This is a genomic window from uncultured Methanobrevibacter sp., assembly GCF_902774605.1.
Taxonomy (GTDB): Archaea; Methanobacteriota; Methanobacteria; order Methanobacteriales; family Methanobacteriaceae; genus Methanocatella.
The window spans coordinates 57,672-115,342 of the sequence record NZ_CACYJE010000003.1; the positions used below are offsets into that span (position 1 = coordinate 57,672).

Here is a 57,671-nt window from a genome sequence, read left to right on the forward strand (position 1 = left end):
CGATCACCCCCTAACCGGCAAGCCTGAAATGACTATCAAGACCAAAAGGGGAAAAAGACCAAGGAAAGTGTTGAAAAAGGCAGCTGAAGAATTGCAGAAGGAAAGTTCTGAATTCAAAAAACTTATCGACGAAGCTTTATAAGCTTCCGATTTTTTATTTTTTAATAGTGATTAAATGGCAGATTATAAGATTCCTTCACTGACAGCCGACATTTTTATTTTTGACGATGACCTGAATTTCATTCTGATTAAGAGATTGAATGACCCGTTCAGGGACTGTTGGGCATTGCCTGGAGGATTTGTCGAATACGGTGAAAGTGTGGAAACCGCAGCAGTGCGGGAAGCAAAGGAGGAAACCAGCATTGACGTTGAGCTCGTTGATCTGGTTAACGTTTACTCAAATCCAGACAGGGACCCTAGAGGACACACCGTAACTGTAGCTTACACTGCCAAAGGCGATTTTGACAGCAGGAATGCCGATAGTGATGCAAAGGACATCAGCATTTTCAATATCAATGACTTGGACGATATCAATATCGCTTTTGACCATGGGCAAATAATAAGAGATTGTTACAATAAAGCCAAAAAATAGCTTTTAAATGTATAATATTTAAATAACTTGAAAAAAAGATATTTTAATATTAAAGTTTATTAAATTGAGTGGGAGAGAGTTAAATGGATTTTTGTCCGAAATGTAACGCGATGATGTTTCCGGTTGACGGTGTTTTGACATGCAGAACATGCGGATACACTGATGAGTTAAAGGATAATGACTCATATGAAGTTTCACGTGAAATAAAGGCTGAAGAAAATGTTAAAATGCTCGGAGAAGATGTTAACGTTGGTCCGGAAACCAATGAAACCTGTCCTGAATGCGGACACGATAAAGCTACTTATAAATTATTACAAACCCGTAGTGCCGATGAGGCACCTACACGTATTTTCACATGCACTAAATGTAAGCATACATGGAGAGCATACGATTAAGAGGTTTTTTCATGAAGGATTCTAAAGAAAAGGAGCATAGAATCTCCAATTTGAAAAGCATGATCAATCATGTCAAGGATGAGGATGAGCCTCAACCCCTTGACGACCTTGAGGAGGACAGCGAGCTAATCGAGTACCTCAACGAGGATGCAGTTGACTTTGACAAATTGGAAATCAATGATGAATTCATCTACCATCCGGGGGATGAAGACTCTAATGCCGTTAATTTAGAAGAAAACCAGATTGATGAGGATTTCATCATTAAAGCCCCAAAAACTGAGGATATTGATGAATCAGATGAAATCCAAGAAGTCGACGAGTTCGGCGACGACCTTGTCGGTGACATAAGTGAGAATTTTGACAATGTCATTAATGCAAGAATCGGTGGAAAACCTATTCTAGCGATTGTCAGTACTGTTTTAGGAGTGATACTTTTAATTATATCCTCTTTTATTTTCCAATCACGCAGCGATAGAGTGATTGACAATGTGGTAGCTGGAGAAACCAGTTTCATATTTATCATATTCCTTATTTTAGGATTATTGTTATTAGGCTATGGAATCTACAGATTATTCAACATCAGCAATCCGTTGAGCAGGATGACATATAGCATAGATTCTATTGAGAAGGATAAAGACGATGATGATAAAACTGAAACACCTAAGGAAAAACCATCTCCGAAAGTTATACCGAAAAGCAAAATCCCATTGGATAAGGAATCCTTCAAGATTGGGGAATTCAATAGGGATGACCTGAAGACTACTCTTAAAAAACCTGCTGATTCTATAAGTAAACCTAAAGTCAAAGAGGATTTGGAAGATATTCCACCCGCTAAGGAAAAGCCTGATGAGAAGAAGGGCCTGACCAGCGAGGAGATTGAGGATATGGAATATGAGCAAGTCAAGCTTGACACCGAATCCATTGACGATATTTTTGCTGAGGTAGAGGATATTGATGACTTGCCTATAATTTCAATTGACTCAAAAGAAGAAAAATAATAATATTATATTTTAATTTATTTTTACGGGCCTGTGGTCTAGTCAGGAATGACGTAGGACTTCGGATCCTGAGGTCGGGGGTTCAAATCCCTCCAGGTCCGCTTATTTTAATCTTACAACCGCTTCCTTGAAAAAGTCAGGTATCAGTGAACGGTACATTGGGCTTTTAAACAGCATGTTGATGTCGCTGTCTATGATGTAGGTGTAGCAGGAATCGTCTTCCGCACGCATTCCGCGCCCGTAGGCCTGCATCAGTGTCATCACTGTCTTGTAGGCATACCATTTCTTGTCCCTTTTCATTCTCATGTTGACCTGCTTGTCGCCGAGGTATGGGAATGGTATCTTGTATATTATCTGGAAGCGGCACTTGTCGTATGGCAGGTCAACACCCTCGCTCATTGACGGTGAAACCAGCACCAGCGGGTTTTCATCCTTTTCAAAGAAGTTCAATACCTGTTCACGGTTCTGGGATGAATGTGACACGAGCCTTGAATTGTTAAGGTTTCTTGTGATGTATTGTTGGCACTTGTAGCTGTGGGTGTGTATGAGCCCCTTGTCCCCCTCGTGCTTCTTAAGGATTTCCTGAAGTATCGGGATTGTCTTTGGTGCGGTTCTCTTTATCCTGTTGGCGGACATCTTCCCTGCAAGGTTGAGTATAATCGGCCTTTTCTCCTTTGTGAATGGGCTGTCGACTTTTATATGGTAGACTTCGTTCGGGTTGAGTCCGAGCCATTTGGCGAACATCTTATGGGAGAGTATTGTTGCGCTCATGAAAATCACGACATCCCCGTATTTTAGGAGATTGTCCTTTGCGTAGTGGTGCACTCTCAGCGGCTTGAATGATACGCTTGTCTCGTCGGTGTCTATGACCCAGTTCTTAGGTTCCTTTTCAAGATTGTTCCTTAATGATTTCAGTCTTCCAATTGTGGATCTTATCCTGTCGGCCTTGTTCTTTTTAACCTCTTTAAGGTCGATTTCCTCATATGCGCTTCTGAGAGCATCGACTTCCATTATCCAGTCTTCAAGCTCACCCTCTTCGAGAAGGTCCTTGGTCATTGTCTTGTTGATGTCCTTTTCGATTACGCGATTGTAGATTGTGACTTCCATTGTGGACATCAGCTTGTTTTCAATGTTATGGGCCTCGTCCAGTATCAGCAGGGATCTTTTGCCGAAGTGCTTGACGTAATTGAGCTCCACGATGGCGTAATCATAGTTCATGAGTGTTATCGGGGAGTTCACAGCGTTGGCCTTCTGGTTCCAGTAGTGGCAATGGGCATCGGACTGGTAGAAGACTGTTCCTCCGAATGAGTCCTCAAATGCAAGTTCCGCATCCAGTGTAGGGTTTTTGGCCACGCCGTATGGGCAGAAGAATTTCTGTGATGTCGGTGTTGTCTTGCACGCTCCCATGTCACAGGTTGACTCGAGGTTGTCATGGAGGCATGCGAAATTGCCCCTTCCCTTGACGAGCGGGAAGCTGAACTCATCGGAGTATTGGGCCTGCAGTTGCTTGGTCATTGTCAGGATATATGCTGACTCGTACATCTTGGCCAGGGTGGTTGCTATGGCTGATTTGCCTGTACCGGTTCCGGCTTCAAGAACTATGTACTTGTATCCTTTCCTTATCGCATCGTTTATATCCTGTATGATTTCAAGCTGGCCGCTTCTCGGTTCCTTGAACGGGAAGTTCACTATTATCTCATCGTCGATGTGAGGGTAAATCTCCTTAAGGTATGCTGCGGTTCCCTCATCCTGCTGGAAATTGTCAATTGAATAAACGTCAGGTATCTCATCATCAATGACTGATGATTTTCTTGGCTTAGCAAAGCTAAACAGGTTGGTTGGGCCTTTCGGTTTATTTTTAGAGTATTTTCCACAGGTACAGTTACTTTTAAGCATGCCGCAATTTGGGCAAAACATAGAATTAGACATTAAAAATATATTAGTCAAGTAGTACTATAAATAAGTAGTAGACAAGTATTTTGCAATATTGAATTTAAATTATTTAAGTGATTATAATGGTTAAAAAAGGAAAACTAATCGGAATCGGTGTTGGTCCCGGCGACACTGAATTATTGACCCTTAAAGCGGCAAGGGTTTTGAAATCAGTGCCTGTCGTGTTTTCACCGAAATCATCTAAGGAAAAAGAGAGCATAGCATTATCAATAGTGAGGCCTGTGCTTGAGGAAAGAAAGGATTATAAGAGATTGATGCTCGTTGAGCCAATCTTCCCTATGATTGAGGATAAGGATGAGCTTGAAAAGATTTGGAGCAATGCGGCTGAAATGATTGCCCAGTACCTGGACAGCGGAAGGGATGTTGCCTTCATCACCCTTGGCGACACTTCAATCTTCAGCACCTATTCTTATGTTCAAAAGAAGCTCTTCGGCAGGTATGAGATTGAGACAATTCCTGGAATCACATCATTCACCGCATGTGCGGCTGCAAGGAACAAGGCTCTTGTTGAGCAGAATGACATCCTCACCATCGTTCCTAAGATTGATGACAGGCTGGAGAATGTTCTTGAGTATAGTGATTCTGTAGTTCTCATGAAGGCTTCAAGAAACACCAGCGATTTGGAAGCGACTATTGAAGCTAAAAACAGGCCTAAGGAAATCTATTCAGTGCAGAATTGCACTCGTGAAAATGAAAAAATAATTGAAGGCTTTTCCAATGAAAAACCTTACCTGACAACCACCATCATTAAGTTCGATGATGACTAGTAGTTCTTGATGTGTTGAGGTTCTATCTCAAACACACACTTCTCATCACCCATTGTGTAGCATTGGGTTTCTATGACGCTTACCGGCAGGTTGAAGAATTCTGTGAATAACCCTTCGAATATTCCTGTGTCCAGAAAGCAGGCAGGCTTTCCTGTTCTTGGCAGGAGCTGGCATTCGAAGCAGTCGTAAGTGGTGATTTTTATGATTTGACCGATTTTATAGGTCATTCTTCCCAGCCCTTTTGTCTGCCAGAATTCTGCTATGTTTTCCATGAACACGTCAAGGTCCTCATCGTACATCTTGTCGAAGATTGACCTTCCGATGCTGTTTCCTGTGGATTGCAGGATCGGGTCGATGTTTACTCCTTCCTGTATGAGCATTGCCTTCAGGGTGTGGAATAGCAGTGTTGAGAATTCGGCGTCCTCATCTACTATGTTTTCTATGAGGTAGTTGGATTGGGTCTGCTCTATTTCCTTAGGTTCGGATATGTTTACTGAGCCGATGTATTTTGAGTTGAGGTAGAATATTTTTTTACGGTTGTCGACGGGATGGACTCGATAGGAGATTATTCCGTTTTCCCGCAGGCTTTTCAAATGAACTGAAACTGTGGATTTTGATTTTCCGGTGTTGTTGACGATTTCATCAAATTCCATGTCTCGATCTCTAAGCATTTCTAGTATTGTCAGTTTTACTGGACTTTTTACAACGTTGACCCCAATGTTCTCGTTGAGGTTGGAAAAAATCTGTATCGGTTTTTTTTCGCTCATTACTAATATCCCCCAATATATATAGTTTAATTTATATTTTATTGATTAATAAAGTTATCTGAAAATTAAAAATTAATCAAAAATATAATAAAAATGATAATTATTGAACAATTATAAAAATTAAATAAACAAAAAATACGAACTGTTCGTTTAAATACATATAAAATAGTTCGTGCAATTAAAACATTCCACCATGGCGAACATCAAAAAACCTCAAACCCAAACAATTCCCCGGCATTCTTCGAGGTCATCTCAATGACACCCTCCTCGGCAATGCCCAGCTCATCGGCGATTTTTGCAGTAATGTGTTTCAGGTTCAGCGGCGTGTTGCGCTCACCACGCACTTCCCCTGGAGCAAGATAGGGCGAATCGGTTTCCAAAAGCAATCGGTCAAGGCCGACTTCACTTACGGTTCTGCGCACCTTCCTGTTGTTTTGATGAGTGACCGGCCCTCCGACGCCAATATAGAAGCCCATCTTGATGAATTCCCTAGCCATCTCAACGGAACCCTGATAGCAATGAAGGGACCCTACAACGTCATGGCTCTTCAACATGTCATAAGTGTCCTGGATCGATTTTCTTGAATGCACAATGACCGGCAAATCATGTTTCTCGGCCAATTCAAGCATCCGATTGAAGAGATGAATCTGGGCATCCCTATTTTCCTTGCCGTGATAATAGTCAAGGCCGATCTCGCCAACTGCAATTACATTTTCATCCTCAAGTTGCAAGTCCAAAAGGTCAATATCCCCCTCATCCACATCATCGGCGAAAGTGTAGAGGAACCCCAGTGCGGCATGGACATTGTCATACTCACCGGCCAGCTCCAGCACTTCCCTGTTGCTTGATGGGTCGGTGCCGTTCAGTATCATGTGAATATTGCTTCGCAAAGCCTCCTCGATTATTTCCCGGGCGTCCTTCATTTCACTATCATAAACATGGCAATGCGTATCGACCATCATGAAAAATCCTCATTCAAAAATATATAAGTTTCAACAAACTATAATTATATAACAAGTTGAATTAAATTAAATTTTTTGGTGAAATGATATGGAGGATAAGTTTTCAAGGACAGAAATGTTGATTGGAAATGAAGGAATGGAAAAACTGGCCGATGCCAAGGTGGCTGTATTCGGCCTCGGCGGCGTGGGCTCCTATGTCTGCGAGGGGCTTGCCCGAAGCGGAGTGGGGAATTTCATCCTGGTGGACTTTGACAAGATTGATGAAAGCAACATCAACAGGCAGCTGATTGCAACAGAAAAAACCATAGGCATGTACAAGGTCGATTTGATGAAGGAAAGGATTCTTGACATCAATCCGGAAGCGAATGTCGAAACCTATAGGGAATTCTACATGGACGATTGTGAAATAGACATCATTACAGAGGACCTATCATATGCAGTCGACTGCGTGGACACAATACTTGCCAAGATTGCAATCATATGCAAGTGCGACGCCCTAAACGTGCCGGTAATCTCCTCAATGGGCACCGGGAACAAATTGGATCCTACAATGTTTGAAGTTGCAGACATTTATGAAACCTCGGTATGCCCGCTTGCCAAGATAATGAAGAAGGACCTTAGAAAAAGAAATATTGAAAAATTGAAGGTAGTGTATTCCCAAGAGCATGCAATAAACACCAATGACCATCCGATAAATCAGGGCCTGAAATACAAGGTCAAGGGAAGCGTCTCTTTTGTGCCTTCCGTTGCGGGACTGATTATTGCAGGCGAAGTGATAAAGGACATTGCTGCAGAATGATTTTAGAAACAATACTATTAACAAGCGCGTACCCGCTATATCAACAATTTGAAATTCAACTAAGATGAAAACATCCAACAGTTAACGTCAATTCACATTCATCAAATAACATCTTACAAGGAAACTATTGATTTTAATTAATGGAAAAATCAATTATATGGACTTAATAAACATGAATAATTTTGGTTATTCTTATAGTTTACAGTTAAAAAAATACTGTTTAACGAACAAAACATCAATGTAAAGCTTCAAAACCGATGAAAAAATAATTAAAAAAATAAATAACACATAGCTATTAAAGTATGAGGAGATAACTTCAATAGCTATTGTAGACAGTGAAAGAAACCTATATATTTAAGTTTTATATAAATTTCGTTTTTTGTTAATTAATTCCATATTGATAGAGAAAATTGATAACTAAAAACCGTATGCTGTCAATTAATAGTTATCGGCTAATGATGATTTAATCAACATAGAAATAATTACTTCGAAAAATAATCAAATAGTATCTATCCAACTATCTTTCTAACATCAGTAACGTATTACAAATCTTAGAAAGACAATTAGGAGAGAATAGTTATTTGAAAAACAACTATTCCCCTATGGCCAGCTATAAGTTAAAATCTATGATTATAATTCCAATGGCCCGAGTTTAGTTAATGTTTTATGAAACTCCTCCATAGTTCTTTGGAATTTTTCACCTTCTGATGCTGAAATCCATTCATGACGGAATCTTTCTTTTTCAATTCCGAATTCCTCTAGAATGTCTTCAACAATTTTGGATCTTCTAGACCATTTGTAGTTACCAGCATCATAATGGCAATCTCCAATATGGCAACCTCCTACAAATACTCCGTCGGCACCTTCCTGAAATGCCTTAAAAATCATTGAAGGATTAATTCTTCCAGAACACATTACACGAATGATTCTGATGTTTGGTGAGTATTGCATACGTGCAGTTCCTGCTGTATCAGCACCACCATAACAACACCAGTTACACAATAATCCGACTATTTTTAAATCATCTGTCATCTAACCACCTCTATAATTCTGTTTTTTCCGGACTGTATAATGGAGGCTTGATGTCATCTGATACTCCTGCTATATAACCAGTCCTATCATAGTATTTTTTCTGCAATTTGTCAAAAATCAATGAAACAGGAATGTCCATAGGACATACATCATCACATTGTCCACAGTCCACACAGCTGAAACTCATGTGTGATAATCTCACGCCTTGAAACGCTATTGGAGTTGGTGGAACAGTAGCTTCATCTTTGAAGTATGATTTGTTTAATTCACAGTTTTCAAAACACCAACATATTGGGCAAACATCACGACATGCATAACAGTTAATGCAACGATTCCATTCATCCATTTCACTAACTGTAGGATACATTGCATTCTGAACCTTCTTAGCCATATTAATCATGATGCCTTCGACTTTTTCCCTTCCGTCAATAGCTCCCTGGGAAGGATTTTTTGTTTCAAGAATCCCTGCTTTTTTAGCGCCGTCCATTATTTCTTGACCTTTTTCATCATTGATTTCAATGAATGTCCAACCATCTTCAGCTCCCCAGTTTCCACATGCGATATTGGCTTTTCTTGGAATTTTAACATCACATCTTTGACAGTTGCTTCGACGACCATATCCCTCTTCCTCAAGGTCATGGATTTTTACTGCTTCTTCGGAACCGTCTGCAAGTTCAATTATGAATTTGCCTTTGTCAATTTCTTCACTTACAACATCATCAGGATTAGCTTCGTAGAACAAGTCAATCATTTTTCTGCCGCTTATCGGAGACACTGTTCCTCCGCAATTTAAACCAATCATGTAAATATTGTCTTTATTGATTTTATGTCTTGTTATAAGTTCTTCTACAGCCCTCATATCACATGGTTTGACTGTGATTGCTATTTTCTTATCAAATAAGTATTTTTGAACAATATCGCCAACCATTGTAGGAGCACAATGATATGATCCTGCAGTTTTTAATAAATCATCAGAATTTGTAATGAATGTTGGGGTTGCATCGTATACGTCATTTTGAGGACTTAATGCTAAAACTCCCTCGACTATTCCCTCATCCAGCAAATATTTTAGAATGCTTGTTACAGCACCGCCACATTCACCGGCACTGTGAATTTCATCATTTTGGGATTTTGCTAAAACATAACTCATATAAATCACTATCCTCTTAACTTTTCAATTATTTCAATTTCACTTAAAGCATCTGATTCAACGGCAGCGGTAAACATTTGGGTTTCACCCATATCATTTACAAATGATCCATCTTTTTCAAGCCAGGTTTTAATCGGAACAACTATGTCTGAAATTTCAGTTGTTTTATTGGAACATGGTGCAAAACTGATAATTTTTGATATTTTTCCAAAATCAAAGTCCAGTTCATCAACAATATCATCGTTGAATACAAGCAATACTTTAGTGTTGTCCAGCAATTCAAAAAGTTCATCTGAAGATTTGGATTTAACAATAGCGAAAGCTCCCTTAGAATTTGATTTGCTGAATACGGGCAAACATTTGCAGTTTAATGTTTCAATTTTTTCCAAATCATCTTGTGAATCAACATAATTGAACACTATAACTGATTCTTCATCAATATTTCCGTGATTATTCTCTAAAAATTCCCCAACAGTTGAATTTGATGTTTCATCGGCAATGTTGAATGTGACTGATTCTTCAGTTTTACCGCATGCATAAATTTTTGCCCCGTTTTGTTTTGCATGAACTATTCTTCTTCCTATTAGAGGATTTTCATACAATAAATTTCCAATTACAAAAACTTTGCCTGCGCTTGCAACTTCATCATATGAAGCAACATCACTGAAATCTTTCAAATCATCTGCATAAAAAGCAATATTGTAATTTTTAGATTTTCCGAATTCATTTATTGCTTCAATTTCTTCAAGGTCGTTATTTCCAGAACAGATTATTGATACTTCAGAATTATCAGCAGAGTTCAATACCATTGATACTTCATCAATCGCTTTTTCAATATCTACTTCCGTTTTGGATACAATTGCTTTTTCAAATTTGTTTTGATAACATTCAATTGATTTTCTTCCATTTAAACAATTTTTTCCGGCATTAACTGGATGTCTTTTATATGGAAAAGTTCCCACAATTTCTCCATCGTTTATAATAACATTAAGTCCGCATCCAACACTGCATAATGGACATAATGTGTGTTTAATCTCCAACATACACTTCACCACAATTAGTTATAGGGAGTATTAGAAGTGGCATTTTCACTGTTTAAATTTGAATATTTTTTCTTTGATAAAACATGAATAGATTCACGTGTTACAGAAATCATATCCATTAGAACATTACATGCATGATAAAAGATTACCTGAGAACATTCATCCTGAATGAATTCCTCAAATAAATCTAATTTTATAACCCCTTCAACTTTAAAATTAAGATTAAAATTTCCACATGATTTTAGAACAATTGTGAAATTTATATTGTCTTGATCGGTATTTGTATATTCAACAAACCAATCAACATCTAAATTCAAGTTTGTATTTTTGGGATTTATGTCATCTCTAATCAATCCGATTTTCTGCATGTAAATTTTCATAATACTCCCCATTTAATTAATAACAATTATAAAATTAGGCATCTAATTATATAATCTACTCTTCCTTTGGAGTAATAACCATATAAATATTTTTAAAGTATTATCTTTAATGTTTGTAGTTTAATTTGAAAAATAAGCATTATAAACAGTTTAATTTTTTATAAAAAAAATCAGACTTGTGTAAATTTAATTTACTAAATTAATTTTTAAGTTATTTAACTAATTATTACTATTTAAAAAATTATAAATTTTAATAATTAACGTTTAAATCCAAAATTAAGAAATTAAATCAAATTTTATTATAAAAATCAAATAGTGAAAAATTAGATTAGGAAAAAATATTCTGAAGAAAGAAATAATAATAAATGGAACTTAATAGATTAAAATATATAAGTAATACTTTTTTTAAAATTATTACTATTTTAAAGCATATAAAAATATAAAAAAGTATTACTAATTTAACAATTATCAGAATATATTAAAAACATTATCCATCAAAATTCATGAACAGAAACTTAAGTGACTGTGACATGATTTTTTTATTTTTTCATTTAATAAATTAAATCAATGCCTTAAGTTTCTGTGCATGATCAAAATTATTTGGTAAAACCCATGATTTGAACCTCTCCGGCTTGTAGAATCCGGAGAATTCTTGCACAATAATGTTAAAAGTTGTGCCCTTTGAGTGGTTGCAACTTATCGATAGATTTTTCAATAGCTAAACATCATGCTTTCAGCCATATATTTTAGATATTTAAAATCTTTAGAGAGAGCGCTTGATTAGTAATAAGTATCTGAACTAATAAAACATATGATAAAGTTGTCATACTTATAGATTTCAAGCACTGAAAACTCTAATACAAGGTTTATTTTTTAAGATTATAAAAATTTGCTGACAGATTAAAAACAATGATATGAAATGTTAAAATAGAATCTCCGACTAAAGTTAATATCAAAATCATTAATGTTATAGCCATGATCAAATTTTTTTGAAAGTATTGTCTGATATTGCAATATTGCTCCCACTTCTTAAAATTGTTTTAACTTAGCAAAATTGCTTTTATTTCAAACAAAAACTATATTTACTTACCAATTTAATATAATAATAAGTAATTTATCCTTAATTAATTGAAAGGAGGAGTAGTTATGGATGAAAAATATGCTATCAAATTATTTGATGAATATAAAATCAGAACAAAATGGGATCCTGAAATCGAGGATTACTATTATTCAATAATAGACGTTATTGCAGTACTTACAGAAAGTAAAAACCCTAGTGCTTATTGGAGAAAATTAAAACAAAGATTATCTGAAGAATCTAATGAAAGTGTGACAAATTGTCACAGGTTGAAAATGCCTGCTAAAGATGGTAAAATGCGCGAAACTGATGTGGCAAATACCAAAGAATTATTACGCCTCATTCAGTCAGTCCCTTCACCAAAAGCAGAACCATTCAAACAATGGCTAGCCCAAATGGGTAAAGAAAGACTTGAAGAAATAGCAGACCCTGAAATTGCCATGCAAAGGGCAATCAATACCTATCGCGAAAAGGGCTACACCGAAGAATGGATAACCCAAAGAATGAGAAGTATTGAAACCAGAAAGGAACTAACCGCCGAATGGAATAGGGTCGGAGTTAACGAAGGAATCGAATATGCAATATTAACAAATGATATCTCAAAAGCATGGTCTGGAATGTCAACAAAAGAATACAAACAATACAAAGGACTTAGAAAAGAGAGTTTAAGAGACAACATGACAAATCTTGAACTAATTTTTAACATGTTGGCAGAAGCATCAACAACCGAAATAAGCAAAGTTGAAAATCCCGATGGTTTTGAAGACAGCCGTGATGTTGCAAAACGTGGAGGAAACATTGCAGGAAATGCAAGGCAAGAACTTGAAGAAGTAACCGGCAAATCAGTCATCAGTAAAAAGAATTCTAAAAATCCTGAATTATTGGATGAATAATTAATTCATCTACTTTTTTGTTTTTTAATAAAATACGAATGTTCGTATAAAACATAGGATATTGTTGTCATACTTATCAAATTCAACCACTGAAAACTCAAAAAAAAATTTATTTGTGATAATTTAAATAATCCAAAAATCAATTAACATATTCATTTATTCCTGTGAGCTTTTCAATATCAGAATAATCCCAATATTTGTTCTCCCAGTGATAGTACACATCTTTTCTTTTCTTGAAAATCCTGAATGGAACAGTAGTATTATCATAAATATGAACAATATCACAAATTTCAACCAATTCAGGAATTAATTTTAGTGCCTTATAATATCTTGATTTGATTTTATCTTCAGGAACAGGATGGCCGCCCATTGATTCCCTCATTCTCACTCTTGCCACATTAATTCTAAAATCAGAAGTTAAAACATAAATACATCTTATAAAAAATCCTTTTTCTTTAGCTTTTTTAAGCAAATTAATATTTCTATCAGTAGAAAGCACAGTTTCAAATGTAAAATCTTCAAAATTATCCAACATTGATTCTCTAAGTTCTTCAGCTTTAACTGCAGCTTCTAAATCACTGCACAAACTTGATTTTTTAATATCATCGGCATTAATGTAAACACCAACAGTTCTGGCCATACGAGTTATTGTGGTCTTTCCACTACCGTTTGGACCTGCAAAAACAATGATTTCAGGAAGTCTTTCAGTCTTTGACATAAACTCTCCTTCCATCAGGATATTCTAAATAAGCGCATTTAGTTTCATCATCATAACCAGCAATAGGAAGTCCTTTAATTCTACATATTTCTTGATCAATTCTAATAGCTGCTTTAAATCTTTCAGTAAGCTCTTCATCAGAAATGCCACAAGTAGAATCCAATTCATTACCTTCAGTCAAAATAATTCCTCCCTATTTAATTGTACTATAATCTATTAACTTCATTAATAATAAATATTTTTGAAGTGCGACTTTATGAAAAAACATCATATTTAAAATAATAGTTATTGATACAGCCAACTGCTAAACACGAAACTGTTCGTACAAAACGTATGATATAGTTCGCAACCTTATCGATTTGAACTACTAAAACTCTGATGTAAAGATTAAATATAAATAGGAAAATTTACCATCTAGTTAATTAAACCTGTTTCTTGATTAATCCTCAGATTTTGCAGATATAATTTGAAAAGATTGTTTTTTAATTTGTATTTGCCTCTTGATGGTTTGATTATCATGCTTTTGTTAACTAAATTTTTTAGCAATGCTGAAGGTTCTGAATTCAAGTTGGCGTTTTCCTTGATATAGGAATATGATAAAATTGTTTCCTCACTTTCAGCCATTAAGCATAGTATTTTTCGCTCTTCTGTAGTGGATTTGCTGAATAATGATTTAAATTCACGTTGAGCCAAAATGTTTAAGGCATACTCGGATGCTTTTTCAAATTCGACCATTGTTACTTTATAATCATCATTATTTTCTTCAAAACAACTGTAAGCAAGGATTTGCATATAATATGGAATTCCATTAGATAACTCATATATTTCCTTTAAGACATCCTCTTCAAAGAATACACTTTGTTCTTCAGCGGGAATGTTGATTGCATCACATACTTCACCATAAGATAATGGTCCAATCAAATAAGGCTCGAAAATCCTTACTGCTGAGTCAAGTTTGTCCTGTATTTTATTGAAAATGTCTTCTGATCCTGTGGCTACGAACATTATGTTTTTTCCTTTTAGATTTAATTCGACAAGTGCATTTTGCAATATGCTCAATATTTTCATTGTTTCATCATTGCTCATAATCCTTTGAAGATCATCAAACAATAGAATTAATACAGGATTGTCAGCGCCCAACTCATCATATATCACGTTTAAAATTTTTTCAAAAGCCACAGCAGGACTGGTTTTAGGAATTTCGCGTGATACTGAAACTCCACCAATAAATGGTATATTAATACCTAATGAACTTATTTTCTCCCAAAAATGGCCAATATTAATATCTAATGTGTCAGAACATTTTTCTATTATTAATGAATAAATATCTTCAAAATTTCCCTCTATTAATGGAATTCTAACTGAATATACATCATCAAGATTAGTTATTTTCTCTTGAAATTTTAATAACAAAGATGTTTTTCCAATTCCTTTTGGCCCATATAATATTAAATGGCCCGGAACTCCCATTTTAGTTGAGTTATATATTTTTTCAAGTTCGTTTAATTCGTTTTCACGGCCGGTGAAATAGGATGGCAAGATTCCAGTTCGTTTTCTAAAAGGATTATTTTTCATGATTATAATCTCCAATAGTATAGTTCATAAAAAACATAAAAAACATAAAAAAAATTTATGATTCTTATGTTTCTTATGTTTTTCAGAGTATTTAAAAATTCGCATTAAAAAACATAAAAAACATAAAAAAAATTTATGATTCTTATGTTTCTTATGTTTTTCAAAAATATGAAAATAATAATTATCTAGGAGAAATATTTTCAAAGAAAAAATACGAACATTTCGTATAAAACAAAACTATATATAATAATAAAAGCAAAGATAATATAAATTCATAGTTAACATTATGGATTAAAAAGATATAATGGAGATTTAAATAATGAAAGCTAATGCACAAAAAATAGCTGATGGAGTATACTGGATCGGTGTGCTCGATTGGGACTTAAGAACCTACCACGGTTACACATTAGACGGAACCACCTACAACGCTTACCTCGTTTTCGGTGAAGACAAAGTAGCATTAATCGACAATGCATACCCAGGCAAAACAAAAGAAATGATGGCACGTATCGACGATGCATTCGCACAAGAAGGAAAAGAAGTCAAAGTTGACTACATCATCCAAAACCACGTTGAAAAAGACCACTCCGGTGTTTTAGTGGACTTACACAAAAGATTCCCAGAAGCACCAATATACTGTACCGAAATTGCAGTTAAAGGATTGTTAAAACACTACCCATCATTAGAAGGCGCTGAATTCATCACTGTCGGAACCGGCGACAGCTTAGACGTTGGCGGAAGAACCTTAGCATTCCTCGATGCATTCCTCCTCCACTGGCCTGACAGCATGTTCACATTACTTGCCGATGAAACCGGAATCCTATTCCCTAACGATGCATTCGGTCAACACTTATGCTTCACACAAAGATTCTCAGATGAAATCCCAGAATACGTATTGATGGACGCTGCACAGAAATTCTACGCAAACCTAATCACACCACTCTCAAAACTGGTTCTCAAAAAACTCAACGAAGTAGTTGAATTAGGTTTACTCGATCAGATCAAAATGATTGCACCATCCCACGGTCAAATCTGGACCGACCCAATGCAAATCATCGGAGCTTACCAAAACTGGGCAACAGGTGTATGTGAAGACAAAATCACAATCATTTACGACACCATGCACTACTCAACCCAACAGATGGCTCACGAAATCGCTGAAGGTGCAATGAGCGAAGGATACGATGTTGAAATCTTCTTCCTCCATGAGGATGAAAGATCAGAAATCGTTAAAAGCATCCTTACCAGTAAAGGTGTAGCTATCGGTGATCCTACAATCAACGATGTGCCATACCCAAGTATCGGGGACATCATGTACTACTTGAAAGGATTACTGTTCAACAGAACCGGTATCGAAAGAAAAGCAGTCACATTCGGTTCAATGGGTGGAAGAGGAGGAGCTCCTGCTAAACTCGCTGAAGAATTAGGAAACTGTGGATTCGATATTGTAGACACTCAGGAAATCTACTTTGTACCAACCGCTGATGAAGATGAAGCAAGCTACGAATTAGGTAAAAAATTAGCACAAGCATGTAAAGAATTATAAATGGTGATAATATGGTTAAATACGAACATGAAATTGGAATTACAAAAGACACCCCTGTGGAAAACTATGTTGCAGGAAACTTCGAAGGAGAAACCAATGAAGTAGGAATCTACCTTGCAATGTCCAGACAAGCATCCCGTGAAGGCTATGGAGAATTAGCTGAAGTTTTCAAAAGATTAGCATGGGAAGAAGCTGAACACGCAGCAAGATTCTGTGAAATGAACGGAATCATCAAGGACGACCTCAAAGCAAACATCGAATGGATGATGGGCGGAGAAAAAATGGCTAACGCTGAGAAAAGAGAAGCAGCTGACAAGGCTGAAGAAGCCGGCATTGAAACCGCTGCTGATTTCTTCCGTGAAAGCTCAAAAGACGAAGGTCGCCACTACAAAATTTTGGAAGGAATCCTGGAAAGGTACTTCTAAACCGAAAGAATTTAATTATTCTTTCATCTTTTTCTTTTTTTAATAACATTTAATCGCTGATTTTTAAAAATATCATCTGGTAAATCCCCACAACCCACAATGGAAAAATTAATCACTCAGCATACGTCACATGAAAATATTTTGAAAAAAAGTATTAAAAAATAAATGTTAAAAATTAAATATATTTTTAGTGAAAAAATTATCACTATAAAAAGCCAGCCACCAAGCTGAACACTATTATCATTGCCATTACCGCTGATATTGCATTCACAATCGGCTTATACTGATTTTCGGACAGTTTGTAGCTTAAGAGTATTTCAAGCATGTATCCTCCATCCAACGGTTTGAGTGGAAGCAGGTTGAACAGCCCTATTCCCAGGTTGAGCATTGCCACCCATTGGAAGAGCTCAAGAAGCTCGAATAAAACCCATGGCAGTGAGCCTAAGCTATCGTTTACCAGCTCGAAATGCTTGTTTGCCTGTATTCCGAAAAATCCCTTGGATTCGTTTGACGGGTTCTTGTCCAACACTATCGAATATGTTCCCTGATCCGTCTGGACGCTGACATTGTCCCCCGGCTTGAATGAACCTATGATGTTTACATATGATTCTGAATCGTTGACCTTCTGATTGTCGATTGCCTCTATAACCATTCCTTCCTTTAGGATTCCGTTTGACGGTGACTCCTCAACCACGCGGTCGATGGCAATTCCATCCTCTGCAAAGTAATGGGGAATTCCCATTGAAACCAATGATACAAGCAACAGTGCTATTACCGCCAATGTGATGTTTGCAACGGATCCTGCAGCATACACCCTTAATCGTGATGTTCTTTTGGCGCTTTTAAGCTCCTCCTCATCGGGCTCGACGAATGCCCCGGGGATGATTGCGAACAATAGCAATCCGATTGACTTGATTGAAATCTTTTCGCCAACGGACTGCACACCGTGTGAGAATTCATGAACCACGAGCACGGTTGCAAGGGCTATCAATCCGTATATGAACGGTATGTAGATTGATGAGCCGGGCATTTCAACCCCCGGTATGACGATTGAAACTGCTGGCGTGTCGAAGACTGTCGGCAGCGTTGACACTAGCGTGTAGGTTATGAATATCATGGCGCCGAAGGCTACAATCACTCCAATGTTCATGTACCAGCGCCAGAATCTTGGTGATAGGTTGTTTATTCTGGATATGAGTCCCCTTAGGCGTTGTGTCTTCCACATTATCACTGGGAAGTTCAAATCCACCCCATGTGTGGAGAGTTTTTCATGGAACACACCGACCAATATCCAGATGACAGCAAAAGCTATCAAATAATAGTAAATCCCATTCATTAAAATACCTCTTTGCCTACCAAAGTAGTGAATCAAAGAAGACTACGTCAACTATATCATCCTTCTGGTATCCTTCATCATTCTCGTCGATGATGATATAGCTGTTCGCCTCAACCATTGAGCGAATGATACCGGAACCCCTGTTGAGCACATGCTTTGCATGAGTCTCGTCACTTACCGCACGGATGAAATCTGTACGTCCCAACTGTGAAGGAATCTTCAGCTGAGAGGTTCTCTTGACAATATTGAAATCAAATGACCTTCCCTGCATCTCAAACAGGTACTTTCTAGCAAGAACATCGAACTGAGACATTGCAGCTACAGGCTGACCGGATAAAGTGAAAATAACTTTTCCATTAATAACACCTGCACCGGCAGGCTTGCCAGGTCTCATCGCTATGCCATGGAATAGTATTTCACCAAGGTCATCCACAACATCCAAAACGACATCCCCCTTACTGATGGCGGTGCCTCCAGTGGTCATTATGACATCATACTCCTCGCTGGCTTTCAATACGGCTTCCTTAACCTCTTCAAAGGTGTCGCCTGCATGTCCGATTTCGCAGATTGCACCGGAATCCTCAATCATCGCCTTGATTGTGAATTGATTGGAATTGATGATTTTAGCCTTGTCTATTTCCTCCTTGGTAGGCTCGACAAGCTCGTTTCCAGTAATGATGAGCTTAACGGTAGGTTTCTTGAATACCTTGACTGTATCATAGCCTGCTGATGCTATCAGACCCAATTCCTGATAGCGGATGAAAGTGTTCTTGGATAGGATCTTTTCCCCTTTCTTGATGTCCTCTGATTTGGGGGAAACGTTCTCTCCAGGAGTGACCTGTGAATAGATGGTCAGGTCATCGCCGTCAGTGGTGGTGTACTCCTTCATCAAAACCGCATTTGCTCCGTCAGGTATAGGTGCCCCTGTGGCTATGACTATTGCCTCGTTTTCACCGACTGTCTTTGCTGAAAAGTCCCCTGCCCCAATGGCATCTACAATCTTGAATTCCTTCGGATTGGATTGGGATGCTCCAAAGGTATCTTCAGCAATCAGTGCAAAACCATCCATAGCAGATTTGTCAAATGGAGGGGAATCGTGAAATGCCATAATGTCCTCGGCAAGAACCCTCTTGTGGGCTTCAGCGATTGGAATTTCCTCTATGTCTGTGACTTTCTGATTGTCCTGCAATAGTTTTACAGCATTTTTTAATGAATCCAGCTTAGATAAAAACATTCAACTCCCCCAGTAAATATTTAAGCCATATATTGTTCAATGACGCCATGGTATGCATCGTTTAAATCCTCATATGAGAATTCATGGTCATTCACGTTCAATGCTGTTCCCTTAACTTCACCGATGACCTGAACAGGAACATCTATTTTGACCAGGACGTCGTCAAGTGCATCCGCCTTGACTGTCAGCAGGTATCTTGCATGGCTTTCAGAGTACAGCAATTGGATTTTATCTAGTTCGTCATCTGTTAATTCAACTTCACATCCGAGGCCTGATTTTATGACCATTTCGGACAATGCCACCGCAATGCCTCCTGCTGATACGTCGTGGACTGCAGTGATGTTTTTGTCCTTATCGTTTGAAATTAAATCCAATACTGTTTGACCGTTTGCAACTTCCTCTTCAATCCTGATTCTTGGAGCGGTACCCTTTTCAATGCCGTGGATGGTCCTGTGATACTCTGAACCGGTGAGCTCATCGTAGGTCTTACCGATTAGAAGAATCTTGTCACCTTCGTTTTTGAAGTCCATTGTCCTTATGTTTTCAATGTCCTCCACACCGATGACGCCCACTGCAGGTGTTGGGTTGATTTTGATTCCTTCAGTCTCATTGTAGAAACTTACGTTACCGCTGATTACAGGTGCGTTGAAGTTTTCAGCCACAAGACTCATTCCCTCGATGGCTGTCTTGAATTGCCATAATATTTCCGGTGTTTCAGGGTTTCCGAAGTTGAGGCAGTCAACCACTGCATATGGTGTTGCTCCCATTGAGATTACGTTACGTATAGCTTCTGCAACGCAACCGGCTGCACCGTCGAATGGGGATAATTTAGTGTGTATGGTGTTTGAATCGGTTGTTAGCGCAACGGCAGTGTTCTCGTCTATCCTTAAAACGGCTGCGTCGTCACCAGGTTTCACGACTGTTCTCACTTGAACCTCATGGTCGTATTGCTTGTATACCCATTCCTTGGAAGCGATGTTTGGACTGGACAATAGTTTTGGCAGGGATTCGTGAAGACCAGGGTCTTTTAATTCTATTTTTTCTGTGTCTTCAGGGATTTCCTTGATTGGCCTTTCGATTGAAGGTGGGTCTGCCAATAAGATTGTTGGAAGGTTTGCGATTTCATCCCCTTCATCGGATATTATCATATTGTTTCCTTCGCGAACTTCACCGATTACCGCTGAGACTATCTCATGCTTGTCGCAGATTTCCTGTGCAAGTTCAACATCATCAGGGTTTAGGACGAACACCATTCTTTCCTGGGATTCTGAAAGCATGATTTCATATGGAGTCATTCCGGTTTCCCTTAACGGGATGGAGCGCAAGTCAACGAATGCCGCATTGTTTGACTCGTCAACCAGTTCGGATATGCAGCATGTGAGTCCTCCTCCACCAAGGTCCTTTACACCGCTAACATCGATTTTTTCCAAAATCTCTAAAGAAGCTTCAAGCACTCTTTTCTTGGTGAACGGGTCAGCCACCTGCACTGCAGGCCTGTCTTCGGTTTCTGAATCGGAGGTCAATTCCTCTGAAGCGAAGGTTACGCCGTGGATTCCGTCACGGCCGGTTGTTCCTCCCATCAATAGGAACACGTCGCCGATGTTCGGTGCCTGTCCACGCACGATCTTGTCCTTTTCAACCAATCCAACGCACATTACGTTGACGAGAGGGTTGGTTCTGAATGATTCGTCGAACTCGATTTCACCCGCAACGGTTGGCACACCTACACGGTTACCGTAATCGGAGATTCCTTTCACTACGTTTTCAAATAGGTATCTTGATTTCTGGTCGTTTTCCAACGGTCCGAAACGCAGGGAATCGAGGAGTGCTATTGGCATTGCACCCATTGAGATGATGTCCCTGAGTATTCCACCGATACCTGTTCCTGCTCCTCCGTATGGTTCGATTGCTGATGGGTGGTTGTGTGATTCCATACCCACTGCCAATGCGTATTTATCGGTTACGCTTACAAGTCCTGCATCGTCACCCGGACCTAAGATAATGTTTTCTCCTTCGGTTGGGAACGCGCCTAGGAATCTTCTGCTGCTTTTATATGAGCAATGTTCTGAAAACATTACGTCAAGCATTCCTTCCTCGAGCTCGTTCATTTTCCTGCCGAGGATTCCTTCAATATATTCCATTTCAGAATCTGTTAAAGTCATTTTTACACCCTTAATTTTTAATTGAGATTATTACTTTTTCTCCTTCGATATCCCATTCCTTGGTATAATCCTTAGAGTCTTTGCTGCATTCTTCTGTGTCTGTTATGATTAGGCTGTTTGCCCTTACCTCATGTGAAATCATTTCGGATTGCGGTACAATCAGGTCCTTGAATTCAGCGGAGGTTTCAACATCGACGTTGATGTTTGCTTCCACATCAAGGTCCATGTCCTTCCTCATATCCTGTATTCTTCTAATCAGTTCACGCGCCATCGCTTCCTGCCTGATTTCCAGGGTGACATTGGTGTTTACGAACACGTTTCCTCCCTCGAATTCAGATGATACGAAGTCATCCGGCAATTCTGAGTCGAACAGTACCTCTTCACTGTTGAGCTCGATTCCTTCGATTGTGACTGTGCCGTTCGCTTCAAGCTCTGCTTTTATCTGATTGCCGTCAGCGGTTTTCAATCCTTTAACGACCTTGCCCATGTCTCCCTTGAGTTTAGGACCGAGTATCTTGAGGTTAGGCTTTGCATTGTATGAGAGTTTCTCAAATTCACTGGCGCCCAATACTTCCTTGGTGTTGGATTGGTCCTTGATGATGTCTTTCAATTCTTCAATTGCATTTAATACGTTTTCATCATCGGATACGACAGTGATGTCTGATACCGGCCATCTGAGTTTGTATTGTGCCATGTCACGTGCCCTTATGGATGCTTCTATTACTTCACGTGCAACATCCATCTTGGCTTCGAGTTCCGCGTCAATAGCTTCGCCATCGTATCCCCAGTCAAGCATGTGTATGCTTTCCGGCGCGTCAGGGTTCACTCCCTTGACGAGGTTCTCGTAGATTTCCTCTGAGACGTGAGGTGCGATTGGGCATAATACTGTGATCAGCTTGACGAGTGCTGTGTATAGGCTGTAGTATGCTCCGAGCTTGTCCGGATCGTCGCTTTCAACCCATGTCCTTCCACGGATCAATCTCACATACCAGCGACTCAGGTCTTCCAGGATAAAGTTGTTTATCTTACGGGTCGCCTTGTGGAAGAAGAGATTGTCCAGGTCTTCGGCAACATCTTTAATTAATGAATTTGCCTTTGAGATAATCCATCTGTCCTCTGAGCGCAGGATCATGTCATCTTCGGTTAATCCTATTGGGTTGAAGTCATCCAGTGACATGTAAGTGGTTGAGAATACGTAAACGTTCCATAGGATGTTGAACATCTTGTTGATGTTGAGGAGTTCTTCCCATACGAACTTGAGGTCGTCCCATGGTTTTGAAGCCCATAAGAGGTAGAACCTTAAGACGTCCGCTCCGTATTTTTCAATGACCTCTTCCGGTGCCACTACGTTTCCTAATGATTTTGACATCTTGTTTCCGTGCTCGTCCAGCACGAATCCGTGCATCAATACCTTTTTGTATGGGCTTTGGCCCATTGAAATTACTCCTGTACCTAATTGTGAGTAGAACCATCCTCTGGTCTGGTCGTGCCCTTCGGTGATGAAGTCATATGGGAACCAGTCTTCGAATTTCTCCTTTTCCTCAGGGTAGTAGAGTGATGCCCATCCGGCCACTCCGGAGTCAATCCATACGTCCAGCACGTCAGGGATTCTTTTGATTGATTTTCCGCACTTGTCACATTTGACCTCCACTTGGTCAACGTATGGTCTGTGGATGAGTTCTGAGTCTGTTACATTGATTTCATTTAAGGATTCTTCCTTGAGTTCACTTAGTGAACCTATTACCTTCAGCTCTCCACAGTCTGGACATTCCCATATTGGTATCGGTATTCCCCAGTATCTTTGACGGGATATTGTCCAGTCACGTGCGTTGTCCACCCAGTCATGGAACCTTCCTTCACCTGCCCATTTAGGCACCCATTCGACCTTTTCGATTTCATCGAGCATTTTCTGTTTGATGTCGGTGACTTTTAAAAACCATTGTTTGGTTGCACGGTAGATGATTGGGGTTTTGCATCTCCAGCATACTCCGTACCTGTGCTCTATGGTTTCTGAACGGTACATCAGGTTTTTGGCTTCAAGGTCTTCGATGATTTGCTTGTTTTCCTCTTTGGTGAATTTTCCATCGTATTTTCCGGCGTCTTGTGTGAAGCATCCGTCTTCACCCACCGGACAGAATATTGGAAGTCCGTTTGCCTTTCCAACTTCAAAGTCGTCCGGACCGTGTCCAGGTGCGGTGTGAACGAGTCCTGTACCTTCTCCGAGCTCTACATGGTCGCCCGGAAGTATTGTGTGGACCTTTTCGATCTCGGCGTCGAATTCCATTTGTTTTGGAATCTCATCTGCCAGAATATAATCGTAGCCCATTCCAACTAAATCCTCGCCCTTGACGGTTTTGATGACTTCATACATCACTTCCTTTTCCTCAATGACCTGGTCTTCCTCATCTTCGTTTTCAGCAGGGATTTTGGTTCTGTGAATCTTGATTTGCTTGCCCAGTACGTCTTCCATGAGGTTTTCTGCTATGATGTAGGTGACGCCATCCTTTGAAACGTAATTGTAGTCGAATTCAGGATTTACACAAATTGCAAGGTTTGCAGGCAGTGTCCATGGAGTGGTGGTCCAAACCAGGAAGTAAGTGTCCTTTTCTCCGGTTACGGGGAATTTGATGTAGATGGATGGGTCTTCTTTTTCCTCATATTCGATTTCGGCCGCCGCCAGTGCGGTTCCGCAGTGAGGACACCAGCTGATTACCCTTTGATCGTTTAAAAGAAGGTCCTGTTCGTTTGCCCTTTTAAGCATCCACCAGGAGGATTCCATGTATTTTGGGTCAAGTGTCATGTATGGGTCGTCCCAGTCCATCCAGACTCCCAATTGGTCGAATTCATGTTCCATTGCGATCTTGTTTTCGATTGCGAATTCCTTACACTTGTCGACGAACTTGTCGATTCCAATGTCTTCCTCGATTTCCTGTTTGGATTGGATTCCCATTATGTGCTCAACCTTGTTTTCGATTGGCAATCCGTGCATGTCCCAACCGGCCTGTCTTCTTAGGCTGAATCCGTTCATGGATTTGTATCTAAGGTATGAATCCTTGATGATCTTGTTCCAAGCGGTCCCCAAATGTATTTTTCCGCTGCAGTATGGTGGACCATCCAGGAATGAGTATCTTGGGCCTTTCTCTCTTAGTTCATTTACTTTTGCGAAAGTCTCTTCTTCTTTCCAGAATTTTTGGACTTTCTTTTCTATCTTATCGTGGTCGTATGATTTGTCAGCCTCTTTTATTGGCATTTTAACTCCTCAAATATTATAATCAATGTAGTTAGTAATTTATAATATGTATCTTTTTGTTTTAGATAATAAATAAAGGTTATTATGAAGGGCATAATTCCGCAAATGAAAGGTGATTTAAGTTTGATTTAAATGAATTTTCACTAATTTATTTTAACAGTTGCAAGCCAAAGTCACATTATTTTAATTGTAATTTGCATTAACAAGAGGGTTGGTTGATTTTGAATTTGAATGAAAAATGGGATATATATCAATTTGGAAATTAAGTTGGAAGTTGTGAAAACCTGACGATAAAGTAAAACCAAACATTACATATAAGACTAGCTTGAAATATTTAACCATGAGCTTCTACAGAAAATACAATTCACTTTTTAAACTGGTAGACAATCTAATGAAACTCTATAAAATCTACAAGAAGGATAAGAAATCCAAAAAAGAGAAAAAACATGAGAATAATGCACTGGAGTGACTTCAACTGTCCAAACTCCTACATAGGACTTCACCGCCTCAAAAAGGCGGCGGATGAATTGGATGTTGATGTCGAATGGGAAATGAAACCATTTGAACTATATCCGACACTATTCAACACTCCCACAGGTTCGATAATCACTCAAAACATCATAAAATACGGCCTTACACCAGAAATTGCCGAAGAGAAAATCAGTGAAACCGAAAAGATCGCCCATGAAGACGGGCTTGAAATGAACTACCACACCATTCAGATGACATCATCAAGAAAAGCCCACAGGCTAGTCAAATACATTCAAAACAAACACACTGAACTTGGAATTGAAGTCGTTCTAAAGATTTATGAAGCGAATTTTGTTGAAAACAAGGTCATAGCCGATACAGATGTGCTGGTTGGAATAACCAATGAATTGGGATTGGATGAAAAGAAGATTAGGGATTTTCTTGAAGGAGACTCATACAGCTTCGAGGTTCAAATCGAGGAGGAGGACGCCATACACATGGGTGTCGAATCGATACCGCTCTATTTTTTAAACGTTTCCGAAGAGCAGCTGATCATCCCCGGGGCATTCGAAAAGGAAGACTTTAAAATTGCAATTGAAGACCTCATAAACGGTGAAATCCAATCAAAATCATACCTTTAGGTCAATATTGCATTGCGCTTGTTGAAAACTTAAATACCAATGAGCATAATTATAATGTATGAAAATCATACTGGCAGACACTTTCTTTAAACGCCTTATAGGACTAATGGGAAAAGGAGACTTTGAGGATGGACTGCTTTTCACAAACCTTAAAGACTCGTCAATCCACACCATGTTCATGAGATTCACGATTGATGTGTATTTCATCGATAAAAACAAGATAATATATGATAAAACAACGTTAAAACCTTGGAGATTCTATAATCCTGAAAAGCAAGCGGAATATATTCTGGAAACAAAAAAAGGATTGTTAAAATTAAAAATAGGAGATAGATTAGATTTTTTCTAATATATCCTCAGGGTTCTCGAATATTTGAATGTCATCGATTTCGGCGAGCTTTCGAGTGTTTTCAATGTCGATGTCCCGCATATAGATTGTTATGATCTTGCCTTCTGATATCGCATCGTTTGGGCATGAGTTCCTGCACAATCCGCAACCTATACATTTTGTCAGGTCAATCTCGGAATGCGGGATGATGGCTCCCTGTTCACAGACTAGTGCCGCAACGCAATCGTCGCAGTTTTCACATTTTGACAGTTCCATTTTTGATGGAAGCACGGTGTCAATCGGTCCTGGATGAATATCTACAGGCACCATATATGTCTTGACGGCACCCTTTCCAGCTTGAGCCACTGCATTAGTCACTAATGTGTCGGCTATTCCATAAACTATTTTTGAAACCGTATTTGCTGTAGCCGGTGAGACGATTAAAAGGTCGTATTTGCCCAGGGATAAACGACCAGTTATTGGATATGAGAATTTTTGGTTTGAATCAGTTGCAAGCTCACGGTACTTTCCACCAGTGATTTCAACAACGCTTTCATAAAGTCCATACATCTTAAGGACTTCTTCAGCCGCTCCTGATAGAAATACTGTTACCTCATGGTCTTTTGACAATTCACGGGCAACATTAACTGATTCACGAAGTAAATGACCAGCTCCAGTAAATGCAAAGGCAATTCTCATTTTAATCTATAATCTGTGATATTCGTATGCATCCCTGTCTGAGAATGCGTAATCGAGTGTTGTGTACTGGTTCATGAACTCAGCAACTTCATCAGCGATGTCTTCCTTGTCAACTGCTACGCGCTTGATGAACTGTGCGACTTCTTCCATTTCTTTTTCTTTCAATCCTCTTCTGGTAATTTCCTGAGTACCGATACGGATACCTGATGGGTCATCGGAGTTGTCACGATTGTCTCCAGGCAAGAGGTTTTTGTTTAGGATAACATTGTTGTCGGCCAATTCCTTAGCGATGTCGGATGCTGATCTGATTGAGCTTAAGTCAACTGCAATTTGGTGGGATTGTGTGAATCCTAAATCTTCACATAAAACGTCAAAGCCTAACTCATACATTGCCTGACCTAATGCTTGTGCGTTTTTAATGGTTTGTTTTGCGTATGCTTCACCGAACTCCAGCATTTCAGCGGTTGCAATACCTAAACCTAAGAGGTGGTGCAAGTGGTGGTTACTGACAACACCTGGGAAAACCGCATTGTCTATGATTTCCTCGTTTTCCTTGTGGGAGAGGATGATTCCTCCTTGTGGACCAGGGAATGTCTTGTGGGTACTTCCCATCATCAAGTCTGCACCTTCTTTTAAAGGTTGCTGGAATTGTCCACCTGCAATTAAACCTAGAACGTGTGCACCATCATACATTATGGTTGCTCCGACTTCATCGGCCGCTTCACGAGCCTCCTTGATTGGGTGTGGGAATAGGAATAGGCTTCCTCCGAATAAAACTATTTTTGGTTTTTCCTCGAGGATTTTCTTGTTCATTGCATCGATGTCAATGTTCATCACATTCTTATCTAACGGATGGAATACTGTTTTTAGTCCACGGATTCCTGCCGCACTTACGTCTGCGTGGGAAATGTGTCCTCCGGATGGTACTTCAAGTGCCATTACCTTTTCACCAGGTTTTGCAAATCCGAAAAATGCCGCAAGGTTGGCGGTTACGCCTGATACAGGTTGAACGTTGGCATAGTCACAGTCATATACTTTACATGAAAGTTTTTTTGTTTTGTCTTCTACTAAATCCACGTATTGGCATCCTTCGTAGAATCTTTCAAATGCTTGTCCTTCTGCGTATCTGTGTGCAAAATCAGTTGCAAGAGCTTCTGTAACTTCTACGCTTGTAACGTTTTCAGAAGCAATCAGATTGATACTGTTTCTCATGTACTGAGTATGTTCTTGTGCTATTTTTTCAAAGTTTAAAATTTCATCATGATAATTAGTCATTTACTACACCTAATATCCAATTATAAATTTATGATTTAATTTTTGTTTATCATTTAATATAAATTTAATATTTCAGTGGAACTTTTAAAATTAAAATGACATAACACAGTAAAATAAAGGCTAAAAGTAAAAAGAGAATTCCACTGGTGAATATTGACATTACTCCAAATCCATCAACCAAAAATCCTCCAATTGCAATACCAATTGCTATTCCACCATTTAAAACGCTTAAAAATATTCCGTTTGCAAGTTCGGGGCTGTCAGGCAGGACAGATGTTTCTATGTATTGGATAAGGTTATAGCCCATCCCATCCAAGATTCCAAAGATTAAAATCAAAACCAAAACAGGGATTAAAAATTCATTAAATAAGAAAATGCCTAAAAACACTGCTGCACATACAAGCTGAAAAATTATTAATGTTGTCTTGTCCTTTTTTGCAATTAACTTTCCACCAAGCCATGTTCCAAAAATGGATATGATGCCGTAAGCAAAAAGGAATATGCTTAACTTATAAGTGTAAACATGACTAACAGTCTGTAAAAAGTATGGCAGGTAATTATAGACAATGCTTGCACCAATCGGCATCATGATGATTCCAACAGTTGCCAATATGAATTCCTTTGATTTCAAACTAGACAATGGCATCTCATAGCTTTTAGATTTTCCAGGTATTTCCGGGAAAAAGATTATTATTAAAATCAATGTTATTAAGTTAAATAAAAATATCCAACTCATGGCAACCTGATAACCGAAGATTGTTCCGAGTCCTGTTGTGATAGGCAGTCCTACAATGCTTCCGATTGAAATTCCAAGCAGTATCTTTGTGATGTAGTCCTGCTTTTGATCAGGTGGTGCAATCTTTTCACAGAATGTCAATGCAATTGAGATGAATGCAGGGTAGAATACTGCTGAAAAGATTCTAAAAAAACTTGCAATGCATATGTTATGTGTAAAAACAATTATAATGTTTGATAGGGCAAAAATACTTAAAATTGTGATGAATGTCTTTTTAATCTCATATTTTGAAAATAGGATTGGTATAAACAATCCGGTTATGGCGATTGTGAATGTGAAAGAAGATACATATAATCCGGAAATTGCAATTGATATATTGAAATAATCTGATATTTGTGATATTATACCGATTATGCTTAATGGAGTGTTGATTGCCATTGTTGATAACATTAAAATGTACAGCAATACTTTTGGATTATATTTCATATTTTTCATTCCCATTTAATAACAATAGTTATGTAAAAAATAGCATATATATTTTGAGAAATGAAAAGTCGATGAAAAAATAGCGTTAAAAAAAAAAGTAAAAAAAGAAATAGAGAAATTAATCTCTAAATCTATTTACCTATGTCTTCAAGAGCAGCACTGATTTGTGCCATAATTTGCTCGGTTTTGAAGTGTTGTTGGTTCATTGCACCGGATGGACAAGCACCTACACAGGTTCCGCATCCTTTACATAATGCAGTGTTAATTTGTGCAAATTCTTTTCCACCTACACCGGTTGCGATAGCGATAGCACCGTATGGGCATAATTCTACACATACTTGGCATGCTCCACAAACGGTTTCGTCGTTGGATGCAATAATAGGTTCGATTTCCACTTGTCCTTTAGCCATTGGGATTGCTGCCCTGGATGCTGCAGCTGAACCTTGTGCTACGGAGTCAGGAATATCTTTAGGTCCTTGTGCTACACCAGCAATGTAAACACCGTCAGTTAAGGTGTCAACAGGTCTGAGTTTAGGGTGAGCTTCCATGTAGAATCCGTCTGCGGATCTGGAGAGACCTAAGGTTTGTCTGAGTTCGTCTGAACCAGCAGAGTGTTCGAGACCGACACTTAATACAACGAGGTCGTAAGTGTATTCGGTTACTTTACCGAGTAAGGTGTCTTCTGCTCTGATAGTTAAGGTTAAGTCATCGTTTTCGAAGATTTGTGCAGGTTTACCTCTGATAAATTCGATACCGTATTTTTCTTGAGATGTTTTGTAGAACTCTTCGTATCCTTTACCGAATGAACGGATATCCATGTAGTAACAGGTTACTTCGGTATCAGGTTCGTGGTCAATACATAATTGAGCGTTTTTCATGGAGTACATACAACATACTCTGGAACAGTATGGTTTACCGATTTGTTCATCTCTGGAACCGACACAGTGGATGAATGCTACACGTTTAGGTTCGATACCGTCGGAAGGTTTTACAACGTGTCCACCGGTAGGACCTGATGCGTTGATCATCCTTTCAATTTCCATAGCAGTGATTACGTTTGAGAAACGGCCGTATCCGTATTGGTAGATTCCGGATGGGTCGAATGGGTCGTAACCGATTGCAGCAACAATAGTACCAACTTCTAATTCGATTTCGGTAGGTTGTTGGTTGTGGTCGATTGCGTCTGGTCCACATGCTTGTACACATAAGTTACATTCGATACAGTAGTCTTTATCGATGGTTGCGCATAATGGTACAGCTTGAGGGAATGGGATGTATGCTGCTTTTACCATACCGACACCTTCGTCGTAGTAGTTAGGTATTTCGATAGGACAAGCTTCTTGACATGCTCCACATCCAGTACATAAGTCTTCGTCAACGTATCTTGCTTTTTTCTCTACGGTTACTTTGAAGTTTCCGATGTATCCGTCTACTTCAGTAACTTCTGCGTAGGAGATTAATTCGATGTTTTCGTGTTTGGAACAGTCTACCATCTTAGGTGCTAAAATACACATTGAGCAGTCGAGAGTAGGGAATGTTTTATCTAATTGTCCCATACGTCCACCGATGGTTGGGTTTCTTTCTACCATGTAGGTTTTGAAGCCCATGTCACCTAAGTCTAAAGCGGTTTGGATACCAGCTACTCCACCACCGATAACTAATGCTTTGTTATCCACTGCTACTTTGGTAGCTTCTAATGGTTCGAGTAATCTTGCTTTAGCAACTGCCATACGGGTTAAGTCTTTTGCTTTAGCGGTAGCTGCTTCAGGTTCGTTCATGTGTACCCAGGAGTCTTGTTCTCTTAAGTTAGCAAATTCAAATAAGAATTTGTTTAATCCTGCTTCTTCTACACATCTACGGAAGGTAGGTTCGTGAAGACGAGGGGAACAAGCTGCTACAACAATTCTGTTTAAGTTTTTCTCTTTGATGTCTTCTTGGATCATTGCTTGACCAGGGTCAGAACACATGTATTTGTAGTCTGTTGCGTGTACAACATTTGGTAAGGTCTTAGCATATTCTGCGACGTCAGGACAGTCTACTACTCCACCAACGTTTACACCACAGTGACAGACGTAAACACCGATCCTTAATTCTTCGTTATTATCTATCTTTTCTTCTGCCATATTAATTCACCTTGTACAAGTCGTGAAAAATATCTAATATACATAAAAAATTGCAATTTTAAAACAAGTTAGTAAAATTTTACATAGTATTAGATATACATATGTAGTAAATACACATATATAAAGCTATCCATAAAGAGCTTGGAGTAAACTTTATATATGATGAATGAAAATCTTTCTTAAATCAAGGTTAAATCAATAACAAAGATTAAACAATCATTAACAATTAAAATAAAGAATACTGATTGGTTTTATAAAAAATAATAAATTTAGGTTAAATTAAAATATGCATTTTTCACCTACAGCAACATGATGATGACCGGAAGTGTAATCAAAGAGATTACAGTGTTGATGAGTATGCAGTCGGAGGTCAACTCATAGTCAAGTTTATATGTAATCGCAAGCAGCAATGACATCATTCCCGAAGGCATGGCAGCCTCAACAATGCTGACGCTATGCTCAAGATTAACCAAACCCAACCAGGAGGCAATCAAAAAGGCAACAAAGGGGAACAGGGCCAATTTCATGATGGAAGTGAAAACAATCATGGACCTGCTTCTGGATAAAGCCTCGAAGTTAATGGACAAGCCCAAAGCAATCATGATCAAAGGAATGGCGCCCTGACCAAGATAGTTAACAGTATTGTCAACGACCGGACCTATAGGAATGCCTAAAATGTTAAAACCCAATCCTAAAACAACCGCCCACAGCGGCGGAAACAATGCAATCTTGCGAACAGCAGTCTTGACAGTACCCCCGAACCTTAAAATCAAAACAAATGACAAAAGCAGGAAAGTGCATAAGGTGGCCATGTCACAGAAAATAGCCCTTAAAAAACCGGCATTACCATAAATGCCCAATGTAACCGGATAACCCATAAAAGCAGTGTTGGCAATCATCACAGTGACCAAAACACTCCAGAGAGTAACATCATCAAACTTAAGCTGTTTCAAAATAAAATAAGAAACAATGCCTGTGACAAATGAAGATGCAAGAATGATGAACGGTAAAATGCTCAACTTTGGAATCTGAGATAGATCTGCAGCATAAATGGCATGAAAAATCATGCACGGCATTAAAATGTACATTACAATTTTATTAAAAGGGTCTATATCCTTTTCAGATAAAAAATCGATGCGCTTGAGAAAGTAACCCAAGCCGATCATGATAACGATTGATAAACTTGTAACGATAATAGCATCCATACAGTAATATTAAATGAAATAATATATAAAATTTGTTATAAAAAAAAGAAAAAAGAGAAAAAATTAAAATTAGCTAACGATACCTTCGCTAGTAATTTTAAATACACATTCGCCTTCAGGCAAGTGAGGACTGTCCACTAGACGAGCAATCCTTTTACCTGCAAGTCCTTTCTTAAGCCAAATCCTGTAAGTGGAAGCGTGTCCTAAAACGTGACCACCAATAGCTTTGGTAGGGCTTCCGAAGAATGAATCAGGTTTAGCTTGAACCTGGTTGGTTAAGAATACTGCAACATTGTAAGTGTTAGCGATTTGTTGAAGGGAATGTAAATGCTGATTTAGTTTTTGCTGTCTGACAGCCAAGGATTCTCTTCCAACATACTCTGCCCTGAAGTGAGCCATCAGTGAATCGACAATGACCAATTTAACATTGACTCCACTTTGAATGAGCTCGTTGATTTTATCTACCATCAAGATTTGGTGGGCGGAGTTGAATGCACGAGCCACGTGAATTCTGCTTAGAACTTGTTCTGTATCCAATTCAAATCCTTCAGCAATTTGTCTTATTCTTTCTGGACGGAAGGTGTTTTCAGTATCTACAAATACACATTCACCATCAAGCCCGCCGAGTTCTTCTGGCAATTGAACGGTAACAGCTAATTCATGGGAAATTTGACTTTTACCAGATCCGAATTCACCGAACACTTCAGTAATGGATTGGGTTTCAATTCCACCACCGATTAAATCATTGAATTCTTGGCTTCCAACAGTGATGTGTCCTACATCTTTTCTTCTTTCATCCACTTCCAATGCGGTTTCAAAAGTGATGTTTTCAGCTCTACGTGCAGCTTCAATAACTTTTTCAGCAACACCTTCACCTATTTCTGCTTTAACTGATAATTCTTTTGGAGTAGCAGTTGCTAATCTCATCATATCAGCGAAACCTGCATCTTTTAATTTTTCTGCTGTTTTTTCACCAACACCTGGTAAATCACTTAATTCTACCATAATAATCATTCCTTTTAATTAATTTACATGTATTTTTTTAAAATTTTCTTAGGATTTAACCTATTAGTTTCATTATATTCATCAAAGCTTACGTTAGCAATAATTTCGATTGTGTAACCGACCAAATCTTCAATTTTGTCTTCGATTCCATATCCATCATCAAGAAGGGCAATGACTTCTTCCTTATTCATGCCTATGAGTTCTTCTGCTAGATTATCGAAGAATGTAGCTTGGATTGCACCAGTATCATCTTCAATAGTGGTTGGAATCATGAGAGTGTATTTTGGCTCGTCGAATACATATCCGCAATTGTCACAAATGTACTCTTCAGTGCTTTCCTCAACACTTGCATTACAGTTTGGACATTTAACGAGTATTGTTCTTTCACTGCCTGCCTCTTTGATGGTTGCAGTGATGTGAACGTTAGTGTCATCCTCTAATAAGGATTCGATGGTTTTAGGTGCGAAAATTATTTCCATCAACTCATCGAATGTAGGCAATTTATCCAATTCATTTTCACTAGGTTCTAAAAGTGTGGTTGAACCTGATATGTTGGCTTCCACACGATTTGTCCTGTCATTGTATCTGAAGCGAGGATTCTGTATTTTAAGTGCTTGACCTAATTCAAATTCTTTTCTGGCATCGTCATTCCAAAGAACAACAACTACTGAACCGGTATCGTCAGCGATTTCAATGTTCCTTACAAGTCCTTCACCGTCATCCCTTTCGAATGTGCGTGGCTCGAACATTTCAATGACTCTTCCTATTATGATCTTATCTTCTTCGTCCTCTTCAACATCCTCTATTGGGATATAATCATAAAGTGCTTTTTCCAATGTCTCTAATTGTGGAATGAACATTGCAGATGCTTCCTCTTCGGATAGTCTGATGATTCTTGATCCTCCGCCAATGTTTAAATCGACACTGTACATTCCTAGTCTGGTTCTTGCATTCTCTATCCTGTATGCTTCACCTACTTCATATGCGCCTTGTGCCTTTTCATTCCAGAAGGACAATCTCACCTTACCGGATTCATCAGCAAACATTGCGGAGCGTACATGACCAATTTCTCCTTCGTCCCTTTGGAATTCGCGAATGTCTTCCAATGACAATATTCTTCCAGTGATATCAATTTCGATTCCATCCTCATCCATGAACTCGACTTCGCCGATTGGTGTTGGCTGGAGGTCTTCCCTTAATTTATCCAGTTCATCCATTTCCTCAAGGGACAGGTTTTGCGGGTTGATTGTGATTTGAGTGTTGAAATTGGTATTCATTGAGTATTGGCTTTGAGTGTACTCATCATAGCGTACGTCTCCACCGATGACCTTAACGATGTCTCCCTTGTTTAAAGGCAGGGATGTGTCGTCACCCCATAATGTGACTCTTATTTCACCGGTGACATCCCTTACGTCGAAGTTTCTTAATTTTCCTTCGGTGTTGTCGGTTTTTCTGGTGAATGTCTTAATGTCCTGGAGTCTTGAGACTATACCAATGATTGAAACGTCTTTTTGTTCGCTCACGTCTCCTATAGGTGTGAATTTCTGAACTATTTCAGGAAGGTCGTAGTCCCCTTTTATTATTCTTCCATCCCAGTGAGTCAGTGAAATTTCGCTTTCGCCGTCCCTGTTCATTCTTTCACGTGCTTGGGCTTGGAGGATCTTGACTGTGTCGCCGTCTTCAAGTTCCAATTCACTGATCAATTCAACGTTTTTATTCCATAAAGTGTAAGAGATTTGTCCTGAACTGTCCTGTAGTTCAAGGGATGCAACTTTTCCTTCTTTTCCATTCTTTTCATAACTTCTTATGGTTGGAATCCTAACGATTCTTGCAATGATATTGACTTTGGTTTCAGGTTGAATGTCAGCGATGTTAGTGATTTCTTCCTCGTATGCCGGGAATTTAGAGGTGTCCTCCTCGAGGTGAATCAGTGTTGACCTTGGTCTTAAGTTAGCTTCCAGACCTGAGTATCCTTCCTTAATGTCCACTTCTTTGATTTGGATGATGTCTCCTTCATTGACATTTTTCAGAAGCTTGATGTTTTGAGTCCAGAATACTGTCCTCATCTCACCGGTGTTGTCTTTCAGCTCGACATTACATACTTGCCCACTTTGACCTTTGCGTGTTTTGAATGATCTTGGGTTTGAGATTGATATTACCCTACCTGAGATTGTTACATCTCTGCTTCCTTTTTCAAGGTCGCAAATTGGCTTGTAGTCACCGATTTCCTCAGTCATTGGTTTGACATCCACTGTGACCAGTTCTCCAACAACCATATCAGCGAAACTTACATCAGTCATGAATGGGTTTTCTGATTCATTTTTCTTGAATTGCTCCATTCTTTTGAAGAATTCCTCTTCTGAAATCTGATCCTTGACCTTGTCGTATCTTTCCTGCAGGTCCTCTGTCATGACGAATGATGATTCCTCATTTGATTCCTCGCTTTGGTCGAATATTGAGGTGTCAACTCCATTGTGATTTTGAACAACCATTTGTGCTGCTCCGAAATCGTCGATGAAACCTATTTCATCATTGTCCGCTTTCATTTTTTCAATTTCTTCTAAGAACTCTTCTTCAGAAAGTTTATCTTTGACTTTTTCGTATTCTTTTAAAATTTCTTCTTGCATACCAAACCCCTCATAGAAAAGTTAATTATTATTTTATAATCATAGTGTATATAAAGTATTAGAGAGAGCGTGTGAGTAGTATTCACAATCCATTATTTATAAAAAAATTTTAATAAATATTATCCAAGTGCACAAGTGTGCAAAAGCACAATCCTTAATATGCGTTAGGATTCTTCTTCAATGCGGTTTTTATCATTATTGCTAAGTCCAAACCCATGTGCCAGTTTTCTACGTACTCAATGTCATATTCTATACGTTTTTTGATTGAAGTGTCTCCACGGCAGCCATGAACCTGCGCCCATCCGGTCAAGCCGGGCTTTACCTGGTGCTTGACCATGTATTTCGGAATGGTTTCCTTGAACTGGTCAACGAAATATGGTCTTTCAGGCCTTGGGCCAACTACGCTCATGTCGCCTTTCAAAACATTGAAGAATTGAGGCAGCTCATCTATACTAGTTTTTCTGATAATGTCGCCGACCTTGGTCTTTCTTGGGTCATCACGGGTGGTCCATTCTGATTTCTCCTCGTTCGGGTCCTGCACTTTCATGCTTCTGAACTTGTACATCATGAATGTCTTACCGTTGTAGCCCATCCTCTCCTGCTTAAAGATTATCGGACCTGGAGAGGTCAGCTTAATTGCAATGGCTGTAATGATCATTATAGGTGATGTGATAATTATTGCAATGATAGATATTACGTAATCGGAGAGGTACTTCAGGAACTTGTTGAACTCGTCATCCAACGGGACATAGCGTATGTTGATGATTGGAATGTCCTCTATCATGTCCACTGACGGCTGTGCCGGGAAGTACTTGATGTAGTCCGGAATGATTTCCGCCTTGATACCGAATTTCTCGCAGCTTTCCACAAGCTCGTTGATCCTGTAATAGTATTTCAATGGAATGGCCAGAACCACCCTGTCATACCTGTTCTTTTCAAGAACATTTTCCAAATCCTTGAATGCTCCAATCACTCGGCTTCCTTCCCTTTCCAATCCGACATGCTCTGACCTTCCCAGAAATCCGCTGACCGTGAATCCGAGGTATGGGTTTTCACGGATCTTGCGGGCGAAAGTGTATGCCAAATCATTGTCCCCTACGATTAGGATATGCTTCAGGTTGCGGTTATTGACCCTTAACCTTTTCAATACGCTCCTGATGATGAACCTTTCGATGATTCCGAAGAATGTGGCTATTATCGCCAGGAGAAACAGCATTATCCTTGAGAAGTTAGGCTGGTTGATGATGAAAAGAATCGCAACCAGTGTGAAGAACGCCAGAATATTGACCTTTATGATTTGAGTGGCCTCGGAGAAAATGTTCTTGTAGGTTCTGCGCGGCTTGTACAAGCCAAAGGCGAAATATAATATAAGGTATACCGGAATAACGGCGAATGTCAGGAATAGAAGATAACTTTGGAAACCTAAATGGCCCCCTAGTGGCCCGAACAGTGTGGTTTTGAACCTGAGCCATATGGAGCACAGCAGTGAGACGCTAATCATCAAAACGTCTATCAGCACCAAGATTATATTCAATATTCTCTGATTTTCCTTAATCATAATAACTACCAGAAACTAGTTTCTAATAATTATATATTGTATATAACAGATATTTAATGTTTCTTTTTAAACAAATTCAAAAACAGTTTCAGGATGCACAGGACCGCAATGCCAATGTAGACTATAATGTTCACTATGAATGATGACTCGCCCGCATGATGCTTCCTATAGTAAATGTACATTGCACGGTAAAACTCATATATGAGCTTGTTCTTTTGCTTTTTGCTGCTTGCGCCCTTAAGGTGAGTTATCCTGGATTTCCCATAGTATATGATTTTCCATCCCGCCTTTTTGATGCGGTAGCACAGGTCAATGTCCTCCCCGTACATGAAGAATGTCTCATCCAGAAGCCCCGCCATGTCAAGGGCATCCTTTCTCATGAACATGAACGCACCGGTGAGGCAGTCAATCTCATATATCTCATCATCTGGAAGGCTTGTCAGGTTATAGTTGTCGTCCTCGCTTTTTGTCGGAATGTGGAAAAGCCTGAAAAATGAGTTCTTGACGTTTGGAAATGACCTCTTGCATGCCTTGTCAAGCTCCCCGTCCTCAAGAAGCACCCTGCATCCGCATGCTCCAACGTCATCATGCATTTCCATGTAATCGTAAATGTCCTGAAGAGTGTCCTGCCAGACTATGGTGTCTGAGTTGAGCAATAGCTGATACTTTCCTGTTGCCTGCCTCAATGCCTGGTTGTTGCCTGCTGCAAAACCGTTGTTCTCTCTTGATGCTATGAACCTTACCTTGTCCTTGAAGTAATCCTCTAATCTGGCCAGGCTGTCATCGCTGGATGCGTTGTCCACAACGAATATCTCATACTCGAATGAGTAATCGTATTTGAGAATGGAATCGATGGTGTTTTTGGTCAGCTCGAAGGTTTGGTAGTTTACAATAACAACAGATAAATCCATATTATCACTAATCTATTTTTTCAGGAATTTCAAGGTATTAATAATTAATCTGTATTCGATTTTAAAATAGTTTTTCGTATTTTTGCCCTTGAACTTCACCTTGTCTATCTCTCCCCTGTTTGACAGTCCCTCGCGAATGCCTGCAAGGTATGTTTTTCCAAAGCCTTTTCTGGTGAAGAAAAGGTATTTGATCAGGAATCCGAAAAACAGGAAGATGAAGTTCACTATCTTCATCGGTATCGGCTGGTTCTTGTAGACTGTCCAGACATTGTTTCGTGCCGCCAGGCGGACCTTGAAGTCATTGTGCCTGCTTCCGCTTGTGGCGCTGCCTATATGGTATACTATAGCGTCCGGGCACAGGAGGTTGGTGTATCCGTTTATCCTTGAGCGTATCGCCAAATCAACATCCTCCATGTATGCGAAGTAGTTGTCGTCAAACATTCCAATCTCGGCCAGCAGAGATTTCCTGTACATTGCCGCTCCTGCGCATGCCGAGAATATTTCCTTAACCTCGCAGTATTCATTGGAATCATGGTTTTCTCCAGTCTTTTTAGTCCAGGCAAGGAGGTTGTACTCATCCCCGACATCATCGATCAGTTCCTTATTGTCATACTGGAGCATCTTGGCCTGAACGGAAAATATTTCGGGTCCTGATGATATTAAATCAAGCAATACCTTTATTGAACCTTTTTTGACTTGAGTGTCATTGTTGAGTGAGAAGATGTATTCGTATTTGGCTTTCCTGATTCCCTGATTCACTGCAGGGGAAAATCCGAGGTTTTCAGTGTTCTCTATCAGTGTGACCGGGAAGTTGAATTCGCTGCGCTTAATGTATTCCTTGCTCTTGTCGGTTGAGCCATTATCCACTATGATTACCTCACCGATATATTCCGGGTCACTGTTCAGTGACTCGAAGAACGTTTCAAGGAATCTTTCCCCATTGTAGTTTGGTGTTACGATTGAAGCCTTCATTTTAATCAATTGAGTTTTTAAGTTTTTTCCATGTCTTATAGTATATCTTAGGGCTCAACAGGAATAGCCTTATCTTTGACTTGAACTTATTGTCCCCCTCGAATTTTGACAACTTGTCGAGCAGGTCCATTTCCTTCATTTTTGACAGCACCTCATCAAAGTCGTAATCGTTGTAGAAGAAGTAGTTCATGTTTCCGAATATTGCCTTCGGGATTCTTGATGTCACTATTAGCCTGGCCAGGTCATCCCTTCCCTGGCTCCTGTAGAATTCGGCCAGGTTTTCGAATATTTCAATTACTTCAAAACGCCTGTATTCGGATGTTTTAATGGCGGATTGTGAGTGCTGGATATAATAGTAGGTTGCCTCGTTGCTGATGGCGACCTCATCACCGTAAAGCAATGCTCTGAGGGCGAAGTCAATGTCCTCACCGTAAATCAGGTTCGGGTTGAATCTTATGCTGTTCTCTTTTATTATGCTTGCCTTATACATCAGCTGCCAGAAGTTGAAGGGCATCTCCATCCTCAACTCCTTTTTTATGAATTCGTCGCAGGTTATTGATTCTGTTGTGAAGCGGTGGGGTGTTGACAGTTTGTCGTTTTCCTTTTTTATGAACTGGACCATGCTGAAATCTGTTTGGCCATTGTATAATTCTGACAGGTGGTTTCCTGTAACGTAATCATCAGCGTCTATGAACACCAGATACTCTCCTGTTGCATCTTCCATTCCACGGTTTCTTGCACTGCTCACGCCGGCGTTGTCCTGGCGGATGATTCTGTAGTCTGCTGTGGATTTTGTTAGTTTCTCGCTGATGATTTCGGGACTTTGGTCGGTTGACCCGTCATCCACCACAATGATTTCATAGCTGTTGAAGTCCTGATTTATTATCGAATCCAATGTTGCACCTATATACTCTTCGGCATTGTAAACGGGAACTATTACGCTAACCTTATAATTATCCATTTTACCCCTCATTATTTAATAGGAAATCCACTATTCGCTTGGATGACTTGCCGTCTATCACATCTAATTGGGTCTTCACGAAATCTGATATCCTGCTCATGTCAAAGTCATCATCATGAATGATGCCGATCAGCTCATCCGAGGAATAAGCTATCGGTCCCGGCACGGTTGTTTTGAAATCATAGTAGAATCCGCGCTCGTTTGCCAGGTAATCATCCAAGTCATATGTGAAAAAGAGTATCGGCCTGTTTAGAATAGCATACTCTATCATTATTGATGAGTAGTCGGTAATCATAATGTCACTTATAAGCATCAGCTCCTGCTCGCTTTCAAATCCGCTGACGTCAATGTATTTTCCCTGTGAGGAGATGTCATCCTTATGGAAGTTCCTGATTTTCGGATGCAGCCTCAATGCAAGAACATACTCATTGCCCAGTATCCGGTTGAACTCCTCCAGGTCAAGATAATCGAAAACGTTGTTGTACTTTTCCTCATCCCTGAAAGTCGGAGCATAAAGGATTATTTTCTTGTCGCTTGAAACACCGTATCGACTGCAGAAATCCTGCTTTAACCTGTCGAGGTCATGGTTTTCAAAGTAATAGTCCATGCGGGGAAGTCCCAGTGCCCTGATTTTTGACAGGGGCATTTGAAACGCCTCGCTGTAGTAATCCTTAATCTTGTCAGAGGTCACTATCAGAAAATCGGTGTTTTCAGATATTTTAGCAAGTATTTCCCTGCTTTCGAAATCAACTGATCCTCCGAATTTCTTGGATGCACCCGGCGCATGCCACAATTGAACCACCATTGTTTCAGGCTTGAAGCTCATGAAAGCCAATGGGAAAAAGTTATCGTTTAGGAAAACATACTTGGATGATGCGAGCTTCTTAAAGCTTGCGAAGGATAACTTGTCCTTGTAGAAAAAGTGGAATTCATAATCTCCCCTCTTCTCGAATTCCTTTTTAATGTAATCAAGATTCCCCTTGAATGATTCGCGTGAATCGATGATGAATGAAATTCTATTGCCGTTGACCTTGGCTTGTTTAAACAGTTTAAACAAGACTCCGTAAACCTTATGCTTTAGATATGACATTTTAATCTAATGGAAAAATGCTAATATTCCCGGCATTGCACCTAGCATTGACTGGAGACCTAGAATGAAGATTGCAAGACCTCCGATGAAGTTAATGGCTCTTGCATATTTCATGGCAATTTTTGTACCGAAAGTTCCAAGTAAAAACCATATAATAACCGCAGTTAAACTCAATGCAGCCAATCCCACTGGGTTTACACCCAAAGAAACCCCTTGAGCGGCCAGGATAAGGTTTTCAATGTTACCAAATACTATTAATCCTAAAAACTGTCTTAATTCCCTATCCATATTATTCGCCCCTAATAGAAGTTATCATTGCTTGGGCACCTAAAATGAAAATAGCAAGCCCACCTATAAATTCAATGAAGCTAACGTATTGAATGAAAGTTTGAGTAGCAAAAGTTCCAATTATAAGCCATAAAGAAACGCAAATGATACTTGCAATAGCCAATTTGAGTGGATTTACTCCCGCTACAACACCCTGTGATGATAAAACCAAGTTTTCAATATTCCCAAATATTATTAATCCCACTAAAGGTAAATATTGCTCCAACATCCAAATCACCATTTCCCCTAAAAAAAGTAATGTGTTACTAAATAATATTAAAGGATTATAATATATAAACCTATCATTAACATGGCATATATTTTTGATTTTTGAATTGAAGAATATTTAATTCTTAAATAGAAAAAACAATAAAATAATGAATAAAATTATAATAAATAATGAAAAAAATATATGAAAATTTAATCAGAGAGGTATATTTCAAGTGTAAACCATTTACCTGTTGGAATACATTTTCTCATAGTACTCCTGATACTGGCCGCTCTTAACCTGTGCAGTCCAATCCTGATTGTCAAGATACCATTGGATGGTTTCCCTGATTCCCACTTCAAAAGTGTATTCAGGAGACCAGCCAAGCTCATCCTGGATTTTGGTTGAGTCAATTGCATAGCGGCGGTCATGACCCAAACGGTCGGTTACAAACTCAATCAATGATTCGTCCTTGCCGAGCTCGGAAAGTATGAGCTTAACGATATAGATGTTCTCCTTCTCGTTGTTACCCCCGATGTTGTAGACTTCACCAAGCCTTCCCTCATGCAACACCAAGTCTATGGCGTGGCAGTGGTCGTATACGTGAAGCCAGTCACGGATGTTCTTGCCGTCACCGTATACGGGCAATTTCTTATCCTCCAGGACATTTGAAATCATCAGTGGAATCAGCTTTTCCGGGAACTGGTAAGGTCCGTAATTATTTGAGCATCTAGTAATGTTTATTGGCAGGTCAAAGGTTTCACCATATGCTCTTGTAATCAAGTCTCCACCGGCCTTTGATGCTGAATATGGGCTGTTAGGCTGCAATGGAGTGGTTTCTGTGAAATATCCGGTTTTGCCTAGGGTGCCGTAAACCTCATCGGTTGAAATCTGAATGTACTTTTCGACTCCATGCTCCTTGGCGGCATTTAAAAGTACCTGAGTGCCCAGCACGTTTGATTTTATGAAGATTTCCGGATCGGTAATGCTTCTGTCAACATGGCTTTCTGCAGCGAAGTTGATCACATAGTCGCATTTCCTGACCAGTTCATCCGCAATTTCCTTATCCCTTATGTCCCCCTTGACGAAGGAGTAGTTATCCCTATCCTCTATGTCCTTAAGGTTTTCAAGGTTTCCGCAGTAGGTCAATGCATCAAGGTTGATGGTATGGTAGTCTGAGTATTTCTCAACCATGTATCTTACGAAATTGCTTCCTATAAATCCTGCTCCACCGGTTACTAGAATATTAGTCATTTTATCACTCAATATTTAATCTTAGACTCCTTGAGGGTCTTCCATTCCTTATCCTTGTCGGACAATATTATCTCATCAATATCATCCAATGGCCAATCGATGCCTATTTCCTCATCGTTCCACATTATGCCGCTTTCATCATCCCCATGGTAGAATTCAGTGCATTTGTATTGGAATTCCGCTTCTTCTGACAATACCAGAAAACCATGGGCGAATTTAGGTGGAATGTACAATTGCTTCTTGTTTTCCTCGGAAAGTATCTCCCCATACCATTTTCCGTAGGTGGGTGAGTCCCCTCTCAGGTCGACTCCAACGTCGAACACTTCACCCCTGATTACTCGCACGAGCTTTCCCTGAGGATGGTTGACCTGCAGGTGAAGGCCCCTGAGCACTCCTTTTGATGATTTTGACTGGTTGTCCTGAACGAACTTCAAGTCATGTCCAGCTTCCTTGAAATCATTTTCCTGGTAGGTTTCCATGAAGTATCCCCTGTTGTCCTCAAAAACAGTGGGTTCGACCACAAACATTCCCTCTATTCCGGTTTCAGTAAATTTAAATTTCCCCATATTATCATCATCTTTTAACTAGGTTAAACAAGTATTCTCCATAATCGGTTTTCTTAAGCTCTTCAGCTGTCTCCAACAGTTGGTCGTCATCAATGTATCCTTTGCGATATGCTATCTCTTCCAGACATGCTATGTAGAGGCCTTGCCTTTTCTGTATTGTCTCAATGAAGTTTGATGCCTCAAGCAGTCCGGCATGTGTTCCAGTATCAAGCCATGCCATACCACGACCGAGCAGCTCAACTTTAAGCTTTCCCCTTTTGAGGTATTCCTCGTTGACCGAGGTGATTTCAACTTCACCCCTGTCTGACGGCTTGACGTTCTTGGCTATCTCTATCACGTCATTGTCGTAGAAGTACAGTCCCGGCACGATGTAATTTGACTTTGGCTTTTCCGGCTTTTCCTCTATTGACAATACATTCCACTCGTCATCGAACTCGACCACACCGAAAGCTTCCGGGTTGTTGGTGTAGTATCCGAATATCACTGCACCCTCCTTCAAATCGGTTGCCCTTTCAAGTATCTCGGTGAACCTGTGGCCGTGAAAGATATTGTCTCCCAAAATGAGCGCAACGTTATCGTCGCCGATGAATTCCTCGCCGATTATGAATGCTTCGGCCAGTCCGTTAGGGTTTTCCTGAACGGCATATTCAAAAGTGATGCCGAGGCTTGACCCGTCTCCGAGCAAGTCCTGATACATTGGCAGGTCCCTTGGAGTTGATATGATCAGTATCTCCTTGATTCCTGCAAGCATCAATACTGATATCGGATAGTAAATCATTGGTTTATCGTAAAGTGGCAGTAATTGTTTTGAAACCGCCTTGGTAATAGGATATAGGCGAGTTCCAGAACCGCCTGCTAAAACAATTCCTTTCATAATAATCACTTATAAAAATATCTATTTCAATTCATTTATATAGATTGGCAAGACCTGAAATATCCCATTACCCGCAAATTTCAAAATTGATTTCAACTCGTTAAATGCTAAACTAAAATCAATTAAATCATTATTAAACAATTTATGATGAAACTCAGGGCGTAAGGGAACTGCTAATTTGAATTTCAAAAAAAAATAATAATTTGAATTAATTAATATATGAATGTTAAAAAATCATTCTCGGATGCGGCATCTATAAAGGTGTCAAGAATATCCTTGTCAACCTCATCCGGATTAATCAATTCAATTTCACATTCCATTTCAGTCAGGCAATCATATAGAGCATCCAGATTCTTACCGTAGTAATCGGGCAGGTTCAATGCCTCCATCAAATAGTCATGCCCGTCCCGTTTGATTAATTTGCCGTCCAATTGCATTTTAAACCTCAGTGAATGTGTTGTAGTGATCGTCAGTGTAGTACACCTTATAATCACCGGTATTGTAAACTATCCTTTCGGCCCCACGACTGGTTCCGTTAGCGTTGATGTCGCATTCGACGTATCTTGAATCGCTGTCGGGAAGTACATGTTGCCTGTTGGTGAATGTGTCTCCGCCTATGCTTTTTCCAGGAGCATATTTCTTAAGGGGTCCCCCATGCCAACCTAGGCTTTTGGCCTCTTTCTTGGTTATGTAATTGCTTGGAAGCTTATGATACTCCTTGATGTAAGCTGAAACCTCATTCACTGTGCAGTATTCTCCATCTTCCACTACATTAACATCACTATTGTCATGGCCGAAGTTTAAAAAGTCCAGAAAACCTGCACTTACGGCACCGATGCTGAATAGGGCGATGATTAATGCAATGATTAAAACTAGTTTCTTGTTCATTTTATCAACTCAACATATTCTTTTATTGCTTCTTTATAATCTCTCAATGGTTCAAAACCGTTTTTTATCCAGTTCCTGTTTTCCAGGACGGAGTAGTGCGGTCTTGGTGCCGGCCTTGCAAACTCGGCTGCAGTCACGGGAATCACCTTAACGTCAACATCCGCTATTTCAAAAATGTATCTTGCAAACTCGCACCATGAGCAGCTTCCGGAATTTGTCAAATGGTATGTTCCATAGCAATCGGTTTCTATCAGCTCAGAGATTCCTTGAGCCAGATCAGGAGTGTAGGTTGGAGTTCCCACCTCATCATACACCACTGTTATTTCAGAGTGGTTCTTGGCCAGTTCAAGCATTGTCTTTGGGAAGTTGCCTCCGTTCAAGCCGTACAGCCATGCGGTACGGATTATGAAGTACTTGTCAAGTATTTCCAAAATGGCCTCCTCGCCCTGAAGCTTGCTTTTGCCGTAGACGCTGATCGGACCTATCTCATCATCCTCAACCCATGGGCGAGTGTTCTCGCCGTTGAAAATGTAATCTGTGCTGATATGGACCAGTGGAGAGTCTATTTCCTTGCATGCAATGGCCAGGTTTCTAACCCCCTCGCCATTTACGGCATATGCCATGTCCTGATTTTCCTCACAACCGTCAACATTGGTGTATGCAGCTGAATTGATGACCAGGTCTGGTTTGTTTTCAACTATAAACTCCAGCACATGTTCCCTGTCAGTGATATCCAATGTCTTGGAAGTGGTTAGGATCAAGTCATGCCTGTCCTCCAGGACTTTTGTCAAGTCGTGACCGAGCATTCCATTGGAACCTGTTATTAAAATCTTCATGTTCATCACTTAAAAATTAATATATGTTAAAATATATATTATATTTAATATTTAAAAAGGAAGGGAGATGGAGTAATTATGAAAATATGTATTATGGGTCAAGGCTATATCGGACTTCCAACAGCGGCACTGTTCACAAGAAACCATTGTGAAGTTGTTGGAGTTGACGTTAATGAAAAGATTGTTGACAACCTGAATAAGGGAATTATTCACATTGAGGAACCTGGAATCAGCGACATCATTCAAAATGCGGTCAAGCTTGGCGTATACACAGCTTCACTAACACCCCAAAAAGCGGATGCTTTTATAATTACAGTACCAACCCCTTACATTATAGAAAACTACAGCTGTGACTTGAGCTATGTCGTAAGCGCATGCGAGTCAATAATACCATTTTTGGAGAAGGGAAACACTGTCATAATAGAGTCAACAATCGCTCCAATGTCAACCGATGAAACCATTAAGCCGATTTTTGAAAATGCCGGATTTACAATTGGTGAGGACCTGTATCTTGCACATTGCCCTGAAAGGGTTTTGCCGGGCAAAATCATCGAGGAGCTGATTCACAACGACCGCATTATCGGCGGAGTTACAACTGAATGTGCCGTCAAGGCAAGTGAAGTCTATGGACAGTTTGTTGAAGGTGAATTGATGCTGACTGAAGCGAAAACCGCTGAGCTGTCCAAATGTATGGAGAACACTTTCAGGGACGTTAACATTGCACTTGCAAATGAGCTTGCCAAAATCTGCGCTGAGATTGGTGTTAACGCATTGGACGTCATTAAAATGGCAAACAAGCATCCGAGAGTAAACCTTCACTCACCGGGACCTGGCGTTGGCGGGCACTGCCTTGCAATTGACCCTTACTTCATCTATGCCAAGGCTCCCGAAACCGCCAAGATAATTAAGCTTGCTCGTGACACCAACAATTCAATGCCTGGTTTCGTGTGCGAATACGTTGAGAAAATGATTCCTGAAGGCAAGATTGCACTTTTGGGAGTTTCATATAAGGGAAACACTGGCGATGATCGTGAAAGCCCTGCCTATGAGATAATATCCAGGCTAAGCGAAAATTATGAAATAGCAATCCATGACCCTCACATTGACAATCCGTCCTTTGTCGGTTTTGCCGAGGCCGTTGATGATGCCGATTTGATTTTGATTTTATGCGACCATGACGAGTTCAAGTACCTGGATTATGATTTGATACTTAAAAAGATGTCTGATCCGATAATATTCGACACTAAAAATATAATAAGAGAAGTTCCAAGTGAAATTAAACTATTTAATTACGGGAACTTGTATGAATTATAATCTAAAAATTAATTGACTGGTCAGGTTTTATTGAATTACCGTTCCAAGCCTTGAGACTGCTCCATTCCTCAGATGGTGATTTCCAAAACACATCATCTGGGCGTAAACCTAACGGCAGGAACACTGCACAACAAAGGTATAGGCTTCCGGTGCAAATGTTTTCCTCACAGATGTCTGCCTGTGAACCGTTCAATCCGCAGATCAACCATCCTTCACTGTTGAAGTTCTGATTGCCTGTGAATTGCCTTTGAATTACTTTTGTCAGTGCGCTTCTGACTTGGGCTGGATAAATGTTTCTTGGCAGTATTTTCAGCAATGCCGCCTGTGAAAGCAGGTGGAATACTCCACACCTGTATGACAAGGATTTTCCTAGAAGGGGATATGTTCCTTCAGGTGAAATCATTCTTTCAAGCTGTGAGGATAATCTGGATGATCTCATCAATTGAACATCCAAGAGTTCACCATCCCTCAATTCGTATTTTCTCATTACCGCTAAAATATCGTTTAGCATCGGATGAATCACTAAACTGTTATAGTAGCTTGACTCAAAGTCTTCACCGTCTGAGTAAATCCCGTCTCCGACATACAGTTCATCGCGGAATTTGGAAATAGCATATGTTAACCTTTCCTTGTCGCATTCGCCTGTGAATTCCAATAAAGCCGCCTCTATCATTGATGTGAAAAGAAGCCAATGATTTTCATAAGGGGCTATTATCCTTGTATTTTTCAATTCGCGGATGATTCTTGCCTGAACATCCATTGGTAAATTAAGCCAAATCTGGTTTTTAGCCCTGAGCAATCCTTGTGCAAATAATGCAACATCCACTAAAGATTGTTTTGGCTCTACTACAAAAATATAATCGTTGTTGTTTGGATTAACAGCGTTTGTAATTGATTTCAATGTCAATTTAATGTATTTACCGCGCAGCTTACCTTCTTCGGAATTGTCCACACCCAATTCCAGCCATGGCGCAATTCCATTTAATACACGAGCAAATGCTTCTAGATATGTGAATTTTTGTCCTTCTGTACTGTTAGACTCATAAGGCATTGTTTTTCTTAATGTGCCTCTTGATAAGTTATTCAGAACCGGATATGCTATTTTTTGTAATGTTGAAATCCAAAAAATCCTATCTTCCCAAACAGGAGGTTTCTCTTCCATTATTGGAGGTTCTTCTTCTTTTTTGAATCTGTTAAAAAATGAATTGCTCATGAATAATATTTTGTTAAACATTATATATAAACATTAAAAAATGCCCAATAATATGAGAGTATAAATAGTTATAAAACATATATAATTATCATTATTAAGAGGTTTAAAATATGCCAACAATGTCTGAAAAAATATTAGCTAAAGCTTCCGGAAAGGAAAAAGTCGAAGCTGGAGATATAATCATTGCAAATATTGATGTAGCAATGACACACGATTTGACCGGACCTCTTTCAGTGGAATCCTTTGAAAAAATCGGAGCTGAGAAGGTTTGGGACCCATCAAAAATAGTCATACCTTTTGACCATCAGGTTCCCGCTGACTCAATCGATTCAGCCAACAATCATATCATAATGAGACAATTCGTCAAGAAACAAGGTATCGAGCATTTCTACGATGTCAACGCTGGAGTGTGCCATCAGATATTGCCTGAAAAGGGGCATGTTGTTCCCGGCGAGGTCATTGTGGGCGCCGATTCGCATACCTGCACCCATGGAGCATTGGGCGCTTTTGCAACAGGCATCGGTTCTACAGATATGGCGATGGTGTTTGCTGAAGGCAACTTATGGTTCAAGGTGCCTGAAACAAACAGGTTCAATGTTACAGGCCAGTTGAAGGACAATGTTTATGCAAAGGATGTCATACTACATATAATTGGCGAGATGGGTGCTGACGGCTCAACATACAAGGCATGTGAGTTTGCCGGCGAAACCATAAGTGACATGAGCGTTTCAGACCGCATGGTGTTATGCAATATGGCTATTGAAATGGGCGGAAAGACCGGTTTGGTGGAACCGGACAAGAAAACAATCGATTATGTTGAAAAGCGTTCCAATAAACCGTATGAAATATTTAAAACTGATTTAGACTCAAATTCTCTTAATATAATTGATATTGATGTTAGTGACCTTGAGCCGCAGATAGCCTGTCCCCACAATGTGGACAACGTCAAGCCGATAAGCGAGGTTGACGTTGAGCTTGACCAGGTGTTCATAGGTTCATGCACTAACGGAAGGCTCAGCGATTTGCGCGATGCTGCAAGAATATTGAAAGGAAACAGGATTGCTGAAGGCACCAGAATGCTGGTCATACCTGCATCCACCGAGATTTACTCAAAAGCCTTGGATGAGGGACTGATTAAGATATTCGTAGAAGCGGGAGCGTTGGTTTCCGCCCCATGCTGCGGCCCATGCCTTGGAGGGCATACCGGAATTATCGGCCCGGGCGAGGTTAGCCTTTCAACATCCAACAGGAACTTCAAGGGAAGGCAGGGCTCACCTGACGGTGAAGTTTACCTATCATCTGCAGCGGTTGCGGCAGCATCAGCCATTGAAGGAAGAATCGTGGCTCCGGAGTGATAATGTGAAAGGAAAAGCATGGAAATTTGGAAACGATATTGACACTGACATCATAATTCCTGGAAGATACTTAATCTACACTGATGAGGAAACATTATCCCAGCATTGCATGGAAGGATTGGATCCGGATTTTAGTGAAAAGTGCAGTGAGGGAGATTTCATTGTGGCCGGCACTAATTTCGGCTGCGGTTCATCCCGTGAACATGCTCCAATAGCCCTTAAGGGAGCTGGCGTTAAAGCGGTGATTGCAGAGTCTTTTGCAAGAATATTTTACAGGAACGCTACAAACGTGGGCGTTCCGCTTCTTGAAGCTCCAGGAATTAGTGAACTGATACAGGATGGAGAGGAAATAACAGTGGATATGGAGAATGCTACAATAACATCAAGCAATGGCGATAGCATTGAATTTAAGAAACTTCCTCCATTCATGTTGGAAATATTAAAGCAAGGTGGTTTGATTGAGTACCTCAAGAACAAAAGATAGTTATCAGATTGCAGTCATTCCAGGTGATGGAATTGGCCGTGAGGTAATGCAGGCAACAATAGAAGTTTTAAACTCACTTGACATTGATTTCGAATACGTTTACGGCGATGCAGGGGATGAATGCCTTGAAAGGACAGGCACTGCCCTTCCAAGTGAAACCCTAGACATCATTCGCGAATCAGACGCATGCCTATTCGGAGCAGCGGGCGAGACTGCGGCTGACGTTATCGTCAAGATCCGTCAGGAAATGAAAATGTTTGCCAATCTAAGGCCCGTTAAAGCTTATCCAAATACGAATTCATTGTCCGATGACATTGACTTCATGATTGTGCGTGAAAACACCGAGGGAATGTACATTGCAGACGAGGAATCATACACTGAGGAGGGTGCAGTGGCAAGGCGCATCATCACCCGTGAGGCTGAAAGGCGCATCATCGACTATGCCTTCAAGTATGCTGTGGAAAACAATAAGGGTAAGGTCACAGGGGTTCATAAGGCCAATGTGTTGAAGAAAACCGATGGACTGTTCAGGGAAATTTTCTATGAAGTTGCAAGGGACTATCCAGACATTGCAACCGAGGACTTTTATGTGGATGCAACAGCGATGTATCTAATCACTCAGCCTGAAAGCTTTGACGTTATCGTTACAACCAACCTTTTCGGGGACATACTCTCTGACGAGGGTGCGGGTCTTGTAGGCGGGCTTGGACTGATACCATCCGCAAACATTGGTTTGGATGCTGCATTGTTCGAGCCGGTGCACGGTTCAGCACCTGACATTGCAGGCCAGAACAAGGCAAATCCGATAGCCATGATGCTGTCAGCGATAATGATGCTTAGATACCTTGGCGAAAACGAGGCGGCTGACAGGTTTGACGATGCAATATTGAAATTATTAAATGACGCTAACACTTTAACTGGTGACTTGGGCGGTAAAGCCACAACAATGGAAGTGGCCAGTGAAGTTATAAACAATTTAAACGGAGAATAAGACTATGAATTTTAAAAAATTAACTAGAATGCAAATGGCAGCACTTTTTATCATATTCATTATGGTAGTTAGTGGGGTAGCAGGATTTTTACTCATTATATTCAGCGGTAACGCATAAATAAAAAAAAAACAAATTTTGAGGATTGATAAATATGGCAAAATATGAAATAGCAGCAGTAGTTGCAGAATTTAATTATGATATTACACAAATGATGTTGGAACTTGCAAAGGCGGAAGCTAAAAACAGGGGATGCGAAATCACAAAAGTGGTTGCAGTACCAGGCGTCTTCGACATGCCTCTTGTAATCAAAAAGTTATTGCAGAAAGACGAGTACGATGCAATAATCACCCTCGGTGCGGTTATTGAAGGTGCAACCGACCATGATCAAATCGTGGCACAGCACGCTTCCCGTAAAATAGCTGATTTGGCATTAGAATACGACACTCCAGTAGCTCTTGGAATCACAGGTCCTGGAATGACCAGAATGGATGCTCACAGACGTGTCAAAAACGCAAAAAGCGCTGTTGAAGCAGCCATTAAAATGTGCGACAGATTAAAAGAAATTTAGATGATTACATGGAAATTCTAAAACCAGATGAATTAAGAGAAAAATTCCAAGACCCTTGGATTGCGCCATACGAGAAAGTGTTGACCATGGTTGATGGCGATAAGGTTGAGCTTGTCGAGTACCATCCATGCATTTCAGGGTCTCATTGGTTATTGAACCAGTACAGGAACAATTCTGAACTCATTGATTCAGCCCATCGTGACGGTAACAGGCATTTCTACAAGTGTCATGTTGGCCGTGCTCCAATCGATTTGAAAGCCAGTTTCAATGCTGCTGGAATCGATGAGATTGCTGTTGTCGGCGATGAGGTTAAGGTTACACATGCGGGCCTTGCAGGTGCCGGTGTTGGAGCTGGAATGTGCAGAGGCATGGGTGAAGGAGTTAAGTACATTGAGCTTATAGACGTTGGAGGAGGTTCCAAGGTCGGAAGGGCAACTGTTGTGACTCCTAAGCTTGAAAAAGTGGTTATCGGTGTTGATGACACTGACGTTAAGGATGCCGGTGCTACATGGACAATGGCTCATAACCTTGGCGTGGAGCTTAGGGATGAAGGCTTTGAATACCTTGACCATATTATTGTCCAATTATATCCTCATAACCCTCACAAGACTCAGAATTGTGTTTCAATTGCTTTGACTTTCGCTGTTGAAAGCGAGAAGAAGCAAGAGCTGATTGATAGGGTTATTGAAATTCTTAAAAGAGACACATTATCAGACAAGACTGCAATAGCCATTCTTGAAGGCTTGGATATTCCTCCTAAGTTAAGGGAGTATTCAATTGCAACCAAATCCGGAATGATGGATGTTGAAACTGCTGAAAAGGTGGCTGAAGAGTTGAACATTCCTTTGATTGCAGTTACCGGTGAGCAGGGTAAGGTCGGTGCTTTGGCTGCTCTTGGTCTTTATGATGATGTTGAGGAAGCCGTTAAGGCTTATGACAACAAATAACCTTAGTATTTAAGGTTATTGCTATTTTTATTTTTTTTAATCTTCTTTGAGATATTTTTTTAGATTGAAGTCCAGGAAGTTTCCATCGCTTTCGGCCACGTACTGTTTTATTGATGTTGAGTTAGTGTTAGTGAACACTATGTCAACGGTATTGTTGCCGTATTCGAATGATGTGTTTTCAAGGCTCTTGATTGATGTGACGTATTCGCCGTCAATCGCTATATTGTAAACCGATTTGGCCTTGAGTATTCCTGCTGAACCAACTACTGATTCGTTGTTTATGAATATTTCAAAGCTTTTAGCGCCCTTGAACCTGTCTGAGACTATGTATTTTTCATTGACTGAAACGTTTCCGTTCTCATAATTGTGGGTTATGAGTGATCCTGAGAATATTTCATTCAGGCGACTGTTCTGTATCACGTCTTCACTCTCGACTCCAAGGTCCTTTTTGGCATGAATCGGCAGTCTCAGTATGTCCGGCTCGCCAGGTCTTGTCTCATTTATCGTGTAGGTTTCACCATCTATCACAATCGTGTCATTTAATTTAATGCCCAGAGTCATCATGGCATCTGATGGCATCCGTATGATATCTGATTCATTTTCGATTGCAGTGTCGATGGTGTATGGGCCTCTCACTGAAATAGTGTTGTCACGAGGTGAATCATCGGCGTATATGATGAGATTCCTGGAGTTCGGTTCAATTGACAATACCCCATGCTCGAAATGGGCCGCCCCTATGAATGTGGAAATCATCAAGAGAAGAACAATGATTGATATGATCATCGGGAAATGAATCTTGATGAATGACCTGATTAAATTACCCCTTGGGGTTTTCCTGAACATGGTGAGTGACTTGACTATTACCTTTACCATGTAGTAGATTGCAATGACGATTCCGACAACGGAAACTATGACTCCGACTGACAATGGCACGAACTTTACAAAGAATATTGTAAAAAGCCCCAAGGTAACCATAGACAATCCGACAATTGACATTCTGATGAAATAACCTATCTCGTCAATCATGACAACCCTGCCGTACTTGTTGGCACGGCCTATGATGGTTCTTACGACCTCATTGGCCATTAGGTTTAAATCTGATAATGGAGACATGTCATGCTCGATTGCACCGATGTCCACTTCCATTATTGAAATTCCAAGTACATCAGCATCGATGACTATCCCTACATCGACACCGTAGTCCTTCTCAAAATCTATGCGCTTCAATACTTCCTTACGTGCTGCAAACTGACCGCTTAAAGGTTGTTCAAATGAAATTTCCGGGAAGAAAAAGTTCAAAAGCGGCTTTGCGGTCAATTCGGTTACGCGTCCGCTGGCACGTGAAAACTTGGTTTTTGTAATGTCAGTTTTGCCTTCCAGTATAGGCCTGATTATTGATTCCACCTTGCGGGAAGTTAGATTGTAGATGTCCGCATCTATGAATGCTATAATGTCGCATTCAGATTCCCTGTAACCGGTGTTCAATGCTTCACCCTTACCCTTGTTGACTTCATGAGTTATCACTCTTGCTCCTGCTTTAAGGGCTTCCGATTCGGTATTGTCCGAGGATCCGTCGTTTACAACGATTATCTCATCGACAAACGTTACTTTCTTTACCACATCAATGACCTTGGCCACTGTCTCCTCTTCATTGTATGCGGGAATGATAACTGAAACCTTCTGGTATCTCCTCGGCTTTTCAGTTTTGATACCGGCTAATAAAAATGCAATAATTACAAAAAACCAATACACTTAAAATTCACCATTAAAAAGTTATTATTATATTACTTTTATTAATGGAATAGATATAAATGTTTTTGTAAAAAGAGTGTTTTTAAAGGATTTTTAGATTTAAAAAAAAAGAAATGAAGAAATAATATTATTTTCTATTTCTTCTTGGAATTATTAAGGTTAAGATGACCAGGAACAATATCAATATAGGGTTTCCTGTCACGTTTTTACCAGCGCACAAGGAAGCTTTTGAACCTTTATCAATGTTTCCAGTCTTTTCATCCTTTTCATAAGCGTATGAAGTGGCCTGTCCTTGTGACTCGTCACCGCCTGAAATTTTAATGTCAGGTGTTGAATCGTCGTCAGGCACTGAATCATCATCGCTCGGGGTTGTGTTTTCCGGTGCTGAATCGTCAGTCTTGTTTTTAACTTCAACTGTTGCATTGGCGATTTTGTCCCCGCTTTCAACGGTGTTTGTCAAATTGCCGATATTTTCAGCAGTGAAGATTATGAACAGCGTTGTTGTTTCATCAGGAGTTATATTGGTTTTGATGCTCCATGTTAGACCGGCGCCTGCACTCCAGAAGCCCTGCGGGTCGATGAATGAATCGTAGGTCAATCCATCATCAGGCCTTTCGATTATGGTTAAATCAGTTATGTTGACCTTTCCAGTGTTTTTAACTGTTATTTCAAAGTAAACCTTATCTCCAACAGTTACTGTCGCATTTAATGCTATTTTTCCAATAATGTATTGTGGAACAACCACTTCAACCTCATCACTGGCTATTTTAGGTTTGGTCTTGTCTGAGCTTCCAATGATCGAATTGACAAAGGTTCCCTGAGCGGTAGTGTTGAATACCATGAAGAATCCCAATGTCTCATTCACATATAACGGAGCGCTCATTTTCCATGACAATTCATCTTCTGATGCGCCAAGCAAGTCTGAATGTGTTAATGATCCTGCCTGATACCATATGCCAGTGTGGTCTTCAATATGATCGAATACAAGTCCGTCGAATGAGTTTTCAGAAATGGTCACGTCATTCAATACGGCATCACCCCTGTTGATTACAATGACTTCAAATTTGATTTGACTGCCTGCAACAACCAGCGGGTGAATTGCAGTGACTGTAACCTCCAAGTCCGGATTTTTCCCATTCTCTTCTGGAACTGTCTCATTGACCCACACGGTAGCATTGACTTTTTTGGAAACTGTCTCATCTGACCCCACAATAGCAAAATTGGTGAAGTTTCCCACAATATGGGTGTTGAATGTCACCAGCAAGCCTATTTTTTCGCCAGGGGCAAATTCCTCAATAAAAGTCCATTTATTCTTACCGTCAACGACTTCATATCTCCACAGGTCATCATGCAGATAATCGCTATAGGTCAAGCCTTCGAATGAATCCTCTATAATGTATAGGTTATGGATATCGAATTCCCCATCATTATAAATCACTATTTCAAACATTGTTTGATCTCCAACCTTTGTTATAGGCATCAGTGAAACCTTTTTACTGTCCAAATGAGGATACAAGACTTTAACGCTTGCATTTGCAGTTTTATTCTCTAAATTAGTTCCATTGACAACAATTGTATTGTTGAATGTGCCCATTGAAGTTGTGTTGAAGTAGACGAATAATGATACTGTTTCCTTTGGAGCGAAATCATCAATCAAAGTCCATACGTTCTTTCCGTTGACTGTTGAATGCTTCCACAGCAATGACTCGCGATAGCTGTCAAATACCAGGCCTTCGAATGAGTCTTCAGTTACTGTTAAATTCTTAACGGCAACATTGTCGGTATTGTGGATAAGTATCTCGAACTCTGCCTTATCGCCTATGACAACAATCGGTTTCAATGTTATCTTCTCAATGGCTATTTTCGGCTGGTAAGGCCTGACGTTTATTGTCACTGATGAAGTGTTCTCGTCTGCATTATCACAGTTTACGACAGCCACATTGGTAATCA

Annotated in this window: 55 protein-coding genes and 1 tRNA gene (2 of these 56 cut by a window edge); 19 read left to right on the forward strand and 37 right to left on the reverse strand. The window is 39.8% G+C overall.

The window, feature by feature from the left end:
- The 5 genes from QZU77_RS01160 to QZU77_RS01180 all read left to right on the forward strand — a co-directional run.
- Positions 1-142, forward strand: partial view of a DNA-directed RNA polymerase subunit L gene (locus QZU77_RS01160; RefSeq protein ID WP_295598769.1) — the 3' portion only. Its footprint begins 137 nt before the window's first position; 142 of the gene's 279 nt are visible here — the last part of the coding sequence; its start codon lies off the left edge, out of view; its stop codon occupies positions 140-142.
- A 33-nt stretch (positions 143-175) separates the two neighbouring features.
- Complete coding sequence (locus tag QZU77_RS01165) at positions 176-592, forward strand: NUDIX hydrolase (protein WP_295598773.1); 417 nt, start codon at positions 176-178, stop codon at positions 590-592.
- Positions 593-675: 83 nt separating this feature from the next.
- Positions 676-987: a transcription factor S gene (locus QZU77_RS01170; RefSeq protein ID WP_295598776.1), complete on the forward strand. Its 312-nt coding sequence runs from the start codon at positions 676-678 to the stop codon at positions 985-987.
- Positions 988-998: 11 nt separating this feature from the next.
- Positions 999-1,985 (forward strand): topoisomerase IV, encoded by a 987-nt coding sequence (locus QZU77_RS01175; protein WP_295598779.1) that lies wholly within the window; start codon positions 999-1,001, stop codon positions 1,983-1,985.
- 27 nt (positions 1,986-2,012) lie between these two features.
- Positions 2,013-2,086, forward strand: a tRNA-Arg gene (locus QZU77_RS01180).
- A 1-nt stretch (position 2,087) separates the two neighbouring features.
- Here QZU77_RS01180 and QZU77_RS01185 read toward each other — a convergent pair.
- The gene (locus QZU77_RS01185) at positions 2,088-3,914 is read right to left on the reverse strand and encodes a helicase C-terminal domain-containing protein (RefSeq protein ID WP_295598782.1); all 1,827 of its coding nucleotides are present in this window, start codon (positions 3,912-3,914) and stop codon (positions 2,088-2,090) included.
- An 86-nt stretch (positions 3,915-4,000) separates the two neighbouring features.
- Here QZU77_RS01185 and cobI point away from each other — a divergent pair, with 86 nt between their 5' ends.
- The gene (cobI, locus tag QZU77_RS01190; protein WP_295598785.1) at positions 4,001-4,705 is read left to right on the forward strand and encodes a precorrin-2 C(20)-methyltransferase; all 705 of its coding nucleotides are present in this window, start codon (positions 4,001-4,003) and stop codon (positions 4,703-4,705) included.
- On the opposite strand, the gene QZU77_RS01195 is transcribed toward cobI, so the two are convergent.
- Both QZU77_RS01195 and QZU77_RS01200 read right to left on the reverse strand, forming a co-directional pair.
- A complete protein-coding gene (locus QZU77_RS01195; protein WP_295598788.1) occupies positions 4,702-5,472 on the reverse strand; it encodes a V4R domain-containing protein in 771 nt (256 codons plus the stop codon). The genes cobI and QZU77_RS01195 overlap by 4 nt on opposite strands.
- 203 nt (positions 5,473-5,675) lie before the next feature.
- Positions 5,676-6,434, reverse strand: a complete 759-nt coding sequence (locus QZU77_RS01200) for a TatD family hydrolase (RefSeq protein ID WP_295598791.1) — start codon at positions 6,432-6,434, stop codon at positions 5,676-5,678.
- Between the two features lie 88 nt (positions 6,435-6,522).
- Here QZU77_RS01200 and QZU77_RS01205 point away from each other — a divergent pair, with 88 nt between their 5' ends.
- A complete protein-coding gene (locus QZU77_RS01205) occupies positions 6,523-7,233 on the forward strand; it encodes a tRNA threonylcarbamoyladenosine dehydratase (RefSeq protein ID WP_295598795.1) in 711 nt (236 codons plus the stop codon).
- A gap of 630 nt (positions 7,234-7,863) precedes the next feature.
- On the opposite strand, the gene QZU77_RS01210 is transcribed toward QZU77_RS01205, so the two are convergent.
- From QZU77_RS01210 to QZU77_RS01225, 4 genes are read right to left on the reverse strand one after another with little or no spacing between them, the layout of a single operon-like run.
- On the reverse strand, positions 7,864-8,265 hold the full coding sequence (locus QZU77_RS01210) for a hydrogenase iron-sulfur subunit (RefSeq protein ID WP_295598798.1): 402 nt from the start codon (positions 8,263-8,265) through the stop codon (positions 7,864-7,866).
- 10 nt (positions 8,266-8,275) lie between these two features.
- Positions 8,276-9,421 carry a Coenzyme F420 hydrogenase/dehydrogenase, beta subunit C-terminal domain gene (locus QZU77_RS01215; RefSeq protein WP_295598937.1) on the reverse strand — a complete coding sequence of 382 codons (1,146 nt, stop codon included), beginning with the start codon at positions 9,419-9,421 and terminating at the stop codon, positions 8,276-8,278.
- Positions 9,422-9,423: 2 nt separating this feature from the next.
- The gene (locus tag QZU77_RS01220; protein ID WP_295598801.1) at positions 9,424-10,458 is read right to left on the reverse strand and encodes a molybdopterin-dependent oxidoreductase; all 1,035 of its coding nucleotides are present in this window, start codon (positions 10,456-10,458) and stop codon (positions 9,424-9,426) included.
- 14 nt (positions 10,459-10,472) lie between these two features.
- On the reverse strand, positions 10,473-10,838 hold the full coding sequence (locus QZU77_RS01225) for a pilus assembly protein (RefSeq protein WP_295598804.1): 366 nt from the start codon (positions 10,836-10,838) through the stop codon (positions 10,473-10,475).
- Positions 10,839-11,984: 1,146 nt separating this feature from the next.
- Between QZU77_RS01225 and QZU77_RS01230 the strand changes: the two genes are divergently transcribed.
- On the forward strand, positions 11,985-12,809 hold the full coding sequence (locus tag QZU77_RS01230) for a BRO family protein (RefSeq protein ID WP_295598807.1): 825 nt from the start codon (positions 11,985-11,987) through the stop codon (positions 12,807-12,809).
- A 139-nt stretch (positions 12,810-12,948) separates the two neighbouring features.
- On the opposite strand, the gene QZU77_RS01235 is transcribed toward QZU77_RS01230, so the two are convergent.
- From QZU77_RS01235 to QZU77_RS01245, 3 genes are all read right to left on the reverse strand, one after another.
- A complete protein-coding gene (locus QZU77_RS01235) occupies positions 12,949-13,527 on the reverse strand; it encodes a zeta toxin family protein (protein ID WP_295598810.1) in 579 nt (192 codons plus the stop codon).
- Entirely contained in the window at positions 13,514-13,708 is a 195-nt protein-coding gene (locus QZU77_RS01240; RefSeq protein ID WP_295598813.1) for a hypothetical protein, read from the reverse strand. The genes QZU77_RS01235 and QZU77_RS01240 overlap by 14 nt, the downstream gene beginning before the upstream one ends.
- A 233-nt stretch (positions 13,709-13,941) precedes the next feature.
- Complete coding sequence (locus QZU77_RS01245; RefSeq protein WP_295598816.1) at positions 13,942-15,102, reverse strand: ATP-binding protein; 1,161 nt, start codon at positions 15,100-15,102, stop codon at positions 13,942-13,944.
- Positions 15,103-15,421: 319 nt separating this feature from the next.
- On the opposite strand from QZU77_RS01245, the gene QZU77_RS01250 reads away from it, so the two are divergent.
- Positions 15,422-16,648 (forward strand): FprA family A-type flavoprotein, encoded by a 1,227-nt coding sequence (locus tag QZU77_RS01250; RefSeq protein WP_295598819.1) that lies wholly within the window; start codon positions 15,422-15,424, stop codon positions 16,646-16,648.
- An 11-nt stretch (positions 16,649-16,659) separates the two neighbouring features.
- Positions 16,660-17,073 carry a ferritin family protein gene (locus QZU77_RS01255; RefSeq protein WP_295598822.1) on the forward strand — a complete coding sequence of 138 codons (414 nt, stop codon included), beginning with the start codon at positions 16,660-16,662 and terminating at the stop codon, positions 17,071-17,073.
- Between the two features lie 205 nt (positions 17,074-17,278).
- On the opposite strand, the gene QZU77_RS01260 is transcribed toward QZU77_RS01255, so the two are convergent.
- The 4 genes from QZU77_RS01260 to ileS are packed head-to-tail and all read right to left on the reverse strand — an operon-like array spanning position 17,279 to position 25,055.
- On the reverse strand, positions 17,279-18,409 hold the full coding sequence (locus QZU77_RS01260; RefSeq protein WP_295598825.1) for a site-2 protease family protein: 1,131 nt from the start codon (positions 18,407-18,409) through the stop codon (positions 17,279-17,281).
- Positions 18,410-18,425: 16 nt separating this feature from the next.
- Positions 18,426-19,643, reverse strand: a complete 1,218-nt coding sequence (gene glp, locus QZU77_RS01265) for a gephyrin-like molybdotransferase Glp (protein WP_295598827.1) — start codon at positions 19,641-19,643, stop codon at positions 18,426-18,428.
- Positions 19,644-19,663: 20 nt separating this feature from the next.
- On the reverse strand, positions 19,664-21,805 hold the full coding sequence (purL, locus tag QZU77_RS01270) for a phosphoribosylformylglycinamidine synthase subunit PurL (RefSeq protein WP_295598829.1): 2,142 nt from the start codon (positions 21,803-21,805) through the stop codon (positions 19,664-19,666).
- A gap of 10 nt (positions 21,806-21,815) precedes the next feature.
- Positions 21,816-25,055, reverse strand: coding sequence for an isoleucine--tRNA ligase (gene ileS, locus QZU77_RS01275; protein WP_295598832.1), 3,240 nt, complete (start codon positions 25,053-25,055; stop codon positions 21,816-21,818).
- A gap of 340 nt (positions 25,056-25,395) precedes the next feature.
- Here ileS and QZU77_RS01280 point away from each other — a divergent pair, with 340 nt between their 5' ends.
- From QZU77_RS01280 to QZU77_RS01290, 3 genes are read left to right on the forward strand one after another with little or no spacing between them, the layout of a single operon-like run.
- Positions 25,396-25,524 (forward strand): hypothetical protein, encoded by a 129-nt coding sequence (locus QZU77_RS01280; RefSeq protein ID WP_295598835.1) that lies wholly within the window; start codon positions 25,396-25,398, stop codon positions 25,522-25,524.
- Complete coding sequence (locus QZU77_RS01285) at positions 25,502-26,167, forward strand: DsbA family protein (RefSeq protein WP_295598838.1); 666 nt, start codon at positions 25,502-25,504, stop codon at positions 26,165-26,167. Before QZU77_RS01280 ends, QZU77_RS01285 begins: the two co-directional genes overlap by 23 nt.
- A 58-nt stretch (positions 26,168-26,225) precedes the next feature.
- Positions 26,226-26,516, forward strand: coding sequence for a DUF192 domain-containing protein (locus tag QZU77_RS01290; protein WP_295598841.1), 291 nt, complete (start codon positions 26,226-26,228; stop codon positions 26,514-26,516).
- Here QZU77_RS01290 and QZU77_RS01295 read toward each other — a convergent pair.
- The 20 genes from QZU77_RS01295 to rfbD all read right to left on the reverse strand — a co-directional run bounded on the left by QZU77_RS01295 (position 26,502) and on the right by rfbD (position 47,096).
- Positions 26,502-27,194, reverse strand: a complete 693-nt coding sequence (locus QZU77_RS01295; protein WP_295598844.1) for a dihydromethanopterin reductase (acceptor) — start codon at positions 27,192-27,194, stop codon at positions 26,502-26,504. The genes QZU77_RS01290 and QZU77_RS01295 overlap by 15 nt on opposite strands.
- Before the next feature lie 6 nt (positions 27,195-27,200).
- Positions 27,201-28,469 carry a serine hydroxymethyltransferase gene (glyA, locus tag QZU77_RS01300; RefSeq protein WP_295598847.1) on the reverse strand — a complete coding sequence of 423 codons (1,269 nt, stop codon included), beginning with the start codon at positions 28,467-28,469 and terminating at the stop codon, positions 27,201-27,203.
- A gap of 64 nt (positions 28,470-28,533) precedes the next feature.
- Entirely contained in the window at positions 28,534-29,691 is a 1,158-nt protein-coding gene (locus QZU77_RS01305; RefSeq protein ID WP_295598850.1) for an MFS transporter, read from the reverse strand.
- Between the two features lie 131 nt (positions 29,692-29,822).
- Positions 29,823-31,814 (reverse strand): CoB--CoM heterodisulfide reductase iron-sulfur subunit A family protein, encoded by a 1,992-nt coding sequence (locus QZU77_RS01310; protein WP_295598856.1) that lies wholly within the window; start codon positions 31,812-31,814, stop codon positions 29,823-29,825.
- A 299-nt stretch (positions 31,815-32,113) separates the two neighbouring features.
- Complete coding sequence (locus QZU77_RS01315; RefSeq protein ID WP_295598859.1) at positions 32,114-33,019, reverse strand: AEC family transporter; 906 nt, start codon at positions 33,017-33,019, stop codon at positions 32,114-32,116.
- Between the two features lie 69 nt (positions 33,020-33,088).
- Positions 33,089-34,024, reverse strand: coding sequence for a DNA repair and recombination protein RadA (gene radA / locus QZU77_RS01320; RefSeq protein ID WP_295598862.1), 936 nt, complete (start codon positions 34,022-34,024; stop codon positions 33,089-33,091).
- A 23-nt stretch (positions 34,025-34,047) separates the two neighbouring features.
- Positions 34,048-36,651, reverse strand: coding sequence for an OB-fold nucleic acid binding domain-containing protein (locus QZU77_RS01325; RefSeq protein WP_295598865.1), 2,604 nt, complete (start codon positions 36,649-36,651; stop codon positions 34,048-34,050).
- 154 nt (positions 36,652-36,805) lie between these two features.
- Entirely contained in the window at positions 36,806-38,209 is a 1,404-nt protein-coding gene (locus QZU77_RS01330) for an undecaprenyl-phosphate glucose phosphotransferase (protein WP_295598867.1), read from the reverse strand.
- A gap of 53 nt (positions 38,210-38,262) precedes the next feature.
- The gene (locus QZU77_RS01335) at positions 38,263-39,120 is read right to left on the reverse strand and encodes a glycosyltransferase family 2 protein (RefSeq protein ID WP_295598871.1); all 858 of its coding nucleotides are present in this window, start codon (positions 39,118-39,120) and stop codon (positions 38,263-38,265) included.
- Between the two features lie 12 nt (positions 39,121-39,132).
- Positions 39,133-40,092 (reverse strand): glycosyltransferase family 2 protein, encoded by a 960-nt coding sequence (locus tag QZU77_RS01340; protein ID WP_295598939.1) that lies wholly within the window; start codon positions 40,090-40,092, stop codon positions 39,133-39,135.
- 1 nt (position 40,093) lies between these two features.
- A complete protein-coding gene (locus tag QZU77_RS01345; protein WP_295598874.1) occupies positions 40,094-41,053 on the reverse strand; it encodes a glycosyltransferase family A protein in 960 nt (319 codons plus the stop codon).
- Position 41,054: 1 nt separating this feature from the next.
- On the reverse strand, positions 41,055-42,143 hold the full coding sequence (locus QZU77_RS01350; protein WP_295598877.1) for a CDP-glycerol glycerophosphotransferase family protein: 1,089 nt from the start codon (positions 42,141-42,143) through the stop codon (positions 41,055-41,057).
- Positions 42,144-42,149: 6 nt separating this feature from the next.
- Positions 42,150-42,431, reverse strand: coding sequence for a hypothetical protein (locus tag QZU77_RS01355; protein ID WP_295598880.1), 282 nt, complete (start codon positions 42,429-42,431; stop codon positions 42,150-42,152).
- Position 42,432: 1 nt separating this feature from the next.
- A complete protein-coding gene (locus QZU77_RS01360; RefSeq protein WP_295598882.1) occupies positions 42,433-42,699 on the reverse strand; it encodes a hypothetical protein in 267 nt (88 codons plus the stop codon).
- 225 nt (positions 42,700-42,924) lie between these two features.
- A complete protein-coding gene (rfbB, locus tag QZU77_RS01365; protein ID WP_295598885.1) occupies positions 42,925-43,932 on the reverse strand; it encodes a dTDP-glucose 4,6-dehydratase in 1,008 nt (335 codons plus the stop codon).
- An 8-nt stretch (positions 43,933-43,940) separates the two neighbouring features.
- Positions 43,941-44,498, reverse strand: coding sequence for a dTDP-4-dehydrorhamnose 3,5-epimerase (gene rfbC, locus QZU77_RS01370; protein ID WP_295598887.1), 558 nt, complete (start codon positions 44,496-44,498; stop codon positions 43,941-43,943).
- A gap of 7 nt (positions 44,499-44,505) precedes the next feature.
- Entirely contained in the window at positions 44,506-45,372 is an 867-nt protein-coding gene (gene rfbA / locus QZU77_RS01375) for a glucose-1-phosphate thymidylyltransferase RfbA (protein ID WP_295598890.1), read from the reverse strand.
- 212 nt (positions 45,373-45,584) lie between these two features.
- Positions 45,585-45,809 carry a barstar family protein gene (locus QZU77_RS01380; protein ID WP_295598893.1) on the reverse strand — a complete coding sequence of 75 codons (225 nt, stop codon included), beginning with the start codon at positions 45,807-45,809 and terminating at the stop codon, positions 45,585-45,587.
- 1 nt (position 45,810) lies between these two features.
- Positions 45,811-46,260 carry a ribonuclease domain-containing protein gene (locus tag QZU77_RS01385; RefSeq protein ID WP_295598896.1) on the reverse strand — a complete coding sequence of 150 codons (450 nt, stop codon included), beginning with the start codon at positions 46,258-46,260 and terminating at the stop codon, positions 45,811-45,813.
- Positions 46,257-47,096 carry a dTDP-4-dehydrorhamnose reductase gene (gene rfbD, locus QZU77_RS01390; RefSeq protein WP_295598898.1) on the reverse strand — a complete coding sequence of 280 codons (840 nt, stop codon included), beginning with the start codon at positions 47,094-47,096 and terminating at the stop codon, positions 46,257-46,259. The genes QZU77_RS01385 and rfbD overlap by 4 nt, the downstream gene beginning before the upstream one ends.
- A gap of 78 nt (positions 47,097-47,174) precedes the next feature.
- Between rfbD and QZU77_RS01395 the strand changes: the two genes are divergently transcribed.
- A complete protein-coding gene (locus QZU77_RS01395; RefSeq protein ID WP_295598901.1) occupies positions 47,175-48,410 on the forward strand; it encodes a nucleotide sugar dehydrogenase in 1,236 nt (411 codons plus the stop codon).
- A 1-nt stretch (position 48,411) separates the two neighbouring features.
- Here QZU77_RS01395 and QZU77_RS01400 read toward each other — a convergent pair whose 3' ends face one another.
- Positions 48,412-49,644, reverse strand: a complete 1,233-nt coding sequence (locus QZU77_RS01400; protein ID WP_295598905.1) for a DUF2264 domain-containing protein — start codon at positions 49,642-49,644, stop codon at positions 48,412-48,414.
- 89 nt (positions 49,645-49,733) lie between these two features.
- On the opposite strand from QZU77_RS01400, the gene hacA reads away from it, so the two are divergent.
- From hacA to mmp11, 5 genes are all read left to right on the forward strand, one after another.
- Complete coding sequence (gene hacA / locus QZU77_RS01405) at positions 49,734-50,978, forward strand: homoaconitase large subunit (RefSeq protein WP_295598908.1); 1,245 nt, start codon at positions 49,734-49,736, stop codon at positions 50,976-50,978.
- Positions 50,979-50,982: 4 nt separating this feature from the next.
- Positions 50,983-51,462, forward strand: coding sequence for a 3-isopropylmalate dehydratase small subunit (locus tag QZU77_RS01410; protein ID WP_295598911.1), 480 nt, complete (start codon positions 50,983-50,985; stop codon positions 51,460-51,462).
- Entirely contained in the window at positions 51,437-52,453 is a 1,017-nt protein-coding gene (locus QZU77_RS01415) for an isocitrate/isopropylmalate family dehydrogenase (protein WP_295598913.1), read from the forward strand. Before QZU77_RS01410 ends, QZU77_RS01415 begins: the two co-directional genes overlap by 26 nt.
- Positions 52,454-52,605: 152 nt before the next feature.
- Complete coding sequence (gene ribH, locus QZU77_RS01420) at positions 52,606-53,022, forward strand: 6,7-dimethyl-8-ribityllumazine synthase (protein ID WP_292802051.1); 417 nt, start codon at positions 52,606-52,608, stop codon at positions 53,020-53,022.
- 8 nt (positions 53,023-53,030) lie between these two features.
- Entirely contained in the window at positions 53,031-53,969 is a 939-nt protein-coding gene (gene mmp11, locus QZU77_RS01425) for a methanogenesis marker protein 11 (RefSeq protein WP_295598915.1), read from the forward strand.
- Between the two features lie 36 nt (positions 53,970-54,005).
- Here the strand turns inward: mmp11 and QZU77_RS01430 are convergent, their stop codons facing one another.
- Together QZU77_RS01430 and QZU77_RS01435 are read right to left on the reverse strand one after the other, a co-directional pair.
- Complete coding sequence (locus QZU77_RS01430) at positions 54,006-55,721, reverse strand: glycosyltransferase (protein WP_295598917.1); 1,716 nt, start codon at positions 55,719-55,721, stop codon at positions 54,006-54,008.
- 127 nt (positions 55,722-55,848) lie between these two features.
- On the reverse strand, positions 55,849-57,671 hold the end of the coding sequence (locus QZU77_RS01435) for a hypothetical protein (protein WP_295598919.1). The gene runs 2,704 nt beyond the window's last position; only the last 1,823 of its 4,527 coding nucleotides appear in the window; its start codon lies off the right edge, out of view; the stop codon is at positions 55,849-55,851.

Bases quoted from the DNA above. Each gene is read 5' to 3' on its own strand.
- QZU77_RS01165 (WP_295598773.1), top strand. From the start codon at position 176: ATGGCAGATTATAAGATTCCTTCACTGACAGCCGACATTTTTATTTTT.
- QZU77_RS01170 (WP_295598776.1), top strand. From the start codon at position 676: ATGGATTTTTGTCCGAAATGTAACGCGATGATGTTTCCGGTTGACGGT.
- QZU77_RS01175 (WP_295598779.1), top strand. From the start codon at position 999: ATGAAGGATTCTAAAGAAAAGGAGCATAGAATCTCCAATTTGAAAAGC.
- QZU77_RS01185 (WP_295598782.1), bottom strand. From the start codon at position 3,914: ATGTCTAATTCTATGTTTTGCCCAAATTGCGGCATGCTTAAAAGTAAC.
- cobI (WP_295598785.1), top strand. From the start codon at position 4,001: ATGGTTAAAAAAGGAAAACTAATCGGAATCGGTGTTGGTCCCGGCGAC.
- QZU77_RS01195 (WP_295598788.1), bottom strand. From the start codon at position 5,472: ATGAGCGAAAAAAAACCGATACAGATTTTTTCCAACCTCAACGAGAAC.
- QZU77_RS01200 (WP_295598791.1), bottom strand. From the start codon at position 6,434: ATGATGGTCGATACGCATTGCCATGTTTATGATAGTGAAATGAAGGAC.
- QZU77_RS01205 (WP_295598795.1), top strand. From the start codon at position 6,523: ATGGAGGATAAGTTTTCAAGGACAGAAATGTTGATTGGAAATGAAGGA.
- QZU77_RS01210 (WP_295598798.1), bottom strand. From the start codon at position 8,265: ATGACAGATGATTTAAAAATAGTCGGATTATTGTGTAACTGGTGTTGT.
- QZU77_RS01220 (WP_295598801.1), bottom strand. From the start codon at position 10,458: ATGTTGGAGATTAAACACACATTATGTCCATTATGCAGTGTTGGATGC.
- QZU77_RS01225 (WP_295598804.1), bottom strand. From the start codon at position 10,838: ATGAAAATTTACATGCAGAAAATCGGATTGATTAGAGATGACATAAAT.
- QZU77_RS01230 (WP_295598807.1), top strand. From the start codon at position 11,985: ATGGATGAAAAATATGCTATCAAATTATTTGATGAATATAAAATCAGA.
- QZU77_RS01235 (WP_295598810.1), bottom strand. From the start codon at position 13,527: ATGTCAAAGACTGAAAGACTTCCTGAAATCATTGTTTTTGCAGGTCCA.
- QZU77_RS01245 (WP_295598816.1), bottom strand. From the start codon at position 15,102: ATGAAAAATAATCCTTTTAGAAAACGAACTGGAATCTTGCCATCCTAT.
- QZU77_RS01250 (WP_295598819.1), top strand. From the start codon at position 15,422: ATGAAAGCTAATGCACAAAAAATAGCTGATGGAGTATACTGGATCGGT.
- QZU77_RS01255 (WP_295598822.1), top strand. From the start codon at position 16,660: ATGGTTAAATACGAACATGAAATTGGAATTACAAAAGACACCCCTGTG.
- QZU77_RS01260 (WP_295598825.1), bottom strand. From the start codon at position 18,409: ATGAATGGGATTTACTATTATTTGATAGCTTTTGCTGTCATCTGGATA.
- glp (WP_295598827.1), bottom strand. From the start codon at position 19,643: ATGTTTTTATCTAAGCTGGATTCATTAAAAAATGCTGTAAAACTATTG.
- purL (WP_295598829.1), bottom strand. From the start codon at position 21,805: ATGACTTTAACAGATTCTGAAATGGAATATATTGAAGGAATCCTCGGC.
- ileS (WP_295598832.1), bottom strand. From the start codon at position 25,055: ATGCCAATAAAAGAGGCTGACAAATCATACGACCACGATAAGATAGAA.
- QZU77_RS01280 (WP_295598835.1), top strand. From the start codon at position 25,396: ATGAGCTTCTACAGAAAATACAATTCACTTTTTAAACTGGTAGACAAT.
- QZU77_RS01285 (WP_295598838.1), top strand. From the start codon at position 25,502: ATGAGAATAATGCACTGGAGTGACTTCAACTGTCCAAACTCCTACATA.
- QZU77_RS01290 (WP_295598841.1), top strand. From the start codon at position 26,226: ATGAAAATCATACTGGCAGACACTTTCTTTAAACGCCTTATAGGACTA.
- QZU77_RS01295 (WP_295598844.1), bottom strand. From the start codon at position 27,194: ATGAGAATTGCCTTTGCATTTACTGGAGCTGGTCATTTACTTCGTGAA.
- glyA (WP_295598847.1), bottom strand. From the start codon at position 28,469: ATGACTAATTATCATGATGAAATTTTAAACTTTGAAAAAATAGCACAA.
- QZU77_RS01305 (WP_295598850.1), bottom strand. From the start codon at position 29,691: ATGAAATATAATCCAAAAGTATTGCTGTACATTTTAATGTTATCAACA.
- QZU77_RS01310 (WP_295598856.1), bottom strand. From the start codon at position 31,814: ATGGCAGAAGAAAAGATAGATAATAACGAAGAATTAAGGATCGGTGTT.
- QZU77_RS01315 (WP_295598859.1), bottom strand. From the start codon at position 33,019: ATGGATGCTATTATCGTTACAAGTTTATCAATCGTTATCATGATCGGC.
- radA (WP_295598862.1), bottom strand. From the start codon at position 34,024: ATGGTAGAATTAAGTGATTTACCAGGTGTTGGTGAAAAAACAGCAGAA.
- QZU77_RS01325 (WP_295598865.1), bottom strand. From the start codon at position 36,651: ATGCAAGAAGAAATTTTAAAAGAATACGAAAAAGTCAAAGATAAACTT.
- QZU77_RS01330 (WP_295598867.1), bottom strand. From the start codon at position 38,209: ATGATTAAGGAAAATCAGAGAATATTGAATATAATCTTGGTGCTGATA.
- QZU77_RS01335 (WP_295598871.1), bottom strand. From the start codon at position 39,120: ATGGATTTATCTGTTGTTATTGTAAACTACCAAACCTTCGAGCTGACC.
- QZU77_RS01340 (WP_295598939.1), bottom strand. From the start codon at position 40,092: ATGAAGGCTTCAATCGTAACACCAAACTACAATGGGGAAAGATTCCTT.
- QZU77_RS01345 (WP_295598874.1), bottom strand. From the start codon at position 41,053: ATGGATAATTATAAGGTTAGCGTAATAGTTCCCGTTTACAATGCCGAA.
- QZU77_RS01350 (WP_295598877.1), bottom strand. From the start codon at position 42,143: ATGTCATATCTAAAGCATAAGGTTTACGGAGTCTTGTTTAAACTGTTT.
- QZU77_RS01355 (WP_295598880.1), bottom strand. From the start codon at position 42,431: ATGGATAGGGAATTAAGACAGTTTTTAGGATTAATAGTATTTGGTAAC.
- QZU77_RS01360 (WP_295598882.1), bottom strand. From the start codon at position 42,699: ATGTTGGAGCAATATTTACCTTTAGTGGGATTAATAATATTTGGGAAT.
- rfbB (WP_295598885.1), bottom strand. From the start codon at position 43,932: ATGACTAATATTCTAGTAACCGGTGGAGCAGGATTTATAGGAAGCAAT.
- rfbC (WP_295598887.1), bottom strand. From the start codon at position 44,498: ATGGGGAAATTTAAATTTACTGAAACCGGAATAGAGGGAATGTTTGTG.
- rfbA (WP_295598890.1), bottom strand. From the start codon at position 45,372: ATGAAAGGAATTGTTTTAGCAGGCGGTTCTGGAACTCGCCTATATCCT.
- QZU77_RS01380 (WP_295598893.1), bottom strand. From the start codon at position 45,809: ATGCAATTGGACGGCAAATTAATCAAACGGGACGGGCATGACTATTTG.
- QZU77_RS01385 (WP_295598896.1), bottom strand. From the start codon at position 46,260: ATGAACAAGAAACTAGTTTTAATCATTGCATTAATCATCGCCCTATTC.
- rfbD (WP_295598898.1), bottom strand. From the start codon at position 47,096: ATGAAGATTTTAATAACAGGTTCCAATGGAATGCTCGGTCACGACTTG.
- QZU77_RS01395 (WP_295598901.1), top strand. From the start codon at position 47,175: ATGAAAATATGTATTATGGGTCAAGGCTATATCGGACTTCCAACAGCG.
- QZU77_RS01400 (WP_295598905.1), bottom strand. From the start codon at position 49,644: ATGTTTAACAAAATATTATTCATGAGCAATTCATTTTTTAACAGATTC.
- hacA (WP_295598908.1), top strand. From the start codon at position 49,734: ATGCCAACAATGTCTGAAAAAATATTAGCTAAAGCTTCCGGAAAGGAA.
- ribH (WP_292802051.1), top strand. From the start codon at position 52,606: ATGGCAAAATATGAAATAGCAGCAGTAGTTGCAGAATTTAATTATGAT.
- mmp11 (WP_295598915.1), top strand. From the start codon at position 53,031: ATGGAAATTCTAAAACCAGATGAATTAAGAGAAAAATTCCAAGACCCT.